Raw genomic sequence first — 55976 nt, 5'->3', positions numbered from 1 at the left:
TAGCACCCGGCGGCGGTCCAAGCTGCGCTTCGTCCCAATGCTCGTCGGCCTTGCCGTCCTGAATGCGCCACATGTCGAAATGGGTCGTGGTGTAGGTCTTGCCGGGATTTCTCGGATCGGGCAGCGGCTGCACGGTGGCGACGACGACGTAGTCGCCTTCAGCCACGACGGAAACCACATGCGCCGAAAGTTTCTCGGACGCCGGCTTGGGTTTCACCATGCTCAACATCTTCCTGAGCCCATCATGCCCGGAGGGAATGTTCGGGTTGTGCTGGATGTAGCGTGCGCTCAGATACTGGTCCAGCGCTTTGACATTGCTGCCTTCGAGAATGTCTTTGTAGATGTGATAAACGATCTGCTTGTTGGCATCCAATTTGGGATCGTGGCTATGAAACAGCGCGTCCGGATCATTGGCGCCTACGACGCGTTCCTGCGCCAATACTCCGCTGACCGACAGCAAGCCTGCCGCCGCCAATGAGAAACAATAGTGAGCCTTCATGCTCTCCTCATGAGTCCGACATTTGCCAGGCGCAGCATCAGTGGGTGACAGGCGGCGTCGCGGGAGCACCCGGACCGGCGGGCATCACCGGTGAGACTTCTTCCCAGTGCTCGGACAGCTTGCCGTCACGTACGCGGAACATGTTGAAAGTGAAAATCGTGCGGTCTGGCGATCCCGGGGGCGCGTCGCGGCTGGTCAGCAGCATCACCTTGTCCCCTTCCGCCATGACGGCAACGGTCGCCGGCGGCTTCGCATTTGGATTGCGTGGCATGTCCGGCATCTGCTGAAACAGCTTCAGGAAGCCATCGCGGCCCGATCCGAACGCTGCCATCCTGCCGCTGTGCTGCAGGTAGTCCGGTTGCAGAAACCGATCCGCGATCGCGCCGATATCCTGCTTCAGCGTGCCTGCGGCCTCGGCCTTGTTGAGCGCGGCGTAAAACTCCACGACCAGTTTCTTATTGGCCTTCTCGGTCGTCGTCGCCGCGATCGCATCGGTCATGCAAGCGGGAGCCAACACCGACATCATCAGAATCGCGCCGAGCAGACGGAGCGAACCGGTCATGTTCATCAATTTCATTGCTGGTTCTCATCGAGGCGAGACACGACGCCGCTCACTTCGGCGGCGCGGGCGGGCTGGCGCCGGGCGGCACCCCACCGCCCGGCGGCGGGCCGCCACCCGGCGGCGGGCCAAAGGTCGCGCCGTGCAGCGCGCGGCCGTCATCGAGCTTCAATTCAACCAGTTCGCCGCCGGCCACACCGTTGCGGTTCGGATGCCATGAAATATCGACCTTGCTTCCGGCTTTGAAGTCATCCGATTTGAAGCCCTGGCGCACGATGGCGTTCGGCGCCGTGGTGATCACCGTCACCTCGGCCGTCTGCCCTTTCTCGTCCGAATAGACCACCGTCACCGTCGAGTGCGGTGCATTCCAGTCGAATTCCTTCATCGTCCCGCTGACCTTCTTGGTCGTACTCAGGTCATACGCTGCGAAGGAGTGATGTGCCCAGGACGGAACTGCATACACGCAAAGCAGCGTCGCCGACAACAGGGCTGAATGAATACTGATACGCATATACTTTTCTCCGAACATAAAATTTCGTCTCAAGCCAAAAACCCCGAGCGTAGAGTCAATCTTCAAGGATATCGGCCGCGGGTCGCTTCAGCGTACTTGCGCCTGCACCACGCCCGCGAAACGGTATCGGCGTCATGCGCCACAGCACCTCGTCACGGTCGAAGCAGTGATGCTTGAACGCCGCCGCCACATGCGCGAGCAGCAGTACCAGCAGCGCATAGTTCAACCAGGCGTGAACCCAGCGCAGCAACTGCGCCAGCTCTTTGCTCCTGTCCACGAGATCGGGCAATCGCAAGGCCTTGATGCCGAGATAGACGACGGGGAACCCGGACGCCGAGCTGAACATCCAGCCCGACAGCGGTATTGCGAATATCAGCAGGTACAGCGCCCAGTGCGCCCATGATGCGGCGAGCTTCTGCCACAACGGCATGCCAGCGGGCGCCGGCGGCGGCGCGTGGCTTATTCGCCACAACAGCCGCAGACACGCCAGACACAGCGTCGTTATCCCGAGCCACTTGTGATAGCTGTACCACTGCAATTTCTTCGGGCTGACCGGCAACTCGACCATGCTCAGGCCCAGGATCAGCCCGCAGACGATCAGGACCGCCATCAGCCAGTGCAGGATCATCGCCGGACGGGTGTAACGCAGCATGCCTCGCGCGGTCGCCGACGACGACGCGGGCTCAAGCGTCGGCGATGCGGTGTGCGGCAGATTGCTAGGCATCGTTGGTCACTCGGTAGAGTCGACGCCCGAAACCTTCGGCGCCACCATTGAGGTTCGGCCTAAACAAAGCCGATCCAGCGGCCGGTGGCGACGACCCCGATCCACAGCGCCAGAGACAGGCCGCCGCTGAGCCGGACCGACAACGGCGGCCGCTGGCCCTGGTCGAGGCTGGCGACGTCGCGTCCGAAGATGCGGTGGAACACCACGATGTTGATCATCGCCAGCAGCAGCAGCGCCATCTTCGCCTGGAACGGCCACTTGCCGACGTAGTCGCTCGCGTGCGAGGCAAACAGCAGCCCGCCAGTGATGAGCGCGCCGACGAAGGCGCCGCGCGTGAACGGCAGCACCTCGTCCAGCAGTTCACTCACCGAGCGCGTGCGTGAGGCGATGCCGAGCAGGCGCAGATCGACGATCGCAATCGTGCCGACCATGACCGCGATCATCAGCACATGCAGGCATTCGATCGCCGGGAACAGGATCGTGCTCTCGCGCACCGCGGTGCCCAGGCCGGAGTTTTCCAACGCGGTGAAAAGCGTCTGAAGGGACATGTCAGCCCTCCATGCTGTAGGCGATCCAGCGGCCGGCGAAGACGATGCCGACCCACAGGAACAGCGACACCACGGCGAGCAGCCGCCCGCCGAGGCGAAGCGCGGCGTTGCGTTCCCAGAACAGCGGATCGCGGCGCAGCCCCTGCTGGAACACCGCCGTCACCAGCAGCACGGCAATCAGCAGGACCATCTTGAGCTGGAAGGTCGAGTTCGGCAGCGAACGGCCCGGCTCGGCGACAATCAGGATCGCACCCGAGATCAGCAGCACGACCACCGTGCACCACACCCACGGCAGGAAACGATGCGCCACCGCCGCCGTCGGCTGGCCCGACATCGCCAGACCCAGCACCCGCAGGTCCATCATCAGGATCGCGGAAATCACCACGGCAATCGCCAGGATATGCAGCGTCTGCACCGTGGGAATCACCCACGTAATGGTCTGAAACGTCAGACTCGCCGGCGTCGTCGCCAACCAGCCGGAAATGCTCTCAAGTGACATGGTGATCTCTACAGAAAACTCGGATTCGACATCTGCAGGCAGGGACGCCGCCGGCTGCAGTCCGCGCGCGCCACATCGTCAGCAAGGCTCATCTCGCTCTCCACACATCTTGTCTTTATAGATCCAGATCGAAATCGTCTCTGGCCCGGCCTCTGCTCACCACCAAATTCGACTTTGATTTTTTAGGTAAGTCTCACTATGGTTTGATACTTCACACGACATCAAACACGCGTTTTCAGGCGACGCCGACCGACCCTCGACAACGCAGCGTTCTCCGTCCATGGTTTGAAAGACTCACCATGGACGGAGAACTCAAACGGAACTACTTCAGTTCATCTCGAATTACGCTCTCTGGTGCTTACGGTCCTTCGCTTTACACATCAGCCTGATCGCTTTTAGTACCGCGCCGACAGCACGATGCCAAAGGTGCGCGGGTCATACTGTGTACCGGTGGCAACCGGATCAGGATTGAAATCATTCGGCAGGCTTTGCAGCTGCACGTACGTCTTGTAGCGGTTGTCGGTGACGTTGCGCACATAGCCCGTGACGCTGTACTTGCCCTCGCTTGAGAGCCAGGTGCTGCTCAGGTTGCCCGTCCACTCACCGCCAACACTGGTGAACTTGAGGCCAGCGTCGCCGAGACCAGCGCTGACGTTGTCGAGCATATGGGACGACCGGTAATGTGCGTCGGCGCGGAAGTCGAGCGCCGAGCCACCCGGTAACGGGAAAGTGTGGGTGTACGCCGTATTGAACGTGTGTGGTACCGCGCCCGGCAGGTCGTGCTTTTCAGCAACGTTGTCCGTATACAACGGTTCTGCGTCGTGGACATAGGCATCCGCGTAGCTGTAATTCAAGCTGAGCAGGTCTCGCGGCGTGAGCTGGTACAACATCTCCAGCTCGGCACCCAGAACCTTGACCGGAACCGTCACCAAGATCTGCGTACCGGGATTCGTCGGATCCGGCCTGATGGAAGTCCGGAATCCGCCGTAGTCGTAAAAGAACGCAGAGCCATTGAGCTGCAGCCGGTTCTCAAGAAAGCGGTTCTTGCTACCGAACTCGTATGCGGTGAGCGACTCGGTTCCGTACTCGCTCGCGACCGGTTGGTTCGCCGAAGTAGCAGTGACCTGCACGTCGCCCGGAAGGAAGCCTGTCGACACCATCGTGTACAGCAGATTGGAGTCGGTCAGGTCGTGCTCAAGTCGCAGCTTGTACGTCGTGTTGTAGAAACGGCGCGTTCCATCTTCGCCGGTCAGTGACAGCGTGGAATTGTTCTCCTGACCATTGGCGTCGGTACCGGCGGCGGGCGAATTGGGAGGCCCAGCCGGACAGTCCTCGGTGCCACTGGCGATTGGCGTATTGCAGGCATAATTCAGGTTATTCGTGTAGTCCTGGACGGTCTGTACGTTGGTGTAGTCGTACCGCAGGCCGCCCGTGAGCCGCCATCTATCGAGAAACGAATACGTCACCTCGCCGAAGACGCCGGTATTGCTCGTTTCCTTCTCAGTCTCTGTGTGATTCAGCAGACCACCTGACGAATCCCAGCGGATGTCGTTGGTGCTGCGTAGACGGTTGTCGTAGTAAAAGCCGCCGAACAACCACTTGATCGCACCATCGTCGTTCGAGGCGAGATGCAACTCGTGGGTCTGGAATTGATCGAACGGTGTCTTCACGCTCTGATTCAAACCACCGCCACCCGGACCGTCCTGATAGACCTGCGCGTTTTGGTCCCAGCGACGCAGCGACGGGAGATACGTGAGCGTCGCCGGCCCCAGGTTCCAGTTGATGTCCAGCCAGTACTGGTCGAAGGTGTTCTGGCCGCCGCGCACCGGAACAGCAACGTAATCGAAGGTGTTGGCGTCAGTGAGCTTGCCTGACTCACCGCCCGTGTGCGTATGGTTTTTCTGGTACGCAGCACCGAACAGAACGGAGAGATCTTCGCTCGGCTTGAACAACATCTTCAGACGCGCGGAATTCCTTTCGTACGAGCCGCCAACGTCCGAATCGTAACCATCGCGCAAATACTCATCTGCCGCGATGCGCACCGCGAACGTATCACTGACCGGCACGTTGACAGCGCCGGTATAGTGCTGCAGCGCGTAGCTGCCGAACTCCGCCGTGCCATCCATCGAGTAGCGGTCGAAAGTCGGGTTCTTGTTGTACGTGGAAACAACGCCCGAAGTCGCACTGCGCCCATAGAGCGTGCCTTGTGGCCCGCGCAGGACTTCGACCCGGTCCAGATCGTAGCCGCCACCGATGCCTTCATAGACACCGTCGGTGTATATGGCGGTTGTCGGAGGCGGTGGCGAAGTGTTGCTACCACCGGGATTGTTGGCTTGAATCCCGCGGATGACAACGTTGTTTCCAGCAGTATCAGATCCGGCGACAAACGTTCCCTGGTTTTCATTGACGACGACCGCGGGGATGTCTTCCAGGATTTGCCTGACCGTCGTCTTGCCCTGCTCCAGCAAATCCTCACCGCTGCGCACGCTGACGGCGGTAGCCGTCTTCTGCACATCGCTCGACCGGCGCTCGGCCGTAACAATGATCTCCTCGAGCCCGCCCTCGCTTTGCTGCGCCGACGGTGTCGGCGCCTTTTCAGGGAGACCATCGTTTTGCTGCGTCGCCGGTACCGGTGACGCCGGCACTTCTTCGGCTTGGGCATAGCTGAAGCCGGTCACGGCCAGCGCTGAACTGATTCCCAAACCGCCTGCCAACAGCCTTAGTGACGACACAAGATGCTTACGTTCCGACATATCGCTCTCCTCCATTTTTATATTTCCAGAGCGAGATCACCTCTGGCGTCGTGCTTTTCGCACCATCACATTTGACATCATTCTGTACGGAACTGTCAATGTGACTTTTATGTTCTATACGACATCCATAATTTTTCCAGTCGCGACCGCAATGCGTCGACATCGTCACCCGCGGGAACCGGCTCGCGAGCGATCAGGATAAAGCTGGAGTTGGCTTAGAAAGAGAGTCCTGGCAGCAGGCACCGAGTGGTGCCCACCCCGCCGCTAGATCGGATAGTGCCGAGGGCCAGACTGCACCGTGATCCACCGCAGCTCAGTGAATTCGGCGATTGAAGCCCTGCCACCGAATCGGCCGTAACCGCTGGACTTGACGCCACCGAACGGCATCTGCGCCTCGTCATGCACGGTAGGCCCGTTGACGTGGCAGATGCCGGATTCGATGCGCTTAGCTACCGCCAACCCACGGGCAATATCTCGCGTGAAAACAGCAGCCGAGAGGCCATATTCGCTGTCATTGGCCATGCGTACCGCGGCATCTTCATCTTCGACGCGGACGATGCTGACAACGTTGCTGAAGGCCTCTTCCTGATAGAGGCGCATGCTGGGATCGACCCTGTCGACGACCGTGGCCTGCATCAACGCTTGCTCAACCCCGCCACCGGCGACGACCCGCGCACCCTTGGCGACCGCATCCCTAATCAGTTCAAGGCTGCGAGCGCCTGATTCGACGCTGATCAGCGAGCCCAGAACCGATGAGGAATCAGCCGGATCCCCGACCTTCAGCGTCGCAGCCTTGGCAGCCAGCTTGGCGACGAAGCTGTCCGCCACTTTGCTGTCGACGATGACGCGACCCGCCGCCATGCAGATCTGTCCCTGGTTCATGAACGCGCTGAACGCAGCGGCCTCGACCGCGGCATCGATATCGGCATCGTCGAGCACGATCAGCGGGTTTTTTCCGCCAAGCTCCAGAACGGCGGGCTTGAGGTAACGCGCCGACAGCTCGCCGACGATGCGGCCGACGTGCGTGGAGCCGGTGAAGTTGACACGGCGCACCGCCGGATTGGCGATCAGGCGTTCGACCAGCTTCGCGGCATCGGCCGGTGCGTTGAGGACGACGTTGACGACACCATCACCGAGACCCGCCGCTTGTAGCACCGTGCCGATCAGGCGATGCACGCCCGGCGTCTGCTCGGAGCCCTTGAGCACGACCGTGTTGCCGCAGGCCAGCGGCATCGCGATGGCGCGCGTGCCGAGAATGACCGGCGCATTCCACGGCGCGATGCCGAGCACGACGCCGGCAGGCTGACGAATGCCCATCGCGAAACTGCCCGGCACGTTCGATGGAATCACCTCGCCGCCGATCTGCGTGGTCAGACTTGCGGCCTCGCGCAGGATATTGGCGGCCAGCGCAACGTTGAAGCCGTACCAGCCCGCCACCGCGCCCGTTTCGGATATCCCGATTTCGATGAACTCGGGAGTCCGCGCTTCGAGCAGGTCCGCCGCTTTCAGAAGGCGGGCGCGGCGTTCGGACGGCGTGGTCGCCGACCAGGCCGGAAACGCGGCCTTGGCCGCCGCCACCGCCGCGTCCGCATCTTCCAGCGTCGCTGCAGCGACACGAGAAACGACTTCCCCGCTTATCGGGTTATGCCGCTCGAAAGTGCCGCCATTCGCAGCCGCCACGTCACGACCGCCAATCAACAAGCCGATGTTACGCATGATTCGTTCTCCTCCAGATTCCAAGTGGACTATCTCATACTGACACTTAAGTCCAAGTTTATACGAATGCGCAAGATGTTCATCGGTTTCACCGGGGATTGCAGTGCAGCAAATGCGGCTAGTGCGGACTCGTCATGGCACCGGCGACCACGGTCGTCGCCTGCACCCCCGGTGAAGCGTCGCTGCGGATATCACTGGCCAGCAACAGGTGGCCGTTGAGATTGGTGCGGTCGATCGCCTCCACTGCGTAGAGCGCCTCGAAACTGCCGCCGGCGGCCGCCTGTTTCGACAGTTCGTCGACACCGTCGCGGTGCGACAGTGCCTCGGCGACATGCATGACGGCGACGTCCCGCGTACCCGAAATGACGACGAGCCGATTTCCGGATGGCCCCAGGAAAGTCGAAAAGTAGCCGTAGTCGCGATACGTGTTGCGACCTCCGGATTCGTAGGTAATGCCCGCTTCACTCATGTAGTGCTGCTGCGTTTTCTTGTCGACCAGCTCATCGAACGAATGGCCGATCTGGAAACGCGAGTACTTGAATGCCAGCTCCCCGGGAAGGCCCATGCCACTCAAAAGGCCGATATAGATGACGTGGGCCGATTTCAAGATCTCCGGCGTCAGCTCGGAGGCGAGGATCATCTGCACCTTGCCCTTCTTGTGGCCGAGCAGCGGCAGCACGCTGTCCAGGGCATAGGCGATGGAGATCGGCAGGTACTGCAAGCCGAGGTCCATGTAGCGGTCTGCGAGCCGCGGATTGTTCTTCAGATGCTGTTCGAGGTCGGCCCGGGAGTTGATGTTGAACTCGCGGACCAGGCGGCCCACCTCCATGCCATCGGCATCCAGCTCGCCAAAGATGTAGTAGTCGCCGACCGCCACGTACACCGGCTTGTCATCTTCCAGCAGCCCACGCCAGAGCGCGCTGTGCTGCACGCGCGTGAGCTCGCGATCGCCGGCCGGGAACAACGAATATCCATACAGCAATAGCGCGATGTTGACGACCAGCAAGGCAGCGATAGCGCCGATCGCCCACGGCAGCCAGTAACGCCTCGGCGGCACTGTCGCCACGGCTGGATGCGTCGGTGGCGGCACCGTCGGCGGCGGCGCAGGGAGCATCGCCGGCAACACGCCATCATCATCCGTCTGGCTGGCTGGCATATCGGCAAGCTGCGGCGCCTGCGCCAGCGAACGCGACTCCATGACCAGGCGGTAATCGCCTTTCGGGATCGTCAGCTTCTGCGACTCCTGATGTCCCAGGCTCGCGTAGTAATCGTCCAGCTTGCGACGCAGTTTGTGGATGTAGACGCGCACCACCGCATCCTGCCCGGTCTCGAAGTCTGCCTTTTTTCCGAACACTTCGACCGCCAGTTCGATTTCCTTCGGGACGCGACCGGCGCTGGCGCATTCGACGAAGTAGTCGAAAAGCTTGGGCAATTGGCCCGTCTGCCCCAGCATCGCGCTAGCGCGAATGCGTTCGGCATGGGTAAATAGCAGTTCAGAATCCAGCATGGCGAGGTCACTCTCTCCGATGCTGCATGGTAGTTACGCGGCACGTCAGGCTAGCGATCACCAAGGTTAAGAACGCTCAGACAAAGCGTAAAGAATCGTAAAATTCGACGATGTCGGCGCGCGGTGGCATTGCAGTGGGGCCGGGCCGACAAGCAAGGAATGCGTGCGCGGCACTCCTGAGCTTGCGGGCCGAAAATGCCTTGCGAACGCTCGGCTTGGGAAGTACCTCGCCACCGACGGTGTCGGCTAACGCTCCTGGAACCAGCTCGGTCGGGGGCGGCAGTCCCGACCGATGTCCCCCTTTGCTCAGACGCGCTCGCGCACGACGGTATGTTCGAGATGCCCCAGCTTCTCGACCTCGACGCGCACGACGTCGCCTTCCTTCAGGAAGGTCTGCGGATTCATCAGCACGCCGACACCGGCCACCGTGCCGGTGGCAATGATGTCGCCCGGCTCCAGCGTAAAGGCGCCCGAGAGGTATTCGATCTGACGGCCGATGCTGTGCACCATCGTGCTCATGCTGCCGTCCTGGCGAACTTCGCCGTTGACCCAGGTTCGCATCCACAGCGACTCGACGGGGCCGGTCTCGTCCGGCGTCGTGATCCACGGGCCGATCGGACCATGCGTGTCGAAGCTCTTGCCCATCGTCGTTGTCGGCGAGGCCAGCTGCCAGTCGCGAACGCTGACGTCGTTGCAGACGCAGTAGCCGGCGATCACCTCAAGCGCGTTTTCAGCGGATACATGCCGGCAACGCTTGCCGATCACGACCGCCAGCTCCACCTCGTAGTCCAATTCCTTGGACACGCTCGGCAGATCGATGCTGCCATAAGGCGCGTTGATCGACGTCACCTGCTTGTTGAAGAACACCGGCACTTTCGGCAGCTGCATGTCCGGCTTCACCTTCAGCACTTCCTCGACATGGTCGTGGAAGTTGAAGCCTACTGCCAGAAACTTGCGCGGCCTCAGCACCGGAGCCTCCAGCTTGACTTCGTTGAGCGAAAGTGAGGGACCTTCGACGACACGCGCGGCCGCCGCCATGGCCTCTTTACCGGCAACCAGAAAGTCCACCATGTCGGTGGGCAGATCGGGCGCCGCCGCCGATAGATCGATGATGCGATCGTCGATGATCTTGCCAATACGGGTTTTGCCGGCATGGGTAAACGTTGCGAGTTTCATCAGTCAATGAGCCTGTCTGTAGAAAATGGGGAGGTGGGGCTTAGTTCGGAAATAGATTAGGCGGCAGCGGCGGTGACCACTGCGACGCGTCATCCGGATTCAGCTGAGAGTGAGCCGCGTGATAGTCGTCGTTGATCGAATCACCATCGGTCCAGTGCTCGATCTTGTTGCCAAACGGATCACGCCAGTAGTCGAAGATCTGGCTGCCTTCGAGGTGGCGGCCAATGCCCCAGGAATGCTCGTAGCCTTTCTGCGTCAGGTGCGTGTTGCCGACACACAGATCATCCCAGTCGACAACCTCGAACGCGCTGTGCTCGATGCCGCGGCTGTTCGGAACCTCGTGAATTCCCAGGGTGTGGTGATCGGTAAATGTCTGGCCCAGGCCACAGCGCATGAACGCCATCAGCGTCTGAGCCGGATCATTCGCGTAGTAGCTGGCGGCAGCGCGCATGCCGAAGACGGAACTGTAGAACGCCTGCGATGCACCAAAGTCGCGGACCTTCAACACCACATGACCCAGGCGCATCACGTGCGACGGACCGCTCTGGAAGCGTTGCTTGGTATTCAGGCGGCGCCGCATGCCGGTACTGTTGAGCGCTTCGGCTGGTTTCGCCGGCAGCGCCGCATGCGGCGTGGCACCCCATACGAAATCGACACGGAATCCATCCGGATCAACCAGTGTGACGCGCTGGCCACCGGCCGGTTCGTCGCTGTCATGCACGTCGACGCCCCTTAGCGCCGCGAGCCGCTGGAGGTCGTCCACACTCGCCGCCTTGAGGCCAAAGCCCAGCGCGGCCGCCTCGCCCAGCTCCGTCACATGCACAAAGGGCTCGGGGCCGATGCCACGCATGTACAGGGCCCGCTCGGTGCGCAGCACTCGCGTAAGCCCGAAATCACGCAGGAAGACTTCCATGCGCTCCAGATCCGGGGCGGCATACCGGACATACGCGATGTCCTGAGCAACAACTCCCATCATCTCTCCTCGGGTCCAGGCGGCTGGACCGCCCTCGTTTTAGGCGGCCATTAGTTCACATATTGAACTATACTGTCAATATGAAAAGCGGATAAGCAAGGCTACCGATTGAGCAGGCCTGGCGCGGCGCTGGAGTACGCGTCAATCGATCGGCGATGCGGGACGCGTCGCCTATTCATGACATCACTGACTAGGACAACACACCGATGAAACTGGCTACGCTCCGCAACGAAGGCCGCCACGGTCGTCTCGCGCTCGTGTCGCGGGACCTCAGGCGCGCGGTCTGGGCGACACCGATCGCCGCCACCCTGCTCGACGCGGTCGAAAGATGGAAAGAAGTGGAAGCGCCGCTGGCGGCGCGCTATGCCGAGCTGGAGGCCGGCACCGCGAAAGGCGCATTCGAATTCGACCCTCGACAGGCCATGGCACCGTTGCCGTGCGCTCCACAATTCCTCGATGGCTCGACCTTCGCCAATCACGGCGGTCTGATCGAGAAAGCCTTCGATCTCGGCATCACCAACGAATACGAAAAATATCCTCTGGTCTACCAGGGCGCTTCGGACGATTTCATCGGCGCCTGCGACGATGTGGCACTGCCCAGCGAGTCCGACAATCTCGACTTCGAGGGCGAGATCGCGGTGATCGTCGACGAAGTGCCGATGGGCACGCCGGAGCAGCAGGCTGGCGGACACGTCAAACTGCTGATGCTCGTCAACGACGTCAGTCTGCGCGCCTTGACCGCGCGCGAGATGAAGACCGGTTTTGGCTGGCTGCAAGCCAAGCCGAGCACGTCGTTTTCGCCGGTGGCCGTGACGCCGGATGAACTCGGCGCCGCCTGGATCGGCGGACGTGTACAGCTGCCGCTACGCGTCTTTCGCAACAACGAGTGGTTCGGTCACCCCGACGGCCGCGAAATGACCTTCAGTTTTCCGCGCCTGATCGAGCACTGCGCCTATTCGCGCCGGCTGCGCGCCGGCACCATCCTCGGCTCGGGCACGGTATCGAACCAGGCGCGAAGCGCGGGCTCAGCCTGCATCGCCGAGCGCAGGGCGATCGAAATGCTGGACGAAGGGGCGGCAAAGACGCCATTCCTGAAATTCGGCGAGCGCGTGCGCATCGAGATGCTCGACGACCAGGGTCGCTCGATCTTCGGTGCCATCGATCAGCGCTACGTCGCCAGCAATAGCGGAGTGAGCGGACGATGATTCTCGAGCACGCGATCCTTAGCATCCGTCCCGGTAGCGAGGCATCGTTCGAGGCGGCCTTTCCGCGCGCCATCCTGCATCTCGCTGGCAGCGGCGGTTATATCTCACACGCCTTGCGCCGCTCGATCGAGACGCCGAACCGCTACCACCTGCTCGTGTACTGGCAGACTCTTGAAGACCACACGGAAGGCTTTCGCGGCTCGGTTTCGTTCGTGCAGTGGCGCGCGATCATCAGCCCGTTCTCCGATGCGCCGCCCGTGGTCGAGCATAGCCGCCTGATAGCCGACTAGCCAGCCGCGCGACACGCTGCCAATCAGCGCGCCGCGCCTCCAAGCTAGAGCAAGTGACGGACGCGCTCGGCTATTTGCCGCCAATCACCGTTGTGCGCTGGAGAATGCGCCACTCGCCGTCGCGCTTTTCCAGGGTGTCGTCGTAATGCCCTGGAAGCCCGACCGTGGTCGTCTTCGTCTTCAGATCCGGATAGACACTGACGAAGTATCCGTAATGAGTGGCACGGGTAGCGCTCTGGAACTCGAAGTGATGACTCAGCGACAGATGCCACGGCGGAATGTCGCCGCCGATCGCATTGCCTGCCGGCATTGCTGGCATCGGCGTGCCGGGCGGCGGCTTGGGCGGCCCGGCGGCGGCCGCCCGGTACGGCATCGTAAAGCTCTTGCCGGGCTCGGGCTGAGCCGTGATGGTGGCCTCGGGCCAGAACGCCTTGTCGAAGCGCGCCATGTCATGAAGCTCGAGCCCCAGCGTGTAGTTGTCGACCGCATCGTTAACGCCGACCCAGTCGTCAACGGTGGGTTTGTAGCTCGCTGCTCCCGCCTTCGCCGTTGTGCCCTGAGCCGAAACACCACCTGCGGCCAGCATGAAGCAGGCCCCGGCCACGAACACCACATATTTCTTCTTGCAGTTCATCTTCGTCTCCCTAGGGAACCTCTGAATAACTCACCGAAAGTCGAAGCGGTGACTGCGGCGCTGCCTTCATGATTGTTTTCTGCGAAGCCGACTGATTCATTTATCGGCCTGAGCTGATCAAAAGACGCTTACCGGTGACAATTCATCCCACATTGAGTATCAGCGGGCGCAATTCCCCCGTCATCGACAGCAATTTCTTTCGCACCATCCACAGATTCGACAGCGCAAACAGGGTCATCACCTGCGCCGTGTTTTTCGCCAGGCCCTTGAAGCGCACCTTGTTGTAGCCGAACTGCCGCTTGATTACGCGAAACGGATGCTCGACGAAGGCGCGAACGCGAGCCTTGGCATATTCCGCCTGCTGAGCCGCGCGCTTTTGACTGCCTTCCGGCATCGCACGAATCCGGCTTGAGCGAGCCGCGATCTGCCACTGCAGTTTCTTTCTCACCACGCGCTTGTCTGCGCCCGTGTAGCCCGCGTCGGCATAGACTACTTGCTCCCTGCCGTGCAGCAACTCGTCCACCACCGCGATGTCGGCTTCATTGGCAGCGGTTACCACCACGGTGTGCACCAAGCCAGAATCCACGTCCGCGCCGATGTGCGCCTTCATGCCGAAAAAGTACTGATTGCCTTTCTTGGTCTGGTGCATCTCGGGATCGCGCTCACCGTCGGCGTTCTTGGTCGAACTCGGCGCCGAAATGATCGTGGCATCCACCATGCTGCCGCGCTTGAGCAGCAAGCCTTTGCGCCCCAGGTAGGCATTGATCCGGGTGAAAAGCTCCAGCGCTAACCCATACGTTTCCAGCAGGTGTCTGAAATTCAGAATCGTGGTCTCGTCCGGAATCGGCCGCGTCAGCGACAGCCCGGCAAACTGACGCATCGAGGCGACTTCGTACAGCGCCTCTTCCATCGCCGGATCCGACAATCCGAACCAGTTCTGCATGAGGTGAATGCGCAGCATCGTCGCCAGCGGATACGGCGGCCGTCCATCGCCGCCCACCGGATACACCGGCTCGATCAGCGACAGCAGCAGCTTCCACGGAACCACCTGGTCCATCTCGGCTAGGAAAATCTCCCGACGTGTCCGTTTTCGCTTGCCCGCGTACTCCGCGTCCCCGAAACTCAACTGCATTGCTTCCGCTCCGATTCTTTTCTAGCCACAGATCGCAGCAACCATCACGCCACTCGCAATGGGTTTTTCAGACCTTCCCTAGCGGTTTTTGAACGGTTAGTTCTTGTCTTTCTGCTGGAGACGCTTGAGGACCTCGGCGGGATCTTCGGTAACCGTCTTGTTTTGGCTGGGATCGAAAGTAAGCGTGTCGTCGGTGTTGCACACCCATTCGTGGGGCATGCCGTTTTCTCCGCGATTGCGCTTGAAGATCCTGCCGGCGTTCGAGACGAAAGGACGCTTCCAGACCGTGTCGTCGTAGATCGTCAACTGATCTTCGAGCGTGTCGGCATCGAGCAGACGGATGCGTTCGACCATACGCAGATTGGGTCCGTGCGGACCAAAGATCGCATCGGGCGGCAGCACGAACGGCCCGGTTACTTTCCCTGGCAAAGTGCCGTACTGAAGCAGAATTTCATCGAAGCCGATTGTGTCCACCACCAGCGTATCGCCTTCGAAATGCCCAACCGACTCACCGAGGAAGGTCGGGTTTGGCTGCGCCGAATGCTTCGCGTTTAGCCTGATGAAGCGCGTCATGCTGCTGTTTTCGATATAGATCGCGATCATGCCCGGCTGATAAAAAAACTTCAGCGGGGAGCCCAGACGCTGAACGATCGGCATACCCGGGGTTTTGCAGCCCGGGCCCGCAAAAGGAATGTCTTCAATGGCCTTGTACCGATCGACGTAGGCCTGTGCCTGAGCCGTGTACGGAACCGCGGACGCGCTGCTATCCAGAAACGATTCCCTGCTCTCCCAGTTACCGGTAAAGAAATCGGGCAGCTTGGTGACGTCAGACCATTTCGACCCCAGCGGCTCGGCGGCCGTGGCGGGCAAAGCGAGCGCGGCCGACCACAGCGCGACAGCGACCAGCGTTATGTGCTTGTTCATCAGTGGCCTCGTCAACTAGCGGGTGGGCGGGGCAGTGGTGCCGGCGCCGGGCGGCGGCGCTGCCGCACCAGGCGGCGGCGCGACGCCGGGTGGAAGCGCGCCGGGCGGCGGCGCCCCGGCGCCAGCGCTCAGCACGCGACCGCTCGCCAAGTGGACATCGTTCAGCAGACCTATCGGCTTGCCGTCACGCTCTGGCGCCACGGTGACGGTAACCTTGTCGCCCGGCTTCATGTCGTAGGCGCCCCAGCCGCTGCGGGACAGCATGCCCGTGCTGCCGGCCTCAAGACCCCAGACCTGCTGAGAGCCGTCGGCTTGTACCACTCGGATGTAAAGCCAAGAGTGCGGGTTGGCCCAGACCCACTTTTCTACCGTGCCCACCAAGGACAAATGCTTGGTCATGTCGAACGGAGCCGCGGAATGATGCGCCGACACCGGCAACGCCACCGAAGCAAGCAGCAGCGCTGCGAATACGCGCGAAATGCGGGTTGAACAACAGGTGTTCATTTTGAATCTCTCCTCCTGATTTACCCGGCGAGAGCGCAACAGCTGCCGGTATGTTTACTGTTGACGGCATTGAACATCAATTTATACTATTTCGTCAATATGGAAAATCGAGACGCAAAATGAAGGGCTTTCGACTGAAGCGCGGCTCTGCAGTTGCGGCTTGCGTAGTCCTGGCAGTCGCGCTCGGCGGCAGAGCTCTGAGCGACACGCGCATCACGCCGCATACTGCACCGGTCGCAGAACCTGTGCGGTTAACGGGAGTAAAGATTTTCGAAAAATGGTGCAGCGATTGCCACAGGACTGCAGAGGGTCCGGGCAGCCTGGCTCTTCAACGGAAGTATCACGACGCGCTGCCCGCCGTTCTCGAACTGCGGAACAATCTTTCGCCCGATTACGTAAAACTGGTCGTCAGGCGAGGCATTTCCTTCATGCCGTCTTTCAGAAAAACAGAGATCAGCGACGCCGATCTTTCACTCGTGGCCGCCTATCTTGCGCCTTCGCATTGACGCGCAAATCGACTGATGAAACGGCCCTGAAGATGGCCGGCGAGGAGTAAATGAAAATGATCACGAGACGGACCGTTCTCGGTGCTGGAATGGCTTTCACCGCGGCAGCGTGCACCGCCGGTTTCGGTGCGTACCGCCAGACCACGCGCCGCCGCAGCGCCGCGCGCTCGACCGATGCCCTGCTCATCGACGAAACCATTCAGTTGCCGCCGCAATTGGCTGCATTGGTCAGCGCTGGAAGGCGCACCTTGCCCGTCCTCGGAATCCAGTTTTCCGCGGCCGCCCATGCCGAATTGACACGCGTGCTGAGCAGCAGCCAATCGATCATCGGCATCAGCTCTGGCGCCACACTGTTTTGTCTGGAGCGCATTGCCTGGGACCATGGTTTTCGCCTGACAGCACGGAGCCAACGTTGCATCGACGATCTTGGTAGCGACACCTGCTGGCAGGATGTGATGGCACTTCTAAACGGAAGGCATGATTCCTCCGCAAGCCCCTCAGCCGTGGCCCGCGTCTACCGACCCTCGCGCGCGGACGGAACGATCCACACTTGGGCCATGCAAAAAGATGCAGGCCCTCAAATTCGCCAAAGCCTTCGGGAAGAAGTCTGACCATGAGATTGCCACCCAATGTCGGTCAGGCCGATTTCACTGCCGCGCTCAAGGCATTCGCGCAGGTTGTCGGAGAGCAGTGGCTCTACACATCCGACGAGGACTTGTACCTCTACCGCGACTCGTACTCGATACTCTGGGGCGAGGCCGATGAGCGAACCGCGTCCGCGGCGGTAGCACCGGACAATGCGGACCAGGTGGTCGAGCTGGTCAAGATCGCCAACCGGTATCGCATTCCCATCTATCCCATTTCCACGGGCAAGAACCTGGGCTATGGCGGGGCCGCGCCAGCCCTCGCCGGCAGCGTCGTTTTCGACCTGAAACGAATGAACCGGATCGTCGAGATCGACGAACGCCACGGCTACGTCGTGGTGGAGCCGGGCGTCAGCTATTTCGACCTGTATCACCACATTCAGGAAAAAGGCCTGAAGCTCTGGATCGACGTTCCGAGCCCCGGCTGGGGCAGTGTGCTGGGCAATGCGCTGGACGGCGGCGTCGGCGTCACCCTCTCACCCTACCGCAACCATTTCGAGGCGCAGTGCGGCGTCGAGGTGGTGCTGCCCAACGGCAGGATGATGCGCAGCGGCATGGGCGCCATGCCGGGCGCCAAGACCTGGCAGCAGTTCAAGCCGGGTTTCGGTCCGCGCATCGACGGCCTGTTCAAGCAATCGAACTACGGCATCGTCACCAAGATGGGCTTCTGGCTGATGCCGGCGCCGGACAACTTCGCCACCGGCACCGTCAACGTGCCGAAGTACCGCGACCTGATTCCGCTCGTCGACATCATCGGCCGGCTCGAGCAGAGCAAGATCGTGCAGGGCGTGTGGAATCTGTCGAGCCCCACTACCGGCACGCCGCCCTTCGCTGCTCATGAAGCAGGCGCGGCCCCCAAGCCGGTTGATCCGGCGATTGCCGCCATCCTCAGCGATCCGGGCGGCGTCGACATGAACAAGCTCGACGTCGCGGCCCAATCCAGGGGCCTGGCCTTCTGGGCCTGCGACTTCAACTTCTACGGCCCGAGCAAGCTGATACAGGCGCAGTGGGACTGTGTCTGCGATGCCTTGAAGGTCATCCCGGGTGCGACGTTCACGCTCGGCGAAATTCGCAGTCTGCCGCTGTCGCCCGAAGTGCAGGCGAAAACCCGCGACCTGGGTCCGTTTGGCATTCCAACGCTGAAGACCTTCGACCTGGGCCCGATGTTTTCCTACGACGGTGAGGACGTCGTCGGCCACATCTTTTTCTCGCCAGTCATTCCCAGGACCGGCGAGGCGGCTATCGAGGCGATGAACCTGTTCGCCGCGATCGGCCGCAAGTACAAGTTGCCGGGCCCGCCGCTGCAGTTCCCTTCGACTATTTTCGAACGGGCTTTCCTGTTTGCCGTCGGACTGCCGGTCACCCGGTCCGCCAGCGTCAACGCCAAGCTGCGGGGCATCATCCGCGAACTCGTCGCCGTGTCCGCCGAACGAGGTTGGGGCGAATATCGAACGGCCCCCGCGTTCTACGACCTGATCATGGGAACCTACTCGTATAACGATCACGCGCTGCGTGAGTTTCTGGAAACGATCAAGGACGCGGTGGATCCCAACGGCATCATGTCCCCTGGCCGCTACGCGATCCGCTCGCGTTATCGGAAACAACCCAAGAGCTGAGCGGCGGGAATCACACACCGACATCAGTGCTTGTCGGGGCTGCCAGCGGATCAAGCCGCCCGGCAATCCGTTTCGTATTGACGTTGTAGTACAATTTGAATACGGTGTACGAATACGTATACGAATGGAGAAGACGATGGCGCGCTGGTTGAAGCGTGGGCCCGACGCAGGTGTCGTGGCGCAAAGTGATCGCGCCGTGCGGGACACGGTGGAGGCCATCCTCGCCGACATCGCATCGCGTGGCGACGCGGCGGTGCGCGAATACTCGCGCAAATTCGATGGCTGGGAGCGCCGCGATTTCCGCCTGAGCGATCGCGAGATCCGCGAGTGTGTCGCCGAGCTTCCCGCGCAGGCCATTGCCGACATCCGGTTCGCGCAGGCGCAGGTGCGCAATTTCGCCGAGAAGCAGCGCGCCTGCCTGGTCGATCTCGAAGTCGAAACCTTGCCGGGCGTGTTACTCGGGCACAAGAACCTGCCGATGAACTCGGTGGGGTGTTACGTGCCCGGAGGCAAGTACCCGCTGCTCGCCTCCGCGCACATGTCGGTGATCACGGCGAAAGTCGCGGGCGTACAGCGCGTGGTCACCTGTGCCCCGCCCTTCAACGGCAAGCCCGCCGCGGCGATTGTCGCGGCGCAGCATCTCGCCGGCGCCGACGAGATTTATTGCCTGGGCGGCGTGCAGGCCGTCGGCGCCATGGCGCTCGGCACGCAGACGATGTCGCCGGTCGACATGCTGGTCGGCCCGGGCAATGCCTTCGTCGCCGAAGCCAAGCGACAGTTGTTCGGCCGCGTCGGCATCGATCTGTTCGCCGGCCCGACCGAGACGCTGGTCATCGCCGACGACAGCGTCGACGGAGAAATCTGTGCGACCGACCTTCTGGGTCAGGCCGAGCATGGCCCCGAAACCCCGGCAATTCTGATCACCAACTCGGAGAAGCTGGCGCGCGACACCATGGCCGAGGTCGAGCGCCTGCTGCAGATCCTTCCGACGGCCGGCATCGCGCGCAGGGCCTGGGAGACGTTCGGCGAAGTGATCGTTTGCGAGGATCTCGAAGAGATGGTCCGCGAAGCCGATCGCATCGCCTCCGAGCATGTGCAGGTAATGACGCGCGATCCGGACTACTTCCTCAAGAACATGACCCACTACGGCGCGCTCTTTCTGGGGCCGCGCACCAACGTTGCTTACGGCGACAAGGTCATCGGAACCAACCACACGCTGCCGACGAAGAAGTCGGCGCGCTATACCGGCGGGCTCTGGGTCGGCAAGTTCCTGCGCACCTGCACCTACCAGCGGGTTCTGACCGACGAAGCCTCGACGCTGATCGGCGAGTACTGCTCGCGGCTGTGTGCGCTCGAAGGCTTTGCCGGCCACGGCGAGCAGGCCAACATCCGCGTGCGTCGCTATGGCGGCCGCGAGGTTCCGTATGGCGGCGCGGCGGAGCCGGTGCGTGCCTGAACTGCCGGTCGCGCCGAGCTTCCGGCTCGACGGCAAGCGAGCCCTGGTAACCGGTGCCGGGCGCGGCATCGGCCTGGCCGCGGCCGCGGCGCTGGCCGAGCACGGTGCGTCGGTGACGCTCGCCGCGCGCTCACTGGACGAGATCGAGGCCGCTGCGGCCGCGATCCGCGCGCGCGGCTTCGCCGCCGAGGCCATGCAGCTCGACGTCACCGATCTCGCGGCCATCGGCGAGCGAATCACCCGCGCCGCGCCGTTCGACATCCTGCTGAACAACGCCGGCTGCAATCGCCCCGGCCCCTACGTCGACGCGACGCCGGAAGATTTCGACGCGGTGATGGGGCTCAATGTGCGTGCGGCCTACTTCGTCGCACAGTCCGTTGCCAAGCGCATGATCGCCGCCGAGCGCAAGGGGTCGATCATCCACATGTCGTCGCAGATGGGCCACGTCGGCGGCCGCAATCGCACGCTGTATTGCGCGTCGAAGTGGGCACTCGAAGGCTTGAACAAGGCGATGGCGCTGGATTTGGCGCCGTATGGCATCCGCTCGAACAGCATCGCGCCGACCTTCATCGAGACCGAGATGACGGCGCCGTTCTTCGCCGACGCCGCGTTCAAGACATCGGTGCTAGACAAGATCAAGCTCGGCCGGCTTGGCCAGGTCGAGGATCTCACCGGCGCGATCGTATTCCTGGCTTCGGATGCCTCGGGCCTGATGACCGGCTCGTCGATCGTCATCGACGGCGGCTGGACCGCTGATTGATCGCATCACCGACGGCACATCGCCGCCGATCCAGCGACGGCTCACCACCCCATTCGCAACACAACGAGAGGTTCACATGCCGGTCGCATTGATTACGGGTTGCAGCTCAGGTTTCGGTGAAGCGCTCGCCCTGGCTTTTGTCGAGCGCGGCTATCGGGTGATTGCCACCATGCGCAAGCCGGCGGCCGCACCGCCCAGCCTCAAGGCGCTGGCCGCGGCCAAGCCCGACGACTTCGTGCTTGCAGCGCTCGACGTCACCGACGCGGAGATGCGCAAAGGCATCATCGATTTCGCGGTGCAGCGTTTCGGCAGCCTCGACCTGTTGATCAACAACGCCGGCGTCGGCGCCCGCGGCTCGTTCGAAGACACACCCGAGAGCCAGTGGCGCACGATGTTCGAGACCAACCTGTTCGGGCCGCTCGACCTGGTCCGGCTGGCATTGCCGGTGATGCGTCGGCAGGGCGCCGGCCGCATTCTCAACGTCACCTCGGTCGCGGCCGTGCTGAAGACGCCGCTGATGGCCGCTTACTGCGCCAGCAAGCATGCGCTCGACACGGCCACCGCCGCACTGGACATCGAAACGCGCAGCTTCGGCGTTCGCGTGCTCTGCGTGATGCCCGGCCCGTTCAAGACCTCGCTGCCGCAGAAGTCGCTGGACCGCCAGGCCAGCGCGCCGTATGCCAGGATCGCCGCGCACTTCAACGCGACCTTCGACGGCATGGAAGCCAAGGCACCGAGCGACCTCACGCCGGTCGTCAACGCGGCCCTCGCCGCCGCCACCGACGCCGATCCGGTGTTGCGCTACACCGCCGGCACCGACGTGGTTCCTATCCTGCCGCCGATCCTGCAGGCGCTCGCACCGCTGCAGGCGATCGGCCTGCGTCTGACTGGCCAGGACTGAAGAGCGCGGCGCGGTCACAGCGGCCCGCGAAAAGGTGCGGCGCAGTCGCGCCGCACTCACGCATCAGTCGGGGATGCGTTTCGCAGCGTTCGACGCGGAGCGAAGGCTCGAATCGAGGACAAACAGTGCCGCGCGAGCGTCGAGCCTCGACCTTGTCCCTCTCACACGAGGTAAAGGCGACTTCCCGTTCCCGTAGACGTCGCCGCGATCACCCCGCATCCCGGGCCGCGCCGCTTTTTTTTGAACGGCCCGGGCTGCGGCCTGACTCAATGCAGATGGACTTTGCCAGGGGCATCGGTGGCTCGCTGTGCCGAGCCACGGAACCGGCCGACCGAGGCGACGGCCGCGGCGATCAGGCACAGGATGCCGAGGATCTGCAGCGTAGCCGGCAGGCTGCCGTCGAGCTGGCCGCGCAGGAACGCGACCGCCTGAGCACTCAGCGGCTGACCGAGCCACCAGCCCGTCATGAACATTCCCGTGCCGCGGCCGCGGACCTCGAAAGGCAGGCGTCCCATCGCCCACACCACCATCGCCGAAATCAGCATGCCGCCGCCGATCTGGTTGACCACCAGCCAGGAGACGAACGCGGCCGTCGTCGGCGAATGATTCATCATCACGTAGGAGATGCCCAGCAGTCCGAATGCAACCAGAAGCTGCGTGGCAACGATCAGCCGAGCGGTGTACCGGCTGTAGAGAAACGTGCCGGTTGCGACCGCCAGGCTGGCCAATGCGGTGTACAGGCCAAGCTGGCCCGGTGCGCGAATACCGTAGTAGTCGCTCAGCATGTTGCTGACCTGGATCTGCATCGTGAAGAACATGGTGCCGCCGAAGATCGCCAGCAGCGAGATCGGCATGATGGTGCTCCACGGGAATCGCAGCTTGGCGTCGGCGCGCTCGGCGCTCGGTTCCGCGCTCTTGCGCGGCTCCCAGGTCCACAGCAGCAGGCCGACGGCGATCAGAATGCTGAACCCATACGCCGCGAAAGGACCGCGCCAGCCGAAGACGTTGCCGAGGGCGCCGCCGAGAAAGCCCAGCGCGATCGCCGAGAGCGAAGCCATCGCGGTCTGGCTCGCCAGCCATTTCTCGCGCGCGTGCCCATGAAAGTAGTCACCGATCAGCGTCGTGCTGGAGATGACGATCAGGGCTTCCATCGCCCCCAGCACGACGCGGCTTGCGATGATGGCCATCAGGCTGTCGAGAAACAGTGGCAGCATGCCGACCAGCGCATAGATCACCAGTGCCGCGATCAGGGTTCTGCGACGGCCGAAGAAGTCGACAATGGCGCCGGCGACCGGTGCCAGTACGGCGACACAGAGCGCGGGCAGCGTCAACATCAGCGGTACCAGGTACTCGACACCCGGCACATCGCGGAACTGCGCCATCATTCCGGGCAGAACCGGTATCAGCACGATCAGGCCCATGATGGCCATCGTGATGGGCAACAGCAGCAACACACCCTGCAGCGTGCCAGGCTGACGTTCGGCGATCACTATCGACATGCGTATTTCCTCCCTGTTTTGCAGCGACTGATCTGCGGCGCGAGCATGAGCTTACGGAGTAGGCGAAGACGGCTTTTTGTCGTCCTGCAGGTCGTATTGCAGCTGACCGTTGATATCCAGGCTGTCCCGGTTGTCGGTGCAGGCCCATTCCTGTGGTTCATTGCGCCGCTCGATTCCGCGCACGAATCGCCGCGGATTGAGCGTATGCGGACCCACGAAAATCGTGTCGTCGTAGAGCGTGGTCTGTATTTCGAGCGTGTTGAAGTCGATCAGCTTCATGCGCTCGACCACGCGCAGTTTCGGGCTGTGCGGACCAAACACGACGCCGGCGAGCGGTGAAGGATCGCCGTCTCCCATCTCCTTGTCCGACTTCTTGCCGATCTGGAACAAGGTGCCGTCCGCCAAAGCCGTGGTATCGACGACGAGCGTGTCCCCTTCCCAGTGTCCGATGGACTCACCGAGAAACGAGGGATTGGCCCGCGGATCATGCGCGCGCCCATCGGTCCGAATGAAACGCGTCATGCCAGAGGATTCCACGTACAGCGCGATCATTCCCGGCGACTGGAAGAACTTCATCGGCATGCCGCCGATGAACATCAGGAACGGCACGCCCAGCGGGCTGCAGTTGGCGAAGGGACTGTCCTGCTTGGGCTGATATTTCGCGATGTAATCGCGCGCCCACGGCGTGTACTTGGGCACGGGCTTGCGAAAGTCGTCGGCGATCGGACTGACCGATTGCCAGCTTCCCTGCCAGAAATCGGGCAGCTTGGCGATCTCGGACCAGGCCTTGGCCTGCTCTTGCTTGGATCGCGGAGTGGTCTGCGCCTGCGCCTCGTCGATTGCGACCGCGCACAGCAGCGCGACGCAGACGCAACGCAGGCACAGCGTCAGCGGTGACTGCCAGCGGGTCTTGAGTCTCATTTGTACGGCACTCCCTGCGGCGTCTTGGGGACATTCGTCGGACCTGCGGCCAAGGCCGCGCCGGGCTGACCGGCCGGGTCAACCAGCGCTTTTCCGTCCGGCAGGAACACCGTCTGCATCGAAGCGAAATGGCGTCCATCGCGTGCCGGATGGATGTCCACGGTGACCTTCTCGCCGACGACGAGATCAGCGGCATTCCAGCCCCAGCGGCTCATCATGTTGGGGCTGGAGCCCGAGAGCGTCCATTGTTCGCTGGTGCCGTCGGCTTTGAGGACCTCAATCACCAGATAGCAATGAGGGTTCGCCCACTTCCACTCACGTACCGTTCCGACCACGGTGTTCAGCTTGGCGAGATCGTAGAGAGCGAAAGAGTGATGGGCCTCTGCGGCAACGCCAAACAGCGTGCCGCCGGCGACAGCGGCGGCCAGCAAGAGCTTGCGCAGCATGGAACGATTACGGTGTTTCATAGGAGTATCAGCTCGACAGGCAATGTCAGCGACTTTCAGGCCTGTGCACGTGAAATACGATTGACCAGAGAAAGAACGGCTGTGTGCAGATCGACACGATCCGGCTCGCGCACGGATCGGGCCTTTTTCAATTTTTGTCGCGAGGGCCCGATCAATTCGGAGCGGCAGGGGCACCCGGAGCATGCGCATCCGCAGGGCCACCGGGGCCGCCCGGCATCGGTGGCATCGGCGGCAGCGTGTCGCCCTTCAAGGCTTCCACCTGAATCTGAAGGCGCACGGTGCCGTTGTTGTTGAAGACGTCGGCATTCATTCCGAAGTCGCGACGATCGAATTCGGCGCGCGCATCGCCGCCACAAACCTCGCGCTTGAACATCGGATTCTGCATGCAGGTGAACTCGAGGATGTCCAGCTTCACCGGCTTGGTCACGCCGCGCAGCGTCAGCAAGCCGTTGACCGACACGGGCTTGCCCTTCTTGAACGTGATCGAATCGGACTTGTAGGTCGCCGTCGGATACTTCTCGACGTCGAACCACTCTTCGTTCCTTGCTTTCTTGTCCATGACCGGCAGGCCGAAGTTCGCGGTGCTGGTATCGATCGTGATGTCGAGTTTCCCGGTCTCCTTCTCTCGATCCAGCCAGATCTTGCCGCTGGTCTTGTCGAACTTGCCCCGCCAGTAAGAAATGCCGCGATGGGACACCTCGAAGCTGGGATAGGTATGACCCGGCTCGATCGTGTAGATCTCGGGTGCCGCGAATGCAGCGGAACTCGCCACCAACAGTCCTACGGCGCAAGCTACATTTTTTGACATCTTCATAACGATGATCTCCTTGAAGAACCAACCGAATCTGAACTGGTGAACGCATCAGCTACCCATCCGCCGGCTCCGGGCCAAGGGCCGTGCTCCATACAGTTTTGCGGATAGCCCGATCGCGGCTCGGAGTCGCGAATGTCGATCCCAACGACGGCCGTGGTAGAGGGTGGAGCCGGCGCTGAGACGGCTGATCCGTGAAGCACACCTGCTTCTCTTGGATAGCTCGGCGCGCGATATTTCGCGACTGCCATGTTTCGCATCTCGCTCTCACTCCAACCATTCAATAATTATTTGGTGGAGGCTGCAGCACTCCAGCTCGACCTCTGCCGGGGCGATCGCCTGCACCTGTATTGTACTATAGTGTCATTATGACTAACTGATTCATTTAATCAAGTGATCCATAATTGACTTTGGTGTCAAAACAAAAAAACGACAAATCCTGGCTGCGGGCGTCCGCACTCTCCGACTCGACGCATCCGCTGCGATGGCAATAGAAATGGACTGGGAAGGACGGACGCTCGGGTTCAAGCAACATTCCGCCGTGCCCGCCCGCCGCCACTTCAAAGCTGGTTCGCGGCTGCCAGCACGACCGTCGGTACAACCCTGCTCGCCGGCCTCTTCAGGCCGACATCGGCAAGCTGATCGAGACGCTGAGTCCGCCCTCGGCGCGCGGTTCGGCCTGAATCAGGCCGCCGTGCAGCACGATCGCGTGGCGTGCGATGGCCAGCCCCAGGCCAAGGCCCGCCGTCATATCGCGCGATGTCGATTCGATGCGACGGAAGGGCTCGAATATGGCTTCGCATTGTTCGATCGGCACACCGGGACCGCGGTCGCTGACGCGAACCTCCAGCCGTTGCCGTGTCTCTCGATCGCCGGCTTGGACGACGATGCGGGCGTCGATCTCGACGCTGGTCCCGGGCCTGGTGTACTTGATCGCGTTGCGTACGACGTTCTCGAGCGCGCGATAGATCAGCTCGCCATCGATTTCGGTGACGAAGCTGCCCTCCGCATGCAGCACGACGGCGGAGCCGAGCACATTGGCCTCGAACGCGGCATCCTCGGCGATGGCATTGAGCAGTTCGAGCACATCGATGCGTTCCCGCGGACCGCCGGTTACGCCGTTTTCCAGCTTATGCAAGGTCAACAACTCTTCGATCAAGGCGTTGAGCCGGCTCGCCTCGCGGCTTATGCGCTCAAGCAGGGCGGGCGCTTCTTTCGGGTTTTGCTCGTACAGTCCGATCGCGGCCTGTATGCGCGCCAGCGGTGAACGCAACTCATGGGAGATGTCGTGAAACAGGCGGCGCTGCTGCGCGAGCGCCTGCTGCAGCTGCGATGCCATGCTGTCGAAATCCTGCGCCAGATCGGCGATTTCGTCGCGGCGGCTGCCGAGCAGCGGAGCGAGGCGCATGTCGAAACGCGCTGCCGCGGCTTCACGCAGGCCACGGCTGAGCAGATGCAGAGGGCGCGCCATGTACCAGGCCATCGCGAAGCCGAACAGCAGGGCGACCACGGCGCCGGAGAAGAACGGCACCAGCTTGAGCCAGGAAGGGTCGGTTTGGGGCGTCGAGACGCCGCTCAGCGAAATGACGCCGACGCCGAACAGGAAGAACAGCAGCATCGCGCTGCAGAAAGCGGCGAATATCTTCCAGAACAGCCGTCCGGCGGGCCACTTCATGTGTGCGGATCCGCCAGCAACTGATAGCCGAGGCCGCGCACGCTCTTGATCCACGGCTGGCCGTCTTCGCGACGTCCCAGCTTCTGGCGAATGCTGCTGATGTGCACGTCGATACGACGATCGAACCGCGCGAGCGGCTTGCCGAACACCAGCCGCGAGATCTCGTCCTTGCTGATCAGTCCCCCGGCATGGCGGGCCAGCACGTCCAGCAGGCCGAATTCGGTACCGGTCAGTTCCAGCGGCACACCCTGCCAAAGCGCCCGCCGACTGGCGGACGACAACTCCAGCGGGCCGACCCGGACCACGGCTGCCTTCATCGCGTCTTCGTTGTGCGTTCCCGCACTGCGTCTCAGGATCGCACGCAAACGCGCCACCAGCTCGCCTGGTGTGCAGGGCTTGGGTACGTAGTCGTCAGCGCCCATATTGAGGCCGACGATTCGATCGATGTTATCGCCGCGCGCCGTCAACATCACGATCGGCACCTGGCTGACGGCGCGGATGCGACGCAAGGCCTCGATCCCGGTAAGACCCGGCATCATGACGTCGAGCACGACGATCGCAAACGGATGTTCAAGCGCGCGACGCACGCCGGTTTCACCATCGTGCGCGACCTCGGCGGCGAAGCCCTCGTTGGCGAGATAGCGGGCGAGCATATCCGTCAGCTCCGGATCATCGTCGACCAGAAGCACCTTTGTCATCGTTGGCGATTCAATGTTCATCTGTCCCTAGTATCGCCACCTCGCGGCTTTAAGAAAGGCCTGCCGTGCCGACTTTTACCCACCTTTACCCCCCTTTACCACCGCGAACTGGAGGCGCCCTCTAGGATGTACTCCTGTCGACTTGGGAACGGAGCATGGTGGGCGAATCCAGCAAGCGGGCAATCAGAGTAACCACCTTCGTGCTGGCGACGATGCTGGTGGCCGCAGGATGTGCCTTGCAACCCGCCTACAGGGCGCCGCAACCGGAAAGCGTCGGGCCGTGGCAGGCGGATCGTCCGCACGACGGCAGCGCGTCCGAGCTGGTCGACTGGTGGAAGCGATTCAACGATCCGGCGGTGGCCGAGCTGATACAAGCCGCCGAAGCCGACAGCCCGACGCTGACCCAGGCGGCGGCGGCGATCCGGTCGGCACGCGCGACCCTGGCGTCGAATGAAGCCGGTCTGTGGCCGTCGGTCGATGCGAGCGCTTCGCTGACGCGCAGCAAGGTCAGCGATGCCGCGACTCAGGACAGCGTGATCAGTACGTCGCGCAGCGGCGGTCTCGATGCGTCCTGGGAAATCGATCTGTTCGGCAAGTTGCGCAACGGCCGCTCCGCGGCGCGTGCCAGTGTCGAGGCCAGCATCGACAGCTGGCACGACGCGCGCGTGTCCCTGGCCGCGGAAGTCGCCGATGATTACGTTCAGTACCGCGCCTGCCGGCAGCTGCAGGCAGCCTACGAGGCGCAAACCACTTCGCAGCAGCAGACAGCGCAATCGACACGCCTGTCCGCGGCCGCCGGCCTCAGCGCACGCACCGATGCCTATCTCGCCGACGCCAGCGCGGCCAGCGCCGCCTCGACCGCCACGGCGCAGCGCGCCAGCTGCGAGCGGCTGGTCAAGTCGCTGGTCGAGGTGACCGGCATGGACGAAGCCCGTCTTCGGACCATGCTCGATCGCGCCGGCGCGCCGGCCCTGCCGGAACCCGCACAGTTCACGGTCGACAGCGTGCCGGCCGATCTCGTGCGGCAACGCCCGGACCTCAGCTCGACGGAGCGCACGCTGGCCGCCGACTATGCGCAAATCGCGGTCGCGCTCGCCGATCGCTATCCGAGCTTTTCATTGAGCGGTTCGATCTCGGTCTCGGCATCCAACCTTGCCTCGCCGACCACCGGCTGGTCGTTCGGCCCCAGCCTGTCGGTGCCGCTGTTCGATGCCGGCAAGCGGCGCGCCGCGGTCGACTCCGCCGCCGCGACCTACGAACAGCAGCTCGCCCGCCACCGCGGCGCGGTACGCGCGGCGGTGCGTGAAGTGGAGCAGGCGCTGGTGGACCTCGACGGCGCGGCGCAGCGCAGCGGCGACGCGCGCACCGCTGCCGAGCAGTACCGTCGGTACGCGAGCGCCGTCGAGGGCAACTGGCGCGCCGGCTTCGACAGCCTGCTGACCGTGGAAGTCGCGCGACGCTCGGCGATCTCGGCCGAGGTTTCGCTGATCGAGCTGCAACGCGACCGCGTGCGTTACTGGATTGCGCTGTACAAGGCACTTGGCGGCGGCTGGCACAGCGACCGCGCAGCGGTGGAGACCGCACCCGCCGGACAGGCAGCATCTCAAGGAGCGAAATCATGAAGGGCTTCCCCGCACTGCAGCGACGACGCAAGACCGTGATCGCGCTCGGTATCGCGGCCGTGCTGCTGCTCGTAGTCGCCGTGCTCTGGCGGCCGCAGGCGCCTGCGCAAGCCGAGCCGGCCGCGACCGTGGCCCTGACCGTGAACCTGGTGTCGCCGCGCCGCGAGACCTGGCCGCAGATCATCCACGCCGACGGCGCGGTCGCTGCCTGGCAGGAGGCCATCATCAGTGCCGAAACCGGCAGCCTGCGCATCGTCGAACTCAATGCCGACGTGGGGGCGGTCGTGCATCGCGGTGATCTGCTGGCGCGGCTTGCGGACGACAGCGCAAAGGCCGATGTGCAGAAGCAGGAAGCCGCGGTCGCCGAAGCGCAGGCCGCGCTGCGTCAGGCCCAGGCCGATCTGGGGCGGGCGAAGACCGTGGCCGACGCCGGCTCGCTGTCGAGCCAGCAGATCGACCAGTACGAAAGCACGGAAGCGACGCGGCGTGCGCAGCTGGCCTCGGCGCAAGCGGCACTGCAGAGCGCTCGCATCACGCTGCGCCAGACGCGCCTGGAAGCGGTCGACGACGGCATCATCTCGTCGCGCTCCGCGCTGCTTGGCAATGTGGTGTCGCCCGGCAGCGAACTGTTCCGGCTGGTGCGGCAGAGCCGCGTCGAGTGGCAGGCCGAAGTCGACTCGCAGCAGTTGCCGCAGGTGCACGAAGGTCAACGCACCACGGTCGCGCTGCCGGGCGGCCGCAAGATCGATGGCAAGGTCCGCCTTGCTTCGCCGACGCTGTCGACCGCAACCGGCCGCGCCATCGTCTACGTCAGCCTGCCCAACGGCAGCGGCGCGCAGCCGGGCACATATGCGAGCGGCACGATCGAGACCGGTATGCAGGAGGCGCTCACCGTGCCCGAATCGGCACTGGTGATCCGGGATGGCCGCATCGATGTCTTCGTGCTCAAGGACGATGGTGCGAGCGTCACGCGGCGCACCATCGTCACGGGTCGCAGGCAGGGTGGCAGCGTCGACGTCGTGTCCGGCCTCGATGCCGGCGCGCGCGTCGTCGCCAGCGGCGGCGCGTTCCTGACCGAAGGCGCAACCGTCAAGGTGGTCACCGTCGACGCCAGCGAAAAGAAGTCATGAACATTTCCGCCTGGTCGATCCGGCGCCCGGTACCGGCGGTGCTGTGTTTCATCCTGCTGACCGTGTTCGGCCTGATCGGCTTCAACAAGCTGCAGGTGCAGAAATTCAGCGACACCGATCTGCCCACGATCCTGATCAGTGCCGCGCTCGAAGGCGCGGCGCCATCGCAGCTCGAAAACGAGGTCGCGCGCAAGATCGAGGACAAGCTGACCTCGCTGACCCTGCTCGATCACGTGACGACGACGATCACCGACGGCTCGGTCAGCATCAGCGTCAGTTTCAAGCTCGAAAAGAACCCGCAGGCCGCCCTCAGCGAAGTCCGTAACGCCGTCGACAGCGCGCGCGCCGACCTGCCCAGCGAGATGAACGATCCGACCGTCGCGAAGAGTGAAATCGGCAGCTCGACGCTCGCGATCTACACCACGAGTTCGGACACGCTGGACGAGCAGGATCTGTCCTGGTTCGTCGACGACACCTTCAGCAAGGCACTGCTGGCCGTCAAGGGCGTCTACTCGGTAACGCGCTACGGCGGCGTCGAGCGCGAGGTATTGATCGATCTCGATCCGGCCCTGATGGCCGGCCTCGGCCTGACCGCCAAACAGGTCTCCGCGCAACTCGAGAGCGTGCAGCGCGAGCGCTCCGGCGGACGCGCCGACATCGGCGGCCAGCAGCAATCCTCGCGCACGCTGGCCAGCGTCGAATCCGCCGACCAACTCGCGGCGCTGAGCATTGCCGTCGGCGACGGACGCCATGTGCGCCTCGACCAGATCGCACGCGTGACCGACGGCCCCACCGAGCGCACGACCTACGCCTACCGCGATGGCAAACCGGTGGTGGCCGTCAAGCTGGCTCGCGCCCAGGGCAACTCGGACATCACGGTGCTACGCGATGTGCGCGCCGCGATGAAGACGTTCATCGCGGCACATCCCGAAGTCCACATCGAAGAGGCCAGCAACGGCGTCGACTCCATCGAAGAGAATTACCAAGGGTCGATGGAAATGCTGCTCGAGGGCGCGTTGCTCACGGTACTCGTGGTCTGGTGGTTCCTGCGCGACTGGCGTGCCACGCTGATTTCCGCGGCGGCGCTGCCGCTGGCGATCATCCCGACTTTCGGCGTGATGTACCTGTGCGGCTACACCCTGAACACGATCACGCTGCTGGCGCTGTCGCTGGTCATCGGCGTTCTCGTCGACGACGCGATCGTCGAGATCGAGAACATCGAGCGTCACTTGCTGATGGGCAAGAAGCCGCTGCAGGCGGCGACGGAAGCCGCCGACGAGATCGGCCTGGCGGTGGTCGCCACGACATTCACGCTGGTCGCGATCTTTTTGCCGGTCGCCTTCATGAGTGGCGTTGCCGGCCTGTTCTTCCGCCAGTTCGCGGTGACCACCTGCGTCGCGGTGCTCATCTCGCTGCTGGTCGCCCGGCTGCTGACGCCGATGATGGCCGCTTATCTGCTGCGTCCGCACCGGCAGCAGAAGGCGGACAGCGCCCTGATGACGCGCTATCTCGGATGGGCGCGCGCCAGTCTTCGGCACCGCCGGCGTACCGTGCTGGCGGCTCTGGCGTTCTTCATCGTGTCGTTGGCACTGGGAAGCCAGTTGAAGATTGCCTTCTTCCCGACGCAGGACACCGCCTCGACCAGCGTCTCGCTGGAATTGCCGCCGGGCAGTACCGTCGAGCAGACCCGGCAGCTGAGCCTGCAGGCCGAGCGGCGGATCCGGCTGATGCCGGAGGTGAAAAGCGTGTTCGTCGCGGTCGGCAGCAGCGGCTCGGACAGCGGCGGCGACAGTAGCAGCGTGCGCAACTCCACGCTGACCGTGGACCTGGTGCCGCGCGGCGACCGCGACAAGAAACAGTATCAGGTCGAACAGGAGATGCGCCTGGCCTTGAGCGAACTGCCGGGCGTACGCGTCTCCGTCGGCAGCGGTATGAGCGGCGAGCAACTGCAGATCACGCTCGCCGGAAACGATGCCGCCGCGCTGGAATCGGCCGCCCAGGCGATCGAATCGCAGCTGCGGGGCCTGCAGGGCGTCGGCAACATCACCTCGAGCGCCGCCTTGCAACAGCCGGAAGTGCAGTTCGTCCCGGACTCGGCGCGTCTGGCCTGGCTCGGCATCACCGCCGGCGACGTCGCCGACGCGATTCGCGTCGGCACCTACGGCGACTACTCCAGCGCATTGCCGAAAATGAACCTGCCGGAGCGGCAGATACCCTTGCGGGTGCGCGTCGATCCGGCCCAGCGCTACGACATCTCGACGATAGGCCAGCTGCGCGTCAGCGGCAGCAAGGGCACGGTGAATATCGCATCGGTCGGCGAACTGCGCATGGGCAGCGGCCCGGCCCAGATCGACCGCATCGATCGCGAGCGCAACGTCGCGCTGACGGTGGAGCTCAACGGCCGGGCGATCGGCGACGTCAACCGCGAAGTCATGCAAATGCCGGCGATGAAGCAACTGCCGAGTGGCGTGCATACCGTGCAGCGCGGCGATCTGCAGAACATGACCGAACTGTTCCAGAGCTTCGGGCTGGCGATGGCGATCGGCATCTTCTGCGTCTATGCGGTTCTGGTGCTGCTGTTCCACGATTTCCTGCAGCCGGCGACGATTCTGTGCGCCCTGCCGCTGTCGCTTGGCGGCGCGCTGTTCGCGTTGCTGGTGACCGGCATGAGTTTCTCGATGCCCTCGGTGATCGGCCTGCTGATGCTGATGGGCATCGTCACCAAGAACTCGATCCTGCTGGTGGAATACGCCATCGTCGCGCGGCATGACCGCGGCCTGAGTCGCCTCGACGCGGTCCTCGACGCCTGCCACAAACGCGCGCAGCCGATCCTGATGACGACCATCGCGATGGGCGCCGGCATGCTGCCGAATGCGCTGGGCGTCGGTGCGGACCCGAGCTTTCGCCAGCCGATGTCGATCGTCGTGATCGGCGGCCTGATCACCTCGACGCTGCTGAGCCTGGTGGTGATACCCGTCGTCTTCACCTATGTCGACGACTTTGAACGCTGGTTGCGACAGCGGCTGACCCGCCTGTTCGGCCTCCAGCATCGCGACGACGCGGGAATACATTGAGCTTCTCGATCCACGGGCGCCGATCAGGCCGCTGATGCGGCGCTCATCGGCGTTTCGTGAACGCCTCGCCGTCGCCAGCCTGGACCTGGCCCGCTGCGGGCCAGGTCTTCGCCCTCTTTGCTGTCGTGGTGACCGCAGCCGTCATTTTCGAGTTCGAGCGGCGGCTTTTCTGCTAAGCCTCAGAACGCGTATTTGATACCGGCGCGAACCGTGCGCGGCTCGTCGGCGCGACTGAGCGTGGTGGCCTGCTGCGTGCCCGGAGCGCTGACGCCCGGAACATAGGTCTGATAGTAGTACTCGATGTCCTTGCCATCGTGATCCAGCGCGTTGAGCAGTTCGGCGTAGAACGTGAAGTGCTCGATCTTGTAGGCGCCGCGCAGATTCAGAACCGTCTCCGCGCCGGCCCGTTCGCTGTCGCTCGGCACCAGCGGATACGGCCCCATGTAGCGCAGCCGCCCGCTCAGTTCCCAGTTTCCGGAGACGGCGGACACGCCGAGTTCGCCGGCGCTCTCGATCGCGCCTTCGATGTAGCGCCCACTGCCGGAGTCGGGGTCGTCCTGCACGGTGTCGTAACGGGCGTGACTGGCGGTGTACACCGCGTCGATGCCCAGCCAGGGCAGCGGCCGCCAGAAGCTCACCAGTTCGAGGCCGTGGCGCTCGGACCCACCGCGCGGTTCCACCGAGTTGGAATCACCGACGAAGATCAGCTCGCTCGACAGATCCAGCCACCAGTACGCCGCCGACAAAGTCAGGCTGCCGCGCTCGTAGCGCGCGCCGGCCTCGTAGCCAGTGCCCTTGGACAGGCCGTCGATCGGCGTTTCCTTGTTGAGCACGCCGCGCGCGTCGTTGGAGTGGAAGCCTTCGCCCCAGTTGCCGTAGACCTCGACGTGCTCGGTCAGGCTGTAGGCGACACCGAACTTGGGCGACACGCGATCGTCGCGGGTGTGCCCCTGCGCATTGTCTTCCGAGTCGGAGCGCGCGGTGACGTCGAAGTCGTAGTAGTCACCGCGCAGGCCGGCCATCAGGCGCAGGCCCTGGACCGGCTTCCAGGTCGCCTCGGCATACAGGCCCAGCGACGACTCGTCGACGCTGTTGTCCGATATGTTCTCGACGAAGACGCCGTCCTGGGTGTGGTCGACGCCGACCTTGCCGATGTCGTCGTAGCGGAACTCGGTGCCGGCCTTGAGCTCGACCGCATCGCCGAACGCGAAGCTGTGCTCGTAACGGCCGCCGGCGGTAGCGCGTTGATCGAACTGATCGATCTGGTAGTCGTAGGTGGAGTCGGACGACATGCGCCAGTTGTAGTACTGCCCGTACAGCGTCGCGCGCCAGTCTTCGCCGATCAGGTTGGCGGTGGCGATCCAGCGATCGGTGCGGCCGTGGGCACTCGGATCCAGATCGCAGTAGACGTCGGCGCAGGCCTCGGTGCCGACGGAATCGTCCGGAATCTGCTCGGTCGGGTGCCAATCGCCGTGATAGCCCGACAGCGAGATCTTGAGCAGACCCAGGTCCGTGTTCTGAACGTACTTGCTCCAGATCGATTCGTGGTTCAGGGCTTCCGACAGCTGCCAGGGACCATCGTACGTCTTCCATTGACCAACCACGGTGAGCGTGCCATCGCCGACGTCCTGGCTGCCTCCTCCGACCACGCGGCGCCAGCCGTACTCGCCCACTTCGGCGGCAGCGAACGATTGCGGGAGGCTGTCGACCGTACTGAGAAACGAAGCACCGGCCAGCGCAAAATCGCCGATGTCGGCGCGATACGGGCCCTTGCGATAGTCGATGCGCTGCACGGTTTCCGGAATCAGGCCGTTGACATCCAGATAGCCTTGACCGTGGCCATGGGTGCGCAGATTCCATGGCATGTCGTCGACGTAGGCAGTGAAGTCGGTGCCGTGATCGAGATTGAAGCCGCGCAGGAAATACTGATTGGCCTTGCCGCTGCCGGAATGCTGGGCGGCGATGAGTCCGGGCACCGCTTCCAGCAGTTCGGCCACGCGCAGCGTCGGTCTCACGGACAGATCGGCTCCGCCGACGGTGCCTTCGCTTGCGGCGGCCGCGGTACCGACGAGTTTTTCGGCCCGGCCGAATACCACGATCTCGTCCAGCTCGGTCGTGGCAGTCGTCGACTGGCCGTTGTCCGCGACGACGACCGGCGCGTCTTCCGCGTACGCCGCACCGCTGCCCAGTGCCACTATCACCAGCGCCGGGCAAAACATCCCCCTCGCCCGCAGCGAGGCTTCGCTGCGGAGCAGTTTGCTGTACATGGTGTTTCTCCTCTAGAAAACGGTTGAGGCCTGCATCTCCACTGAATTCGATTGGTCGACGGCCCGACGGCGCTTAAAAACTCCGGCCAATGAACCAGTACAGGCCGAGAGCGACCAGGGCCGCGGCGACGCCATCGACGACGATGGGACGCGGCAGCGCAAGGCTGAAACGGCGCAGCACTTCCACCAGCGCGAGCAGCACGAAGACGACCGTGAGCTGGCCGATCTCGACGCCGAGATTGAACCCGACCAGCAGCTCGGCCAGCCGGTCCTTCGGCATCTGGAACTCGAGTAAACCGGCTGCGAAGCCGAAGCCATGGATCAGGCCGAACACCATCGTGACGACCAGACGCAGACGGCCCGCGTCGCGCAGATGGCCTGAAATCATCAGGTAGTTGACGGTAAACAGCGCCGAGCCCAGCAGCAGCAGCGTCGGCAGCGTGCCGAAGCCCGCAAGCTTGGCGAGAATCATCGCCAGCAGGAAACCGCCCGACGCCAGCGCCACCCGGCCCGGCAGGCGCGTGGATACCGCGATATTCTCGGCCCCGATCAGCGCGATGGTCAGCGCAACCAGGGCGTCGATGAACTCGGCATGCGGCCGCAGGATGCCGGTCACCGCCAGCGCCAGCGTCACGCTGTGGCCGATCGTGAAGCCGGTGATGACGAAGACCAGGTCGCGGGTGCGGCGCGAGATCAGTACCAGCCCCAGCAGGAAGGACATGTGGTCCACGCCGGTAAAGATGTGCATCAGCCCCATGTGCACGTATTCGAAGAAGCCGGCGTTTTCCAGGCCCTCGCCTTCACCTTCGAGTTCCAGCGTCTGCCTGTCCTGCGTGAACATCTGCTCGACGAAGCGGCCATCGGCTTTGTCGATCTGCGCCAGATTCACATGCGAGGCGATCAGGTCGAAGAATGCGGAAGCGTGCAGCTCGATGCCGTCGGGCCCGGGACAGCGGAACGTGAACTCGAAGCGACGAAACTGGTCGGTCGCCCGCACCGCGCGCGGCTTGTCGACCTTGCAGTCGCCGGCCTTGGCACTGACGGCGATGTGCCTGGAGAAATAATCCAGCAGCAGCGAATCCGGCGGCTGCACGCCTGGGGTTTCGGCCAGGCGTATGGTTTCCGTCAGCGGCACGCTGTATTCGAGACTGACTTCATCGCCGCTGACGCGCCAGACGCTGTGCGATTCGCTCTTGACGTGTGCCTGCGCGACACCGCTACCGAGCAGCAGCAGGGCGCACGACATGCCGCGCCAGCTGACTCTCCGCGACATCAGTAGTCTCCGGCCGTGATGATATCGGCCTTGCTCCGCAGGTAGCCGAGCGTTGCGTTGCGGGTCTTCTGTTCCGCCTCGGTCTTGATGTCGCTCCACACGCGCAGGCGCACCGCATCGAAGTCCAGCCCCTGCGCTTTCCGTCGGTGCTTCATGTAGACGATGTGCAGGCCTTCGGCATCGCTGACCGGGTCGGATACTTCGCCGGCACCCAGTTTTTCCGCCGCGGCATAGACCTTGGGATCCAGATTGGCGGCGGCCGCGAAGTCGAAGATGTCGCCGACGTCGATCTGATTGCCCTGCATCAGTCGCCTGGAATCCTGCAAGCCATTGGCGTTCAGGAACGCATCGTCCGGCACCGCGCCCTTGCGCAGCTTGTCCACGATGGCACTGGCCCGCTGCAGCTTCTGGTCGCTGGTCTCGGCGTCTTTGAAGTTCAGAATCAGATCGCGCAGCTGCATGACGCCGACGCTCGAATACTGCTCGCGATGCTGCGCGTAGTAGGCCTTCAGTTCTTCCTCGGTCGGCTGCTTGGCGAGCACGTCGGCGAACATCTGCAGTTCCACGCCGTTGACCAGGGCTGTGCGTACATCCGGATCGTAGCCGGGCAGATCCACTTCCACGCCGCGCTGCACCATCAGTTCCTCGTCGACCATATCCTTGAGCACTCGGGCGCGCTGCTCCGGCGTGGTCTGATCGAACGGTATGGAGAACTGGGTTTGGACCTGGATGATGAAGTCGCTGCGGTAGATCGGTTTCTGGTTGACCAAGGCGATGTCTTCGGGCGGCAGTCCACGCGTGGACGTGCCCTTGGCGGTAAACAGTCCATAGCCGGCAATGCCCAGCCCCAGCACCGCACCGATCGCCAGCAGCGTGAAGGAGCGACGACTGTCCGCACGCGAGAAATCGAAGAACGTATTGGAGTCAGCCGAAGCTTCGCCGGGACGCGTCGCGGGACTATTCATGATGCGAGATCTCATGGAGGTAAACCGCCAGCGTGCGGATTTGGACAAAGTCGAGTTGCCCGATCCAGGCAGGACACAGCGCACGACGGCCGTCATAGATGGACTGGTACAAGGCGGCGCGGTCACCGCCATAAAGCCAGTTGCCGCCGCGACCATTCAGCGGCGGCGTACCGTAGTCGGATACGCCGTAGCCATCGGAGGCATGACAGTCGTAGCAATTGCCGGCGCCGAAATACAGCGCCTGGCCGCGGCTGGCGCCCTGCTCGTCATGCGGCTGCTTGCTCATCGCCAGCAGGTACTCGACGGTGTCGGCGACATCCTGCTTGGTGAAGCGACCGCTGCGGCCGAAGGCCGGCATCTCCGAGATATTGTGGGCGCGCGGGTGGCCGGAACGGATGCCGTAGAGGATCGTGCTCTCGATATCGGCGATCGAGCCGCTGCCGTACAGCCAGACCTCGTCCTTGAGGTTCGGCGCGCCCTTGCCCCTATCCCCATCGAAATGCGGGCCGTGGCAGGCGGCGCAGTGTTGCGCGTACAGCCCCGGCGCGCGCTGCGCGACGAAAAGCCGCAGCGCCGGATCATCGAGTATCTGCGCCTGCGAAGCCTGCAGCAGCGCACGCTCCAGCTGCGCATTCCGGATATGGCGAACCATCCAGATGCCGAAGCTCGTCATCACCAGCAGCGCCACGCACAGGTAGAGCGCGCTCCGCGAGAGCATCTTCGGAGCGGCCTTCATCAGACAAAGCCGATCCAGCGACCGGTGGCGACGACCCCGATCCACAGCGCCAGCGACAGGCCGCCGCTGAGCCGGACCGACAACGGCGGCCGCTGGCCCTGGTCGAGGCTGGCGACGTCGCGTCCGAAGATGCGGTGGAACACCACGATGTTGATCATCGCCAGCAGCAGCAGCGCCATCTTGGCCTGGAACGGCCACTTGCCTATGTAGTCGCTTGCGTGCGAGGCAAACAGCAGCCCGCCGGTGATGAGCGCGCCGACGAAGGCGCCGCGCGTGAACGGCAGCACCTCGTCCAGCAGTTCGCTCACCGAGCGCGTGCGTGAGGCGATGCCGAGCAGGCGCAGATCGACGATCGCAATCGTGCCGACCATGACCGCGATCATCAGCACATGCAGGCATTCGATCGCCGGGAACAGGATCGTGCTCTCGCGCACCGCCGTGCCCAGGCTGGAGTTTTCCAGCGCAGTGAAAAGGGATTGAAGGGACATGTCAGCCCTCCATGCTGTAGGCGATCCAGCGGCCGGCGAAGACGATGCCGACCCACAGGAACAGCGACACCACGGCGAGCAGCCGCCCGCCGAGGCGAAGCGCGGCGTTGCGTTCCCAGAACAGCGGATCGCGGCGCAGCCCCTGCTGGAACACCGCCGTCACCAGCAGCACGGCAATCAGCAGGACCATCTTGAGCTGGAACGTCGAGTTCGGCAGCGAACGGCCCGGCTCGGCGACAATCAGGATCGCACCCGAGATCAGCAGCACGACCACCGTGCACCACACCCACGGCAGGAAACGATGCGCCACCGCCGCCGTCGGCTGGCCCGACATCGCCAGACCCAGCACCCGCAGGTCCATCATCAGGATCGCGGAAATCACCACGGCAATCGCCAGGATATGCAGCGTCTGCACCGTGGGAATCACCCACGTAATGGTCTGAAACGTCAGACTCGCCGGCGTCGTCGCCAACCAGCCGGAAATGCTCTCAAGTGACATGGTGTCCTCGGTATTTTAGTGAGCGATGCGGATCGCGATAGCGCTCCTCGCGCTCTGGATCCGGACTGCAGACTAGCCACCGCAATACGGGGTCGAAACGTAATTTACGGTTCTTTACGCTGCCCCTTTTCTGCGCCGAAGTTACCGCCTGTTAACGCCGTTGTTAACGCGTGGGTGCAAAGAAATGTAATGATTTTCCCAGCGGAACAACCGTGTCGCGCACCAGCGCCAGCTGGATTCATCCGAACGTGCCACGCCAGAACACCGGCCGGGTTACGGCATCGTTATCGGCTGGAAAAAAAACCATACCGCCGCGCCGGACGACAAAATCGATCGCATCCCCTGCGTCGATAAGAGCGGCAAGCAGTCGACTGGTCGTCAGGAGGAAACACCGGCGTGGATGCCGGTCGCCGGCTAGCCGCGCCTGGGATCGAAGGAATGGCGATACCGGCTGCGCGGCGCCAGGCCCAGATCGATGCGCAAGCGCTTCACGCCGGCCACGAACCCGATCAGCGACAACGCGATTCCGCCTAAGGAAAACGTGATCACGACGATATCCCACAGCGGCCGGCGTTCCCACAGCCACAGCAGGTCGAAGGAATGCAGGCCGTTGTAGAGCCAGCGATACACCCGGTTGACGCGGGTACTGCGTTCGATGATCTGGCCGCTCGCGGGATTCAGGTGAAACCAGGTGTGTTCGGCGTCGTCGAACTCGACGCGGATCACCGGCAAGGGTTTGCTTGCGTTCTCGGGATGCCGCGCGAAGTAGTAATCGTCGTAGCGCTCCATCACGCGTGCGCTCGATAAATGGGCGTGAGGCATCAATTGCGCCGCGCGCATCAGCATCGCTTCGGCAGTGGCAGCCGGCGGACCGGCTCCGCCATCCGCGGGCCGCAACTGCGTGCGGCCGTCGCGCAGTGTGACGAGGTAGTACGGCCGGCTGTCGTAGTGCATCAGCTCCGCCTCGATCGCATCGACGCCGACGAAGCTGGGAACCGCGAAATCTCCCGGTGTCAGCGCCTTGCCGCTGTACACCAGCCTTTGCGCCGCCGTTGGTGAACGCGGCGGATTGATCTTGCCGGGATTCATCGACAGCAGGCCGCTGAACACCCAGGTCAGCGCGAACAGGCCAAACGCCAGGCCGGTGATGTGATGCCAGCGCATCAGGCCGCGATAAGGGATCGACGACTTGCCCGGCTTGGGCCGGCGTTTCCAGCGCAGCAGGCCGATCCAGATGCCGCTCACGGCCAGCGCCGCACCGGCTCCCGACAGGATGTCGACCATCCAGGCCCAGGCTTCGGGATAGCGACGGATCACGGTCGGATACAGCCAGTGGGTAACTGCGGCCGCATAATTCAGGAGGCGCTCCTGGCGCCGGCTGTCGCGCACCACTTCGCCGGTGCTGGAGGACACGTAGAGCTCGGTGCCGTCAGCGTCGTCGAGTGCGATCCGATGCAAGGGACGATGCGCGTTGAGCCCGCTCGACACACTCCACTGATCGGTCTGCACGGTCTCGACGAGCTGCGGCGACACGGCCCTGCCCGCAAACGCGCGTCGGGCAAAATCACCGGCGATCTTCAGCGCCGTATCCGCATCGACCGTCGGCAGCAGTCTGCCGTCGTCGGCGAACACCGCGCGCGGTTGCGCGGAGCCGCGTGGCTGCACGATGTACTGCGGCCTGCCCAGCAGCATCGCCAGACGGATACCGCCGACCTCGCCCACCGCGGCTGCCGGGTTCGCGACCTCGTTCGCCAGATTGCGCGACGGGGTGCCGACGGTGCCGAAGTCGCCGGCGCGCAGCGTCGCCAGGGCCTGCGCGGGCGAGAGCCTGGCCGTCGAGAAATCCAGCGCCGGCAAGGCGGCAAGCCGCTCACCGCGCGTCAGCTGCGGGAACTCGACATACATCATGAAAATGCCGCTGACGAACCACAGCACGAAGAACGCGCAGAGCACGATGCCGGCCCAGCGATGCGCGATGAACAGCGGGCGTTTCCATTTCATGCCTGAGCTCCGAGCCTTAGAACTCGTACTCGACGCCCAGCTCGGCACTGCGCGGATCGGCAAAACGCTGCATCAGGCCGCCGCCCGCCGCCGACAGCACGTAGTCTTCGTCGGTGAGATTGCGGCCACGCAGCGTGGCACTGATCTTGTTCCAGCGGCGCGTCAGGCTCGCCTCCACGGTCGTGTAGGCATCGAGCTGGATGCCGTTGTTGTTGTTGGCCTCGCGCTCGCCGACGTGCCGTACGGAGGCGCGTGCCCGCCAGACGTCCCACTCGCGCATGATCGACAGACCCGCGACGATTTTCGGCACATTGGGCGGCGTGTTGCCGTCGCGCGAAACCACGCCGGTGCCAAGATTCTCGTTGAAGTCCTTGAACTCCGCGGTCCAGGTCCAGGCCACCTGGGTATCCACGCTCCAGCCGGTTGCCGGACGCATCGCCAGTTCGAACTCCGCACCCTGCGACACCTGCGCGCCGATCTGCGAATTGATGCGAACGCCGTCGACCAGCTCCGAGGTCAGCAGGTCCTTCTTCTCGATGTCGAACAGCGCCAGCGTCATGTCGCTGCGGCCGCCGAACAGGCTGGCCTTCAGGCCGGCTTCGATCTGCCGCCCCTTCTGCAAACTGAATTCGTCCTGCGCAGCGGTCAGGCTCACCAGCTGCGAGACCGGCTGCGCGGCGTAGCTGTAGCTCGCGTAGACGTTGACCTGCGGCAGCAGCGTGTAGACCGCGCCGATACGGCCGGTCAGCGGCTCGTAGGTCTTCGAATAGGGCGCGGCGCCGATGTAGGACTTGCGATCGACGTCGATCGCGTCGTAGCGCAGGCCGCCGATCAGCTTGAAATCGCGCACGAGGTCGATCACGTCTTCGACGTATACCGCGGTCGTGCGCGTGACCACGTTGACCGTCTTGGCCGAACGCACCTGCGGCCCATAGCCGGGATTGAAGTCGGTCAGCGTCACGCTGGCCGGCGTCGGCGACGCCGGCACATTCGGCTGGCCGCTGTTGCGATCCTGGTCATTGTCGTCGTACAGGGCGCCGATCAGAAACCGGTTGGCGCGGCCGAACAGGCGGCCGTACCAGCGCAGGTCGGTGCGATTGCCGAGCTGCAGGTCATTGCGATAGATCAGCAGGAAGCTTGCGCGATCCACCATCTGCGTGCTCGGGTTCCAGACCGTGCTTTCGGTATTGCGCCAGTCGAGCCGCTGGGTCGCGGCATAGGTTTCGTTGCGCAGGCTCCAGGCCGGCGACAGCCTCGACTCCGTGATCAGTCGCGTGAAACTGTTGCGGCCGATGGCGAAGTTGTCGAAGTTGTTGTAGTTGAGCCGGCGCGTGCCCGGCGCAATGCGCGCGTTGACGAGCGTATCGGTCGCGGTATTGGCGCGGCGCACCGCCTGCTCACCGTTCTGGTCGATCACCGCGTCGTAGACCACGGGCGTGCCGTAGTAGCTGTCGGAATCGTCTTCGAGAATCGTGGACGACAGCCGGAAGTCGGTATCCGGCGTCGCCTGCCAGCGCAGTTCACCACCGACGGCGTCGTACTGGGCACCGCTGCGATCGACGTAGCCGCCCTCGTGCCGCCGCGAGACATCGGCACGGAACGTGAGCTTGTCGATCGACGTGGGCCCTCCGGCGCCGACCGCAAGGCCATAGTTGTCCCAGGCACCGGCGCTGAAACGCGCCTCGCCACCGAACCTGTCGCTGGCCTGCTTCGACACGTAATTCACCGCGCCGCCGACCGCGCCTTCGCCGTACATCAGCGAAGCCGGCCCCTTGAGCACCTCGATGCGATCGAAAAGGAAACTGTCGAGCGGCCGCGACGACTGCGACGAGGTGTTCTGGCGGATGCCATCGCGCATCACGGTGATGTCGTTGCCGGTGAAGCCCCGCGTGACGTAACTGGGAATCGAACCCGAGCCGATGCCGCCGGTCATGCCGACCGCGGATTCGATCGCCTCCAGGGCGGTGCGCGCCCCGGCAAGCTGCATGGTCTCCTGCGTGACGACGGAGACGCTGGCCGGCAGCTCGCGCAATTCGAGGCCGAGGCGCGAGCCGGTTTCGTTGACCTCGTCCAGGGCCAGACTATCGCTCGCTTGCCTGGTGCCGGTGACCATGATCGCGTCGAGCTGCGTGGCCTGCGTGTCATTGGCGGCGATGGCCTGGGCTAGTGCAGAGGCGCTGCTCATCAGCAGCAAGCTGGCAAACAATCGACTGAATCGGTTCATGTGCGTTCTTCTTAATTATTTATGGGGATGGTCGAGCTTCGGTGACCGTCGTTGGCGACCGCGAAACCAGGGCCAGGCGAAGACCGGGCCCTTGCGTGCAATCGCTTCATCTCTCTCGTGCACAACACCGGCGACTATCGCGCGGCGACGGGACTATCCCTAAAAATTTTCAGCGGGTCAGGTTATTTACGGTACCCAGCCACGTTACCGATTCCGGCAACGTATCGAGCCAGTGTTCGGAAACGTTAAGCAGCGTGTTAATCGGGTAAATAACGCGATACGGCTGCACATCTGCTTTATCATCGACGCCGCCGGAATCGTGAATTTCGCTCGCGCGCATGCGCATGTTTTTGTGACGGGAGCCAAGGATCCCGATCTTGTGCATCGATCGGCTCAGGTTTTCGCTTGACCCGCGGAAACTGCGTAATGCCGCTCGCGCACGCCGATTCGCCCTTGTTCCCGGCACTCAGATGCAACGAGGAAAAAAACTGCCATGAACCATCCTGCTTCTCCGTTCGAGACCGCGCCGCCGTCTGCGCGCAGGCTTCTGGCCAGCATCGCGATCGCAGTGGCCGTGGCGGCGCTGGTGCTGCTGCTGTTCGTATTGCCGGCGCAGTACGGCGTCGATGCCACTGGCCTGGGCAAGAAGATGGGGCTGACGGCGATGAGCAATCCGTCGCGCCCGCTGGTGATGCAGGACGTCATCGGCGGCAACGACCACTATCGACAGGCGCCGGTTGCGGCGAGCGATCAGCCCCTGCCCCTGCCCAACCCCGCGGTCTCACAGATCAAGCCCGAGCCGCCGCAGACCCGCACGATGCAGATCAAGCTGCCGGTCGGCGGCGAGACGGAAATCAAGGCGGTGCTCGATGCGGCGCAGGTCATCCTGTTTTCCTGGAAGTCCGATGCCGACATCTACACCGACTATCACGGCCACGAGCCCGATGCCGGCGACTCGTTCGTGCGCTACGAAGAGCAGATGTCCGGACATGCGGGCAACGGTTCTCTGGTCGCCCCCTTCAGTGGCGAGCACGGCTGGTACTGGGTCAACATCTCGGATCGTGACGTGACGATCGAGCTGACCGTTACCGGCTACTACAAGGAGATCAAGGATTACGGGAGGATCAGGTGAGCCCGCGAATGGCCCGCGGCGTCAGCGCCCTCGCCGCGATATCGCTGGCGGTTCCGGGCCTGGCCCTGGCTCACGGCGTGGCCCAGGGAGACGCCAGCTACCTGCAAAGCCTCCGCGGCGTACACGTGTTTCCGCTGATGTACCTCGGCGCCAAGCACATGGTCACGGGCTACGATCACCTGCTGTTTCTGGCAGGTGTCATGTTCTTTCTGCACCGGCTCAGGGACGTGGCCACCTATGCCACGCTATTCGCCATCGGTCACAGCACGACGCTGCTGCTGGGCGTGCTCGGCGGGGTGCACGCCAATGCCTACCTCGTGGACGCCATCATTGGTCTGTCGGTGGTCTACAAGGCGCTGGAGAACATCGGCGCATTCAAGCGCATGGGGCTGAACATCAACAGTCGCGTGGCGGTGCTGCTGTTCGGCTTCGCGCACGGCTTCGGCCTGTCGACCAAGCTGCAGGAGCTCGAGCTGTCTCGCGACGGACTGCTCGGCAACATCGTGTCTTTCAACGTCGGCGTCGAACTCGGCCAGATCCTCGCGCTGACGTTCATTCTGCTGGCATTCCAGCTTTGGCGCCGTAGCCGCTCTTTCCAGCACGGTGCCTATGCGGTCAACGTGATCATCATGAGCGCCGGCTTCGTGCTGTTCGGGTATCAGATCGCGGGATACTTCATCGCCGCGAATCGGGTACTGCATTCCTAGCCTCCGGCGCACCCTAAAGGTGTAAGCGACGATTCCCGGGATTCCGCGCTGGTCGTTGAGCAAGCCGATCGGCTGCGCCCGCTTGATTGCTAATCCCGGCTCGTGTGCCGACGCCAGCGAACCCGCTTCGCGGCCCGGACGGTCCCGGATCGAGCGCCCATCACCGCCGCCAACCGGCTCGTCAGCATCCGGCGGTAGCAACCGCTATCGCGAGATCGCCACTGCCAGCATCGATGTGCCGTCGGCGCCAATCGGGTGCCGAGCTGCGACTCTGCAAATTTTGTCAGCAGCGCTTGCGGGCTACGCAAAATTGCGTGTAGTTCGCAACCCAGAAATTTCAGGCTAACGCCGACGAACTCCATCTTATACAGCCAGTTAGCCTGAGGCACAGGAAATGGCGCCCATGTTGCGCGCCCCGGTGTACCAGCCCGTCCCCATGGGCCGAACATCGGAGACAACATGCGCGGCGCCAGCAGAAAACCCGAACCGGGCTTAGAGCCGTCGTGTGGGCTGCGCGAGGCGGATACCGCACCGTTTGCAGTCAAGACCGATCCCACCCACGCCCCGACTGATCATGAAAAGGCGCACGCAGCGGCGCCGACGCCCTACCCCGCAAGCACCGATACCGGACGCCACGCCGGAGTCCGGTTTGATCTTGCGCGAACGACCCAGGCCGACTAGCCGTGCCTTCCTCCCTGCGAGTCGAAATCAACCAGGCCCTTCCGTATCGGGTGGTGCTGATCCATTGGGTGAGCGTGGCGCTGGTACTGATCGCGGCAAGCGCGGTGCTGAGCCGTGAATTGATCGAGGATCGCGGTATCCGCACGGCCTTGCTCAGCGTGCATCGAAGCGCTGGACTGCTGGTGTTCGCGGTGACCTGGCTACGCCTGCTGATATCGCCATGGGTCGTGCATCGCAATGCCATCGATCCGAACCTGTGGCGGCGCTCGGCCGCGATGATTTCGCATCTCGTACTTTATGGCGCACTCGTCGTGATTCCGCTGCTTGGCTGGGCTCAGACATCGGCCAGCGGCAAGCAGGATTCCTTCCTGGGTTTGTTGCCGTTGCCGGCAATCGTGGCCAAGAACCGCGATCTCGCCGAGACCCTGCAGTCCGCGCATACCAATGCCGCGATCGTGCTGCTGGCGGTGATCCTGCTGCATTCGGGCGCCGCGCTATGGCATCACTTCTTTCATGGTGACGCCACTTTGAAACGAATGCTGTCTTCGCGTCGCAGCTTGCTGGATCAAGGCAACAAGACTTAGGCCCGGTCGAAACAAAAGGGGATGTCCATGTTCAAGAATTATCCGCACAAGATTGCACTCCTGGGGTTGTTGGCTTTCAACCTGATGGCGCTGTTTTCGTCACCCGCCAACGCTCTGCCCAGCTATGCCCGCCAGACCGGCGAGGAATGCGCGGCCTGCCATGTCGGCAGCATCGGTCCACAACTGACCCCGCATGGCGCCAAATTCAAAATGGAAGGCTATGCCGATGGCAAGTCACCGTCGTGGTACGTGCCTTTGTCGGCCCAGGCCATTGCCGGCTATACCAATACCGCCAAAGGCCAGGAAGGCGGTGCGGCACCGGGATTCTCCAGCAACGACAACAAGAACCTGCAGGAGGCGTCGGTATTCGTCGCAGGCCGTGTCGCGGAAGGCCTAGGAACCTTCATGCAATGGACCTATTCCGATGTGGATCGCCACAGCTCCTGGGATCAGGTCGACGTGCGCTATGCCAGGACGATCGACATCAGCGGCAAGGACACCATCATCGGCGTTTCCTTGAACAACAATCCGACGGTGTCGGACCCGTTCAATACGCTCATGGTCTGGAATTTCCCCTACACCAGTTCGGATTTAACGCCCGGATATACCGGGACACCCATCCTGAGCGATGGCATTTCGCAGCAGGTACTCGGACTGACGGCCTACACTCAGTGGAACGACTGGATATATGCAGAGGCCGGCGCCTATCACAAGCTAGGCAGCAAATTCCGCGACGATATGGGCGTAGAGGTCGACGACCAGATCGCCATCAATGGACTATCGCCGTATTTCCGGGTGGCGGTAAATCACTCCTTCAACCACCAATATGCATCGCTCGGATTTTTCGGGCTCGACACCAAGCTGCAGCCCGATCCGGCCAACCCGGCCGAGGACAAGTATCAGGACTTCGGCGTCGACGGCAGCTACCAGTATCTGGGTACGCGCAAGCACACCTTCACCGCCAATGCCCGATACACGCACGAAAGCCGAACGCTGAACGGGACCTTCGACGCCGGTGGTGCGGACTCGGCAAAGGGGCATGTGTCGGAATACAACCTCAACGGCTCGTACTACTACCTCAATACCTACGGCGCCACGATCGGCGCGTTCGGCACCCGTGGCAATACCGACGCAACGCTGTATGGCGAGGACAGCGCCTCCGGGTCACCCAGCACGACCGGCATGATCTACCAGCTCGACTGGACTCCATTCGGCAAGGAAGGCTCGTGGATGGCGCCCTGGGCGAATCTGCGCCTGGCGCTGCAATACACCACCTACAGCAAGTTCAACGGAAGGTCGTCTGACTACGACGGCAACGGACGTAGTGCTTCCGACAACGACACGCTGTTCGCCTGGATTTGGCTCGCAATATGAAACGGCCGTTCGGCGTTATTTTGATCATGGCGATGTTGCTCGGGGCATACGCCCCGGCAACGTTCGCCGATGCCGGGAACGGCGCTGACTCCTTCGACTCCAACTGTGCCGAATGCCACAGCGTCGCGAATCCGCTTCGCAACAAGAAAGGTCCGGGGCTGTTTGGTATCTCGGGCCGGCCCGCCGCGCAATTGGCGGACTTCGACTATTCGGACGCGCTCAAAGCATCAGGTATCACCTGGACAAAAACCACGCTCGATGCGTACATCAAGCATCCAAAAGGCCTGGTCCCAGGCGGCAAGATGAAATTCGACGGCCTGGACGATGCGAAAGAGCGCTCGGATCTGATCGAATTTCTAGAGAGCCGTAAAAAGGACTGAATGCGTGCTGGAACTGAATCTGTTGGAGCGCACTGCCAAGCGTGGTGCAAGCCGCATCGATCTGCAGGATCGTGAGTTCCGGCTGCTCGAGTATCTGTTGCGCAATGCCGGCAATGTGGTGACCCGGCGCGTGGTCTTCGAGCATGTCTGGGAGTATTTCTTCGATCCGCAGACCAACATCATCGAAGTCCACATCTCGCGCTTGCGCGCGAAGGTGGATCATCACGATGACATGCCGTTGATCAACACCGTGCGCGGCATCGGCTATCGGCTGGGGGCCGCCAAGAAGTAATGAGCTACCCCGCTTCACTTGATTTTTTTGTTTCAATTACAGAGGCGAACGATGAGCCATTCCCTTGATGGCGCGACACGCTTGGGTTCAGTACAGAAGCAACGACGGCTATTGCTGCGGATGGCGGCTTTGCCGCTTCTGCCCTTGATCCTGGTGACCGCATCCACCTGGCGCGGCGGCGGTATGTGGCATGAGGGCATCGAGAGCTTCGGTTTGCTGCTGATTCTGGTCTGCGTGCTCGGCCGTGCGATGTGCACGCTGTACATCGGCGGCCGCAAGAGTGCCGAACTGGTGACCATCGGGCCGTATTCTGTGTCGCGCAACCCGCTGTACTTTTTCTCGCTGCTGGGCACCGTCGGTGCCGGCCTGATGTTCGGCTCCATGGTCGTGGGCGGCTTTTTCGGCTGCCTCTACTTTCTGGCGTTCGATAGGCTGATTCGTAAGGAAGAGCGTTTTCTGGATCTGAGTTTTCCAATGCAGTTCGCCGCCTACTGCGCCGTCACCCCACGCTGGCTCCCGCGCTGGCAGCTTTGGAAAAGCGTCGATGAAATCGTCGTGCGTCCGAAGCTGGTCTTCAACACGCTACGTGACGCCACGCTGTTCATGCTGACGGTTCCGCTTTTCGAAGCGGTCGAATGGCTGCAACAGTCCGGCTTGTTGCCGGTGTATCTGCGACTGCCTTGAGCCGCCCGTCGCCTTATCGGCGGCGGCGCTGGAACGGGTCGAAGGCCATCTGCCGGTAGGCGCGTCGTCGTCTGCGGCGATTGATCCGTCGGCATTGTCACTGCGGATGCGATCGGGGATTGCCCTTTATCAACAGCTGCCTTGCGCAGCTGACTGTGGGGACTCCAGCGCGAGCCCAGCTGCGACCACCGCATTATTCCGCCTGACGCAATATTGAAGTGCCAAGGTCGGTGATTCCGCGCCGGGCATCGATGGCTCAAGCTGCATCGGCGGATCGGGGATGGCCCCGGTCCACTCGATCAGGATCCATCCCATGAAGCTCTATCATCACCCGCTGTCAGGACACTCGCATCGTGCGCTGCTGTTCGTGTCGTTGCTGGATCTGCCGCACGAGGCGATCGAAGTCGATCTGAAGTCCGGCGCCCACAAGCAGCCGGCGTTTCTGGCGCTCAATCCTTTCGGACAGGTGCCGGTGCTCGATGACGACGGCACCGTCGTCACCGACTCCAACGCGATCCTGGTCTATCTCGCCAAGAAATACGGCCGCAGCGACTGGCTGCCCGAGGACGCGGCCGGCGCCGCCGCGGTTCAGCGCTGGCTGTCGGTGGCCGCCGGCGAGATCGCCTACGGCCCTGCCGCGGCGCGGCTGGTCACCGTGTTCGGCGCCAAATTCAATGCGGACGAGGTGATCTCCCGCGCCCACGCGATTCTCGCCAAACTCGAACTGCATCTGGCCGGTCGCGACTGGCTGGTGGGTGATCGCCCGACCATCGCCGACGTCGCGGTCTACAGCTACCTGGCGCGCGCACCGGAAGGCAATGTCGACCTGGCCGGCTATGCCCGCGTCAATGCCCTGCTTCGCCGGATCGAGGCGCTGCCCGGCTTCGTTGCTTTCGTGCAGACGCCGGCCGGCCTGTCGGCCGCCTCGTGATGGCGTGATCGCAGGCGATCGATGTCGACGGAGTAACGAAATGAGCGACGCACAAGCGAACAGAAAACTGCCGGTATGGCACGCCGGCGAGAAGGCGATCCAGCAACAAGTCGGCGTCGCCGAGCGCATGGAGTCGGTCGGCCAGCGCGTCGTTCGCGATTTCATGCTCGACCAGCATCGCGAATTCTTCGCCCAGCTGCCGTTCATCGTGCTCGGCAGCGTCGATCCTCAAGGCCAGGCCTGGGCGACGCTGCTCGAAGGCCGGCCCGGCTTCATCGCCTCGCCGACACCGACGAGCCTGGAGCTGCGCGTGCATCGCGATCCGCATGATCCGGCCAGCGACGGCATGCGCGCCGGCGAAGCCGTCGGCATGCTCGGCATCGAGTTGCATACGCGGCGGCGCAATCGCGTCAATGGCGTGCTGCGCCGCGTGAGCGACGACGGCCTTGGCTTCGAGGTTGATCAGAGTTTCGGCAACTGCCCGCAATACATCCAGCTGCGCGACCAGGCCTTCGTTCGCGATCCTGCGATGCCGGTTGCGGGCGAGGTTCATGCGGGCAAGGAACTCGACCCGCAGGCGCGCCGCATGATCGAGGCGGCCGACACCTTCTTCGTCGCCTCCTATGCCGAGCGCGAAGACCGCCGTCAGGTCGATGTGTCGCATCGCGGCGGCAAGCCCGGCTTCGTGCGCGTGGCCGAAGACGGGACGCTGACCATTCCGGACTTCGCGGGCAACCTGTTTTTCTCGACGCTCGGCAACATCCTGCTCAACGGCAAGGCCGGGCTGGTGTTCGTCGACTTCAGCAGCGGCGATCTGTTGCAGCTCAGCGGTGAGGCCCATGTGATATTGGAATCGCCGGAAATCGCCGCATTCCAGGGAGCCGAAAGGCTATGGACCTTCCGCGCTTCGCGCGTCGTGCGCCGGCCCGGCGCACTGGCCTTGCGCTGGACGTTTCAGCGCGACGGCTGGTCGCCCAACTCCCTGATGACCGGCGACTGGCAGCAGACCGCGGACCGGCTCCGCGCCAGCGAACTCGCGCAGCAATGGCGGCCGTTCAAGCTGACCCGGATCGTCGACGAGAGCCGCTCGATCCGCTCCTTCCATCTGCAAGCCGACGATGGCGCCGGGCTGTTGCCGCATCAGGCCGGCCAGCACCTGCCGGTTCGGCTGCGCCTGGCCGAAGCTGAACCGCCGCTGCTGCGCCACTACAGCCTGTCGGTCGCGCCGTCCGACGGGCTGTACCGGATCAGCGTCAAGCGCGACGGCGTGGCGTCGCAGTATCTGCACGATCGCGTCCGTGTCGGCGATCGCATCGAAGCCCGCGCACCGCGCGGCGACTTCAGGATCGACGCCCATCAGTCACGCCCGGCGGTGCTGCTAGCCGGCGGCGTCGGCATCACGCCGCTGCTGGCGATGCTGCGTCACCTCGTCTACGAGGGCCTGCGCACGCGCGGCATCCGTCCGACGATGCTGTTCCATGCGGCTCGCAACAAGGCAGAGCGCCCGTTCGACGCCGAGCTGGCGGAGCTGGTGCGCATCGCCGACGGCGCCATTGAAGTCGTGCGGGTACTCGGCAGCGCCGAGGGTGCCAGCGCGGGCGTCGACTACGACGAGCAGGGCCGCATCGACATCGCGCTGCTGAGCCGCTACATCGAGCTAGCCGACGATCACGATTTCTATGTCTGCGGCCCGGCGCCATTCACGCAGGCGCTGTACGACGGCCTGCGTGATGCGGGCGTGATGGACGAGCGCATCCACGCGGAAGCTTTCGGCCCTTCGTCGCTGGTGCGGAGGCTGGCGTCCACGGCACAGGCGACGCCGCGCACGCCCGCATCCCTTGCACCGGTCACGGTGATCTTCACCGACTCGGCGAAAGAGGCGCGCTGGACGCCGGGCTCCGGCAGCCTGCTCGATCTGGCCGAAGCGCGTGGACTCGCGCCGGAGTTCAGTTGCCGGGCCGGCACCTGCGGCAGCTGTCGCACCCGCCTGCTCGCAGGCTCGGTCACTTATCTGAAAGAGCCGACGGCGGCGCGCGCCGACGACGAAGTCCTGATCTGCTGCGCGGTGCCCGCCGAACCGGGAGAAGACGATGAAAATCGCATCCAGCTTTCGCTTTGAGCGGCGGCATCGGCCACCGGCCGCCGCGGCGCTCGGCCCGGCGCTGGCCGGCATCGCGCCGCCGCATCGTGAAAAGCCGCTGCCGGACCGATATCGTTGCATGCTGGAAAAAGATCCATCCATCCAGCCGCAGACCTTGGCCGGAATGTTCTGGTAGCGGGCGCACACGGGGAGCAGTAGACGATGGATCGATGGCAGGCGATGCGCATCTTCGTCAAGGTCGCAGAGACCGAAGGCTTTGCCGATGCGGCGCGCCAGCTGCACATGAGCGCGCCGGCGGTGACCCGCGCCATAGCCGCGCTGGAGCAGATGATCGGCGCACGGCTGTTCGTCCGCACCACGCGCTCGGTGAAGCTCACCGACGCCGGCCGCCGTTACTTCGACGACTGCCGGCGCATCCTGGCGGACATCGTCGATGCGGAGGCCGTCGCAGCCGGCACCTACGGCACGCCGACGGGGACCCTGGCGGTGACCGCACCCGCGCTGTTCGGCCCGATGCACGCGCTGCCGATCGTGATGGAGTATCTGGATACCTATCAGGCGATGACCGCGAGAACCTTCTTCGTCGACCGCGCCGTCAACATGATCGAGGACGGCATCGACGTGGCGATCCGCATCGGCCACCTGCCCGATTCGGGCTTCACCGCGATACCGGTCGGCTCGGTACGCCGCGTCGTCTGCGGCTCGCCGGCCTACTTCGAGCGCCACGGCGTGCCGACCTCGCCTATCGATCTGAAGACGCATCGCATCGCCGCGTCGACCAGTGCCTGGGCCTCGCCCGAATGGCGTTTTGGCCAGGACCAACGCATCACCCTCCACCCCAGCCTGCTGTGCAACACCAACGAGGCGGCGATCGGCGCGGCGATCTCCGGCTGGGGGCTGACACGCGTGCTGCACTATCAGGTCGGCCCCGCGCTGCTCGAACGCAAGCTGCAGATCGTCCTCGCCGACTACGAGGAGCCGGCCCTGCCGGTCCACGTGCTGTATCCCGACGGACGCCATACCTCGGCCAAGGTCCGCGCGTTCGTGGACCTGGCGGTTGCGCGCCTGCGCGGAAATCGCATCCTCAACTGAGCCGCTCGCAGCCGCGCTAGGCCGAATCCGCAGGCTTCTCGGGTTCGCGCTTCAGCGCCTTGCCTTTGGTCCGGGCAACGCGGCGGTTCTCCTCGGAGGCCGCCACGGGATTCTTCAGCAGGGTTCCCGAATCGATGCGCGAGTGCGGATAGCGCGTCGCTCCGTACTCGAACGCAGTGCCGCTTTCTCTGTCGGATAGTTCCGACTGTGTGCGCTTGGTCTCTTGCATCGTCGACTCCAGATGGTGTCCCGGCAACAGGGCGTTGCGACAGACTCAGGCCGTGGGCGGCTCGGCGAACACGATTTCGACGCGACGGTTCATCTGCCTGCCCGCAGCCGAGGCGTTGTCGGCCGTCGGCGAGGCTTCGCCGTAGCCCTTCACCGTCAGGTTGGATGCGCTGACGCCGAGTCTGACCAGCGCCGACATCACCGACTCGGCACGCCGCTGCGACAGCGCGGCGTTGTAACTGTCGGAGCCGACGTTGTCGGTGTAGCCGTCGATGGACGCGGTCTGCTGCGGATTCTTTTTGAAGAACTCGGCGAGCTTGGCCATGTTGCTGGCGCTGCCCGGGAGCAGATCGGCCTTGCCGGTGTCGAACAGCACGTCGCCGAGCGTGACCATCATGCCGCGCTCGGTTTTCTTGGCGTTGAGCAGCTTGTACTGCTCTTCGAGTGCGGCGAGTTGCAGCCGCGTGGCTTCCGTCTGCTGCTTGGCCTGATCGGCTTCCACGGTACGTGCGTCGAGACGCAGCTTGTCGCGTTCGGCGGCGGCGCCGTCGCTGACCTGCTGCGCGGCGCGAGCGGATGCGGTATCCATCGCGACGGTGATTTTCTGGTTGGCGACGTAGGCAAGATGATCGACTTCGGAGGTCTTGGCTTCATCCTTCAGCGCCTTGTCGGCAGCGCCCAGCGCATCGCCGGCCTGCTGCAGTTCCTGCGGCGCCAGCTTGAGCACCTGCGGGTTGGCCTGCGCGGCCTGATAGTGCTGGTGTGCCTGGTCCAGGCCGATGTTGCGCGGCGGCGCCGAACTGCAGGCGGCAACGGCCAGCGCCAACGAGGTGAGGGCCAGCGTCTTGTAGTTTTTCATGATGATCTCCGGTGTCGCGTATCAGTTGGACGTCTTGCGGCTGAGTTCTTCGCTGAGCACGCGTGCCGCGTCCTGCGAGTCCCTGGCGGCCTTGGCGGCGGTCGCCGACTGCGCGCGCGTTACGGCGACATCGGCGTCGATCTTGGCTTCGTCGGCGAGCCTGCCGGCGAGCGCATAGTCCTCGGCCTTCATTGCCGCCTGCGCGGCGGCGAGCTTGTCCTTGGCCAGTTGCAGCTCCTTGGGCGCGGCTTCGCTGATGCTGGTCGTGCTGGCCTGCTCGACTGCGGCGCTGGCCACCGCCATTCTTTCGGTGGGTTTGGGCACGCTGGCGCAGGCGCCGAGCAGTGACGACGACAAGGCCAGCGCCAGCAGCAAACGCGGCGCGCACGCAGACCGGCCGCGAGGCCCGGTGTGACGATGGAAGTGGGTCATTTGATTCTCGAAAATGGCGGCACGGCGCCTGGCCTGAGATCAGGGTCGGAGCTTTTGTAGTGCTTGACGAGCCGCGCGCCAGATGCGAAAGGTCGATCTGGTTACGAGTTCA

The 55976-nt window shown here is 63.5% G+C and carries 54 protein-coding genes and 1 pseudogene (1 of these 55 cut by a window edge); 22 read left to right on the top strand and 33 right to left on the bottom strand.

Annotated features, from left to right (window positions below; translation table 11 throughout):
* From ACQZF9_RS08755 to ACQZF9_RS08705, 11 genes are all read right to left on the bottom strand, one after another.
* Positions 1-499 carry the 5' portion of a nuclear transport factor 2 family protein gene (locus ACQZF9_RS08755; RefSeq protein WP_428312853.1) on the bottom strand. 20 nt of this gene lie to the left of the window's left edge, so the window shows 499 of its 519 coding nt (coding positions 1-499); the start codon lies at positions 497-499; its stop codon lies off the left edge, out of view.
* 37 nt (positions 500-536) lie between these two features.
* Positions 537-1076, bottom strand: a complete 540-nt coding sequence (locus ACQZF9_RS08750) for a nuclear transport factor 2 family protein (RefSeq protein WP_428312852.1) — start codon at positions 1074-1076, stop codon at positions 537-539.
* 34 nt (positions 1077-1110) lie between these two features.
* Positions 1111-1569 carry a DUF6152 family protein gene (locus tag ACQZF9_RS08745; RefSeq protein WP_428312851.1) on the bottom strand — a complete coding sequence of 153 codons (459 nt, stop codon included), beginning with the start codon at positions 1567-1569 and terminating at the stop codon, positions 1111-1113.
* A gap of 55 nt (positions 1570-1624) precedes the next feature.
* Positions 1625-2293, bottom strand: coding sequence for a cytochrome b (locus ACQZF9_RS08740; protein ID WP_428312850.1), 669 nt, complete (start codon positions 2291-2293; stop codon positions 1625-1627).
* A 59-nt stretch (positions 2294-2352) separates the two neighbouring features.
* Positions 2353-2841 carry a DUF6644 family protein gene (locus tag ACQZF9_RS08735; RefSeq protein WP_428312849.1) on the bottom strand — a complete coding sequence of 163 codons (489 nt, stop codon included), beginning with the start codon at positions 2839-2841 and terminating at the stop codon, positions 2353-2355.
* 1 nt (position 2842) lies between these two features.
* On the bottom strand, positions 2843-3340 hold the full coding sequence (locus ACQZF9_RS08730) for a DUF6644 family protein (protein ID WP_428312818.1): 498 nt from the start codon (positions 3338-3340) through the stop codon (positions 2843-2845).
* Between the two features lie 395 nt (positions 3341-3735).
* Complete coding sequence (locus tag ACQZF9_RS08725) at positions 3736-6093, bottom strand: TonB-dependent receptor (protein ID WP_428312848.1); 2358 nt, start codon at positions 6091-6093, stop codon at positions 3736-3738.
* A gap of 264 nt (positions 6094-6357) precedes the next feature.
* On the bottom strand, positions 6358-7809 hold the full coding sequence (locus ACQZF9_RS08720; protein ID WP_428312847.1) for an aldehyde dehydrogenase: 1452 nt from the start codon (positions 7807-7809) through the stop codon (positions 6358-6360).
* A 118-nt stretch (positions 7810-7927) separates the two neighbouring features.
* Positions 7928-9316, bottom strand: a complete 1389-nt coding sequence (locus ACQZF9_RS08715) for a hypothetical protein (protein WP_428312846.1) — start codon at positions 9314-9316, stop codon at positions 7928-7930.
* Positions 9317-9622: 306 nt separating this feature from the next.
* Complete coding sequence (locus ACQZF9_RS08710; protein ID WP_428312845.1) at positions 9623-10492, bottom strand: fumarylacetoacetate hydrolase family protein; 870 nt, start codon at positions 10490-10492, stop codon at positions 9623-9625.
* Positions 10493-10532: 40 nt separating this feature from the next.
* On the bottom strand, positions 10533-11465 hold the full coding sequence (locus tag ACQZF9_RS08705; protein WP_428312844.1) for a VOC family protein: 933 nt from the start codon (positions 11463-11465) through the stop codon (positions 10533-10535).
* Positions 11466-11671: 206 nt separating this feature from the next.
* Between ACQZF9_RS08705 and ACQZF9_RS08700 the strand changes: the two genes are divergently transcribed.
* Positions 11672-12670: a fumarylacetoacetate hydrolase family protein gene (locus ACQZF9_RS08700; protein ID WP_428312843.1), complete on the top strand. Its 999-nt coding sequence runs from the start codon at positions 11672-11674 to the stop codon at positions 12668-12670.
* A complete protein-coding gene (locus ACQZF9_RS08695) occupies positions 12667-12960 on the top strand; it encodes an antibiotic biosynthesis monooxygenase family protein (RefSeq protein WP_428312842.1) in 294 nt (97 codons plus the stop codon). The genes ACQZF9_RS08700 and ACQZF9_RS08695 overlap by 4 nt, the downstream gene beginning before the upstream one ends.
* A gap of 70 nt (positions 12961-13030) precedes the next feature.
* On the opposite strand, the gene ACQZF9_RS08690 is transcribed toward ACQZF9_RS08695, so the two are convergent.
* The 4 genes from ACQZF9_RS08690 to ACQZF9_RS08675 form a co-directional block, all read right to left on the bottom strand.
* Positions 13031-13594, bottom strand: a complete 564-nt coding sequence (locus tag ACQZF9_RS08690; protein WP_428312841.1) for a nuclear transport factor 2 family protein — start codon at positions 13592-13594, stop codon at positions 13031-13033.
* 142 nt (positions 13595-13736) lie between these two features.
* Complete coding sequence (locus ACQZF9_RS08685) at positions 13737-14726, bottom strand: IS5 family transposase (protein WP_428310096.1); 990 nt, start codon at positions 14724-14726, stop codon at positions 13737-13739.
* Between the two features lie 96 nt (positions 14727-14822).
* Positions 14823-15650 carry a hypothetical protein gene (locus ACQZF9_RS08680; protein ID WP_428312840.1) on the bottom strand — a complete coding sequence of 276 codons (828 nt, stop codon included), beginning with the start codon at positions 15648-15650 and terminating at the stop codon, positions 14823-14825.
* 15 nt (positions 15651-15665) lie between these two features.
* Positions 15666-16154, bottom strand: a complete 489-nt coding sequence (locus ACQZF9_RS08675; RefSeq protein ID WP_428312839.1) for a DUF6152 family protein — start codon at positions 16152-16154, stop codon at positions 15666-15668.
* Between the two features lie 50 nt (positions 16155-16204).
* Here ACQZF9_RS08675 and ACQZF9_RS08670 point away from each other — a divergent pair, with 50 nt between their 5' ends.
* From ACQZF9_RS08670 to ACQZF9_RS08645, 6 genes are all read left to right on the top strand, one after another.
* On the top strand, positions 16205-16660 hold the full coding sequence (locus ACQZF9_RS08670; RefSeq protein ID WP_428312838.1) for a c-type cytochrome: 456 nt from the start codon (positions 16205-16207) through the stop codon (positions 16658-16660).
* Between the two features lie 50 nt (positions 16661-16710).
* Complete coding sequence (locus ACQZF9_RS08665) at positions 16711-17271, top strand: hypothetical protein (RefSeq protein ID WP_428312837.1); 561 nt, start codon at positions 16711-16713, stop codon at positions 17269-17271.
* Entirely contained in the window at positions 17211-18920 is a 1710-nt protein-coding gene (locus ACQZF9_RS08660) for an FAD-binding oxidoreductase (protein WP_428312836.1), read from the top strand. Before ACQZF9_RS08665 ends, ACQZF9_RS08660 begins: the two co-directional genes overlap by 61 nt.
* 136 nt (positions 18921-19056) lie before the next feature.
* Positions 19057-20376 (top strand): histidinol dehydrogenase, encoded by a 1320-nt coding sequence (gene hisD / locus ACQZF9_RS08655; protein WP_428312835.1) that lies wholly within the window; start codon positions 19057-19059, stop codon positions 20374-20376.
* Positions 20369-21136, top strand: coding sequence for an SDR family NAD(P)-dependent oxidoreductase (locus tag ACQZF9_RS08650; protein WP_428312834.1), 768 nt, complete (start codon positions 20369-20371; stop codon positions 21134-21136). The genes hisD and ACQZF9_RS08650 overlap by 8 nt, the downstream gene beginning before the upstream one ends.
* Positions 21137-21212: 76 nt before the next feature.
* Positions 21213-22037, top strand: a complete 825-nt coding sequence (locus tag ACQZF9_RS08645) for an SDR family oxidoreductase (RefSeq protein ID WP_428312833.1) — start codon at positions 21213-21215, stop codon at positions 22035-22037.
* A 266-nt stretch (positions 22038-22303) separates the two neighbouring features.
* Here ACQZF9_RS08645 and ACQZF9_RS08640 read toward each other — a convergent pair whose 3' ends face one another.
* The 6 genes from ACQZF9_RS08640 to ACQZF9_RS08615 all read right to left on the bottom strand — a co-directional run bounded on the left by ACQZF9_RS08640 (position 22304) and on the right by ACQZF9_RS08615 (position 28108).
* Complete coding sequence (locus tag ACQZF9_RS08640; protein ID WP_428312832.1) at positions 22304-23536, bottom strand: MFS transporter; 1233 nt, start codon at positions 23534-23536, stop codon at positions 22304-22306.
* 51 nt (positions 23537-23587) lie between these two features.
* A complete protein-coding gene (locus tag ACQZF9_RS08635; protein WP_428312831.1) occupies positions 23588-24457 on the bottom strand; it encodes a hypothetical protein in 870 nt (289 codons plus the stop codon).
* On the bottom strand, positions 24454-24903 hold the full coding sequence (locus ACQZF9_RS08630) for a DUF6152 family protein (protein WP_428312830.1): 450 nt from the start codon (positions 24901-24903) through the stop codon (positions 24454-24456). The genes ACQZF9_RS08635 and ACQZF9_RS08630 overlap by 4 nt, the downstream gene beginning before the upstream one ends.
* Before the next feature lie 172 nt (positions 24904-25075).
* Positions 25076-25696 carry a YceI family protein gene (locus ACQZF9_RS08625; protein WP_428312829.1) on the bottom strand — a complete coding sequence of 207 codons (621 nt, stop codon included), beginning with the start codon at positions 25694-25696 and terminating at the stop codon, positions 25076-25078.
* A 658-nt stretch (positions 25697-26354) separates the two neighbouring features.
* Positions 26355-27410 (bottom strand): HAMP domain-containing sensor histidine kinase, encoded by a 1056-nt coding sequence (locus ACQZF9_RS08620; protein ID WP_428312828.1) that lies wholly within the window; start codon positions 27408-27410, stop codon positions 26355-26357.
* The gene (locus ACQZF9_RS08615) at positions 27407-28108 is read right to left on the bottom strand and encodes a response regulator (RefSeq protein WP_428312827.1); all 702 of its coding nucleotides are present in this window, start codon (positions 28106-28108) and stop codon (positions 27407-27409) included. The genes ACQZF9_RS08620 and ACQZF9_RS08615 overlap by 4 nt, the downstream gene beginning before the upstream one ends.
* A 155-nt stretch (positions 28109-28263) precedes the next feature.
* Here ACQZF9_RS08615 and ACQZF9_RS08610 point away from each other — a divergent pair, with 155 nt between their 5' ends.
* Genes ACQZF9_RS08610 through ACQZF9_RS08600 form a run of 3 tightly spaced genes read left to right on the top strand, consistent with a single transcriptional unit; the run spans position 28264 to position 33934 of the window.
* On the top strand, positions 28264-29730 hold the full coding sequence (locus ACQZF9_RS08610; protein WP_428312826.1) for an efflux transporter outer membrane subunit: 1467 nt from the start codon (positions 28264-28266) through the stop codon (positions 29728-29730).
* Positions 29727-30860, top strand: a complete 1134-nt coding sequence (locus tag ACQZF9_RS08605) for an efflux RND transporter periplasmic adaptor subunit (RefSeq protein ID WP_428312825.1) — start codon at positions 29727-29729, stop codon at positions 30858-30860. The genes ACQZF9_RS08610 and ACQZF9_RS08605 overlap by 4 nt, the downstream gene beginning before the upstream one ends.
* The gene (locus tag ACQZF9_RS08600; RefSeq protein ID WP_428312824.1) at positions 30857-33934 is read left to right on the top strand and encodes an efflux RND transporter permease subunit; all 3078 of its coding nucleotides are present in this window, start codon (positions 30857-30859) and stop codon (positions 33932-33934) included. The genes ACQZF9_RS08605 and ACQZF9_RS08600 overlap by 4 nt, the downstream gene beginning before the upstream one ends.
* A 179-nt stretch (positions 33935-34113) precedes the next feature.
* Here the strand turns inward: ACQZF9_RS08600 and ACQZF9_RS08595 are convergent, their stop codons facing one another.
* From ACQZF9_RS08595 to ACQZF9_RS08555, 9 genes are all read right to left on the bottom strand, one after another.
* Positions 34114-36201, bottom strand: coding sequence for a TonB-dependent receptor (locus ACQZF9_RS08595; protein WP_428312823.1), 2088 nt, complete (start codon positions 36199-36201; stop codon positions 34114-34116).
* 73 nt (positions 36202-36274) lie between these two features.
* Positions 36275-37474 carry a HupE/UreJ family protein gene (locus ACQZF9_RS08590; RefSeq protein ID WP_428312822.1) on the bottom strand — a complete coding sequence of 400 codons (1200 nt, stop codon included), beginning with the start codon at positions 37472-37474 and terminating at the stop codon, positions 36275-36277.
* Positions 37474-38439 (bottom strand): peptidyl-prolyl cis-trans isomerase, encoded by a 966-nt coding sequence (locus ACQZF9_RS08585; protein ID WP_428312821.1) that lies wholly within the window; start codon positions 38437-38439, stop codon positions 37474-37476. The genes ACQZF9_RS08590 and ACQZF9_RS08585 overlap by 1 nt, the downstream gene beginning before the upstream one ends.
* Positions 38432-39175: a c-type cytochrome gene (locus tag ACQZF9_RS08580; RefSeq protein ID WP_428312820.1), complete on the bottom strand. Its 744-nt coding sequence runs from the start codon at positions 39173-39175 to the stop codon at positions 38432-38434. The genes ACQZF9_RS08585 and ACQZF9_RS08580 overlap by 8 nt, the downstream gene beginning before the upstream one ends.
* On the bottom strand, positions 39175-39663 hold the full coding sequence (locus ACQZF9_RS08575) for a DUF6644 family protein (protein ID WP_428312819.1): 489 nt from the start codon (positions 39661-39663) through the stop codon (positions 39175-39177). Before ACQZF9_RS08575 ends, ACQZF9_RS08580 begins: the two co-directional genes overlap by 1 nt.
* A 1-nt stretch (position 39664) precedes the next feature.
* Positions 39665-40162, bottom strand: coding sequence for a DUF6644 family protein (locus ACQZF9_RS08570; protein WP_428312818.1), 498 nt, complete (start codon positions 40160-40162; stop codon positions 39665-39667).
* 414 nt (positions 40163-40576) lie between these two features.
* On the bottom strand, positions 40577-42163 hold the full coding sequence (locus ACQZF9_RS08565; protein WP_428312817.1) for a PepSY domain-containing protein: 1587 nt from the start codon (positions 42161-42163) through the stop codon (positions 40577-40579).
* 16 nt (positions 42164-42179) lie between these two features.
* Entirely contained in the window at positions 42180-44387 is a 2208-nt protein-coding gene (locus ACQZF9_RS08560) for a TonB-dependent receptor (RefSeq protein WP_428312816.1), read from the bottom strand.
* 169 nt (positions 44388-44556) lie between these two features.
* Positions 44557-44772 (bottom strand): hypothetical protein, encoded by a 216-nt coding sequence (locus tag ACQZF9_RS08555; RefSeq protein WP_428312815.1) that lies wholly within the window; start codon positions 44770-44772, stop codon positions 44557-44559.
* Positions 44773-44880: 108 nt separating this feature from the next.
* Here ACQZF9_RS08555 and ACQZF9_RS08550 point away from each other — a divergent pair, with 108 nt between their 5' ends.
* The 11 genes and pseudogenes from ACQZF9_RS08550 to ACQZF9_RS08500 all read left to right on the top strand — a co-directional run bounded on the left by ACQZF9_RS08550 (position 44881) and on the right by ACQZF9_RS08500 (position 54345).
* Positions 44881-45519 (top strand): hypothetical protein, encoded by a 639-nt coding sequence (locus ACQZF9_RS08550; RefSeq protein ID WP_428312814.1) that lies wholly within the window; start codon positions 44881-44883, stop codon positions 45517-45519.
* A gap of 8 nt (positions 45520-45527) precedes the next feature.
* Positions 45528-46226, top strand: coding sequence for a HupE/UreJ family protein (locus ACQZF9_RS08545; protein WP_428312813.1), 699 nt, complete (start codon positions 45528-45530; stop codon positions 46224-46226).
* Between the two features lie 683 nt (positions 46227-46909).
* Positions 46910-47491 carry a cytochrome b gene (locus ACQZF9_RS08540; RefSeq protein ID WP_428312812.1) on the top strand — a complete coding sequence of 194 codons (582 nt, stop codon included), beginning with the start codon at positions 46910-46912 and terminating at the stop codon, positions 47489-47491.
* Positions 47492-47518: 27 nt separating this feature from the next.
* Positions 47519-48865 carry a cytochrome C gene (locus ACQZF9_RS08535; RefSeq protein WP_428312811.1) on the top strand — a complete coding sequence of 449 codons (1347 nt, stop codon included), beginning with the start codon at positions 47519-47521 and terminating at the stop codon, positions 48863-48865.
* On the top strand, positions 48862-49245 hold the full coding sequence (locus ACQZF9_RS08530) for a c-type cytochrome (protein ID WP_428312810.1): 384 nt from the start codon (positions 48862-48864) through the stop codon (positions 49243-49245). Before ACQZF9_RS08535 ends, ACQZF9_RS08530 begins: the two co-directional genes overlap by 4 nt.
* Positions 49246-49252: 7 nt before the next feature.
* Positions 49253-49537 (top strand): annotated as a pseudogene (locus tag ACQZF9_RS08525) (winged helix-turn-helix domain-containing protein); the annotation flags it as partial.
* A 51-nt stretch (positions 49538-49588) separates the two neighbouring features.
* On the top strand, positions 49589-50221 hold the full coding sequence (locus ACQZF9_RS08520) for a methyltransferase family protein (RefSeq protein ID WP_428312809.1): 633 nt from the start codon (positions 49589-49591) through the stop codon (positions 50219-50221).
* Between the two features lie 313 nt (positions 50222-50534).
* Positions 50535-51152 (top strand): glutathione S-transferase family protein, encoded by a 618-nt coding sequence (locus ACQZF9_RS08515; protein WP_428312808.1) that lies wholly within the window; start codon positions 50535-50537, stop codon positions 51150-51152.
* 40 nt (positions 51153-51192) lie between these two features.
* Positions 51193-53271: a pyridoxamine 5'-phosphate oxidase family protein gene (locus ACQZF9_RS08510; protein WP_428312807.1), complete on the top strand. Its 2079-nt coding sequence runs from the start codon at positions 51193-51195 to the stop codon at positions 53269-53271.
* Complete coding sequence (locus ACQZF9_RS08505) at positions 53243-53428, top strand: hypothetical protein (protein WP_428312806.1); 186 nt, start codon at positions 53243-53245, stop codon at positions 53426-53428. The genes ACQZF9_RS08510 and ACQZF9_RS08505 overlap by 29 nt, the downstream gene beginning before the upstream one ends.
* 26 nt (positions 53429-53454) lie before the next feature.
* Entirely contained in the window at positions 53455-54345 is an 891-nt protein-coding gene (locus tag ACQZF9_RS08500) for a LysR family transcriptional regulator (protein ID WP_428312805.1), read from the top strand.
* A 16-nt stretch (positions 54346-54361) separates the two neighbouring features.
* On the opposite strand, the gene ACQZF9_RS08495 is transcribed toward ACQZF9_RS08500, so the two are convergent.
* The 3 genes from ACQZF9_RS08495 to ACQZF9_RS08485 are packed head-to-tail and all read right to left on the bottom strand — an operon-like array spanning position 54362 to position 55864.
* The gene (locus ACQZF9_RS08495) at positions 54362-54574 is read right to left on the bottom strand and encodes a hypothetical protein (RefSeq protein ID WP_428312804.1); all 213 of its coding nucleotides are present in this window, start codon (positions 54572-54574) and stop codon (positions 54362-54364) included.
* 45 nt (positions 54575-54619) lie between these two features.
* Positions 54620-55432, bottom strand: a complete 813-nt coding sequence (locus ACQZF9_RS08490) for an OmpA family protein (RefSeq protein WP_428312803.1) — start codon at positions 55430-55432, stop codon at positions 54620-54622.
* A 21-nt stretch (positions 55433-55453) separates the two neighbouring features.
* Positions 55454-55864 (bottom strand): DUF4398 domain-containing protein, encoded by a 411-nt coding sequence (locus ACQZF9_RS08485; RefSeq protein WP_428312802.1) that lies wholly within the window; start codon positions 55862-55864, stop codon positions 55454-55456.
* Between the last annotated feature and the right edge of the window lie 112 nt (positions 55865-55976).

The sequence above is a fragment of the Hydrocarboniphaga sp. genome (assembly GCF_965279055.1).
Classification (GTDB): domain Bacteria; phylum Pseudomonadota; class Gammaproteobacteria; order Nevskiales; family Nevskiaceae; genus Hydrocarboniphaga.
This window is presented reverse-complemented; position numbering and strand designations above follow the sequence as displayed.

Excerpts from the sequence above, each read along its gene's own strand:
- ACQZF9_RS08750 (WP_428312852.1), bottom strand. The coding sequence starts at position 1,076 with ATGAAATTGATGAACATGACCGGTTCGCTCCGTCTGCTCGGCGCGATT.
- ACQZF9_RS08745 (WP_428312851.1), bottom strand. The coding sequence starts at position 1,569 with ATGCGTATCAGTATTCATTCAGCCCTGTTGTCGGCGACGCTGCTTTGC.
- ACQZF9_RS08740 (WP_428312850.1), bottom strand. The coding sequence starts at position 2,293 with ATGCCTAGCAATCTGCCGCACACCGCATCGCCGACGCTTGAGCCCGCG.
- ACQZF9_RS08735 (WP_428312849.1), bottom strand. The coding sequence starts at position 2,841 with ATGTCCCTTCAGACGCTTTTCACCGCGTTGGAAAACTCCGGCCTGGGC.
- ACQZF9_RS08730 (WP_428312818.1), bottom strand. The coding sequence starts at position 3,340 with ATGTCACTTGAGAGCATTTCCGGCTGGTTGGCGACGACGCCGGCGAGT.
- ACQZF9_RS08725 (WP_428312848.1), bottom strand. The coding sequence starts at position 6,093 with ATGTCGGAACGTAAGCATCTTGTGTCGTCACTAAGGCTGTTGGCAGGC.
- ACQZF9_RS08720 (WP_428312847.1), bottom strand. The coding sequence starts at position 7,809 with ATGCGTAACATCGGCTTGTTGATTGGCGGTCGTGACGTGGCGGCTGCG.
- ACQZF9_RS08715 (WP_428312846.1), bottom strand. The coding sequence starts at position 9,316 with ATGCTGGATTCTGAACTGCTATTTACCCATGCCGAACGCATTCGCGCT.
- ACQZF9_RS08710 (WP_428312845.1), bottom strand. The coding sequence starts at position 10,492 with ATGAAACTCGCAACGTTTACCCATGCCGGCAAAACCCGTATTGGCAAG.
- ACQZF9_RS08705 (WP_428312844.1), bottom strand. The coding sequence starts at position 11,465 with ATGGGAGTTGTTGCTCAGGACATCGCGTATGTCCGGTATGCCGCCCCG.
- ACQZF9_RS08700 (WP_428312843.1), top strand. The coding sequence starts at position 11,672 with ATGAAACTGGCTACGCTCCGCAACGAAGGCCGCCACGGTCGTCTCGCG.
- ACQZF9_RS08695 (WP_428312842.1), top strand. The coding sequence starts at position 12,667 with ATGATTCTCGAGCACGCGATCCTTAGCATCCGTCCCGGTAGCGAGGCA.
- ACQZF9_RS08690 (WP_428312841.1), bottom strand. The coding sequence starts at position 13,594 with ATGAACTGCAAGAAGAAATATGTGGTGTTCGTGGCCGGGGCCTGCTTC.
- ACQZF9_RS08685 (WP_428310096.1), bottom strand. The coding sequence starts at position 14,726 with ATGCAGTTGAGTTTCGGGGACGCGGAGTACGCGGGCAAGCGAAAACGG.
- ACQZF9_RS08680 (WP_428312840.1), bottom strand. The coding sequence starts at position 15,650 with ATGAACAAGCACATAACGCTGGTCGCTGTCGCGCTGTGGTCGGCCGCG.
- ACQZF9_RS08675 (WP_428312839.1), bottom strand. The coding sequence starts at position 16,154 with ATGAACACCTGTTGTTCAACCCGCATTTCGCGCGTATTCGCAGCGCTG.
- ACQZF9_RS08670 (WP_428312838.1), top strand. The coding sequence starts at position 16,205 with ATGTTTACTGTTGACGGCATTGAACATCAATTTATACTATTTCGTCAA.
- ACQZF9_RS08665 (WP_428312837.1), top strand. The coding sequence starts at position 16,711 with ATGAAAATGATCACGAGACGGACCGTTCTCGGTGCTGGAATGGCTTTC.
- hisD (WP_428312835.1), top strand. The coding sequence starts at position 19,057 with ATGGCGCGCTGGTTGAAGCGTGGGCCCGACGCAGGTGTCGTGGCGCAA.
- ACQZF9_RS08645 (WP_428312833.1), top strand. The coding sequence starts at position 21,213 with ATGCCGGTCGCATTGATTACGGGTTGCAGCTCAGGTTTCGGTGAAGCG.
- ACQZF9_RS08640 (WP_428312832.1), bottom strand. The coding sequence starts at position 23,536 with ATGTCGATAGTGATCGCCGAACGTCAGCCTGGCACGCTGCAGGGTGTG.
- ACQZF9_RS08635 (WP_428312831.1), bottom strand. The coding sequence starts at position 24,457 with ATGAGACTCAAGACCCGCTGGCAGTCACCGCTGACGCTGTGCCTGCGT.
- ACQZF9_RS08630 (WP_428312830.1), bottom strand. The coding sequence starts at position 24,903 with ATGCTGCGCAAGCTCTTGCTGGCCGCCGCTGTCGCCGGCGGCACGCTG.
- ACQZF9_RS08620 (WP_428312828.1), bottom strand. The coding sequence starts at position 27,410 with ATGAAGTGGCCCGCCGGACGGCTGTTCTGGAAGATATTCGCCGCTTTC.
- ACQZF9_RS08615 (WP_428312827.1), bottom strand. The coding sequence starts at position 28,108 with ATGACAAAGGTGCTTCTGGTCGACGATGATCCGGAGCTGACGGATATG.
- ACQZF9_RS08610 (WP_428312826.1), top strand. The coding sequence starts at position 28,264 with ATGGTGGGCGAATCCAGCAAGCGGGCAATCAGAGTAACCACCTTCGTG.
- ACQZF9_RS08605 (WP_428312825.1), top strand. The coding sequence starts at position 29,727 with ATGAAGGGCTTCCCCGCACTGCAGCGACGACGCAAGACCGTGATCGCG.
- ACQZF9_RS08600 (WP_428312824.1), top strand. The coding sequence starts at position 30,857 with ATGAACATTTCCGCCTGGTCGATCCGGCGCCCGGTACCGGCGGTGCTG.
- ACQZF9_RS08595 (WP_428312823.1), bottom strand. The coding sequence starts at position 36,201 with ATGTACAGCAAACTGCTCCGCAGCGAAGCCTCGCTGCGGGCGAGGGGG.
- ACQZF9_RS08590 (WP_428312822.1), bottom strand. The coding sequence starts at position 37,474 with ATGTCGCGGAGAGTCAGCTGGCGCGGCATGTCGTGCGCCCTGCTGCTG.
- ACQZF9_RS08585 (WP_428312821.1), bottom strand. The coding sequence starts at position 38,439 with ATGAATAGTCCCGCGACGCGTCCCGGCGAAGCTTCGGCTGACTCCAAT.
- ACQZF9_RS08580 (WP_428312820.1), bottom strand. The coding sequence starts at position 39,175 with ATGAAGGCCGCTCCGAAGATGCTCTCGCGGAGCGCGCTCTACCTGTGC.
- ACQZF9_RS08575 (WP_428312819.1), bottom strand. The coding sequence starts at position 39,663 with ATGTCCCTTCAATCCCTTTTCACTGCGCTGGAAAACTCCAGCCTGGGC.
- ACQZF9_RS08570 (WP_428312818.1), bottom strand. The coding sequence starts at position 40,162 with ATGTCACTTGAGAGCATTTCCGGCTGGTTGGCGACGACGCCGGCGAGT.
- ACQZF9_RS08565 (WP_428312817.1), bottom strand. The coding sequence starts at position 42,163 with ATGAAATGGAAACGCCCGCTGTTCATCGCGCATCGCTGGGCCGGCATC.
- ACQZF9_RS08560 (WP_428312816.1), bottom strand. The coding sequence starts at position 44,387 with ATGAACCGATTCAGTCGATTGTTTGCCAGCTTGCTGCTGATGAGCAGC.
- ACQZF9_RS08555 (WP_428312815.1), bottom strand. The coding sequence starts at position 44,772 with ATGCACAAGATCGGGATCCTTGGCTCCCGTCACAAAAACATGCGCATG.
- ACQZF9_RS08550 (WP_428312814.1), top strand. The coding sequence starts at position 44,881 with ATGAACCATCCTGCTTCTCCGTTCGAGACCGCGCCGCCGTCTGCGCGC.
- ACQZF9_RS08545 (WP_428312813.1), top strand. The coding sequence starts at position 45,528 with ATGGCCCGCGGCGTCAGCGCCCTCGCCGCGATATCGCTGGCGGTTCCG.
- ACQZF9_RS08535 (WP_428312811.1), top strand. The coding sequence starts at position 47,519 with ATGTTCAAGAATTATCCGCACAAGATTGCACTCCTGGGGTTGTTGGCT.
- ACQZF9_RS08530 (WP_428312810.1), top strand. The coding sequence starts at position 48,862 with ATGAAACGGCCGTTCGGCGTTATTTTGATCATGGCGATGTTGCTCGGG.
- ACQZF9_RS08520 (WP_428312809.1), top strand. The coding sequence starts at position 49,589 with ATGAGCCATTCCCTTGATGGCGCGACACGCTTGGGTTCAGTACAGAAG.
- ACQZF9_RS08515 (WP_428312808.1), top strand. The coding sequence starts at position 50,535 with ATGAAGCTCTATCATCACCCGCTGTCAGGACACTCGCATCGTGCGCTG.
- ACQZF9_RS08510 (WP_428312807.1), top strand. The coding sequence starts at position 51,193 with ATGAGCGACGCACAAGCGAACAGAAAACTGCCGGTATGGCACGCCGGC.
- ACQZF9_RS08505 (WP_428312806.1), top strand. The coding sequence starts at position 53,243 with ATGAAAATCGCATCCAGCTTTCGCTTTGAGCGGCGGCATCGGCCACCG.
- ACQZF9_RS08500 (WP_428312805.1), top strand. The coding sequence starts at position 53,455 with ATGGATCGATGGCAGGCGATGCGCATCTTCGTCAAGGTCGCAGAGACC.
- ACQZF9_RS08495 (WP_428312804.1), bottom strand. The coding sequence starts at position 54,574 with ATGCAAGAGACCAAGCGCACACAGTCGGAACTATCCGACAGAGAAAGC.
- ACQZF9_RS08490 (WP_428312803.1), bottom strand. The coding sequence starts at position 55,432 with ATGAAAAACTACAAGACGCTGGCCCTCACCTCGTTGGCGCTGGCCGTT.
- ACQZF9_RS08485 (WP_428312802.1), bottom strand. The coding sequence starts at position 55,864 with ATGACCCACTTCCATCGTCACACCGGGCCTCGCGGCCGGTCTGCGTGC.